Source organism: Deltaproteobacteria bacterium, assembly GCA_003194485.1.
Lineage (GTDB): Bacteria > Desulfobacterota > Dissulfuribacteria > Dissulfuribacterales > UBA3076 > UBA3076.
In genome coordinates, this window is the sequence record PQXD01000018.1 from 1 (window position 1) to 53,468 (window position 53,468).

46 protein-coding genes and 3 tRNA genes are annotated in these 53,468 nt (G+C 48.7%); 23 read left to right on the forward strand and 26 right to left on the reverse strand.

Annotated elements, in window-relative coordinates; all coding sequences use genetic code 11:
• Positions 1 to 297: 297 nt before the first annotated feature.
• The 3 genes from C4B57_09515 to C4B57_09525 all read right to left on the reverse strand — a co-directional run bounded on the left by C4B57_09515 (position 298) and on the right by C4B57_09525 (position 4,886).
• Complete coding sequence (locus tag C4B57_09515) at positions 298 to 1,296, reverse strand: hypothetical protein (protein ID PXF53410.1); 999 nt, start codon at positions 1,294 to 1,296, stop codon at positions 298 to 300.
• Between the two features lie 530 nt (positions 1,297 to 1,826).
• Positions 1,827 to 4,418, reverse strand: a complete 2,592-nt coding sequence (gene glnD / locus C4B57_09520) for a [protein-PII] uridylyltransferase (GenBank protein ID PXF53411.1) — start codon at positions 4,416 to 4,418, stop codon at positions 1,827 to 1,829.
• 84 nt (positions 4,419 to 4,502) lie between these two features.
• Positions 4,503 to 4,886 (reverse strand): hypothetical protein, encoded by a 384-nt coding sequence (locus tag C4B57_09525; GenBank protein PXF53412.1) that lies wholly within the window; start codon positions 4,884 to 4,886, stop codon positions 4,503 to 4,505.
• A gap of 333 nt (positions 4,887 to 5,219) precedes the next feature.
• On the opposite strand from C4B57_09525, the gene C4B57_09530 reads away from it, so the two are divergent.
• The 8 genes from C4B57_09530 (at position 5,220) to C4B57_09565 (ending at position 12,910) form a co-directional block, all read left to right on the forward strand.
• Positions 5,220 to 6,119, forward strand: coding sequence for a nodulation factor ABC transporter ATP-binding protein NodI (locus C4B57_09530; protein PXF53452.1), 900 nt, complete (start codon positions 5,220 to 5,222; stop codon positions 6,117 to 6,119).
• Between the two features lie 152 nt (positions 6,120 to 6,271).
• Positions 6,272 to 7,027: a hypothetical protein gene (locus C4B57_09535; protein PXF53413.1), complete on the forward strand. Its 756-nt coding sequence runs from the start codon at positions 6,272 to 6,274 to the stop codon at positions 7,025 to 7,027.
• Positions 6,937 to 7,536, forward strand: a complete 600-nt coding sequence (locus C4B57_09540; protein ID PXF53414.1) for a tRNA (adenosine(37)-N6)-threonylcarbamoyltransferase complex ATPase subunit type 1 TsaE — start codon at positions 6,937 to 6,939, stop codon at positions 7,534 to 7,536. The genes C4B57_09535 and C4B57_09540 overlap by 91 nt, the downstream gene beginning before the upstream one ends.
• 6 nt (positions 7,537 to 7,542) lie before the next feature.
• The gene (locus C4B57_09545) at positions 7,543 to 10,236 is read left to right on the forward strand and encodes a valine--tRNA ligase (GenBank protein PXF53415.1); all 2,694 of its coding nucleotides are present in this window, start codon (positions 7,543 to 7,545) and stop codon (positions 10,234 to 10,236) included.
• A 15-nt stretch (positions 10,237 to 10,251) separates the two neighbouring features.
• Positions 10,252 to 11,106, forward strand: a complete 855-nt coding sequence (gene nadC, locus C4B57_09550) for a nicotinate-nucleotide diphosphorylase (carboxylating) (GenBank protein ID PXF53453.1) — start codon at positions 10,252 to 10,254, stop codon at positions 11,104 to 11,106.
• Positions 11,107 to 11,164: 58 nt separating this feature from the next.
• Positions 11,165 to 11,362 carry a hypothetical protein gene (locus C4B57_09555; GenBank protein PXF53416.1) on the forward strand — a complete coding sequence of 66 codons (198 nt, stop codon included), beginning with the start codon at positions 11,165 to 11,167 and terminating at the stop codon, positions 11,360 to 11,362.
• Positions 11,363 to 11,456: 94 nt separating this feature from the next.
• Entirely contained in the window at positions 11,457 to 11,741 is a 285-nt protein-coding gene (locus tag C4B57_09560) for a hypothetical protein (GenBank protein PXF53417.1), read from the forward strand.
• Between the two features lie 119 nt (positions 11,742 to 11,860).
• Positions 11,861 to 12,910, forward strand: coding sequence for a hypothetical protein (locus C4B57_09565; GenBank protein ID PXF53418.1), 1,050 nt, complete (start codon positions 11,861 to 11,863; stop codon positions 12,908 to 12,910).
• On the opposite strand, the gene C4B57_09570 is transcribed toward C4B57_09565, so the two are convergent.
• The 10 genes from C4B57_09570 to C4B57_09615 all read right to left on the reverse strand — a co-directional run bounded on the left by C4B57_09570 (position 12,902) and on the right by C4B57_09615 (position 27,252).
• Positions 12,902 to 13,714, reverse strand: a complete 813-nt coding sequence (locus C4B57_09570; protein ID PXF53419.1) for an alpha-ribazole phosphatase — start codon at positions 13,712 to 13,714, stop codon at positions 12,902 to 12,904. The two genes, C4B57_09565 and C4B57_09570, sit on opposite strands and share 9 nt — an antisense overlap.
• Entirely contained in the window at positions 13,683 to 14,492 is an 810-nt protein-coding gene (locus C4B57_09575; protein PXF53420.1) for an adenosylcobinamide-GDP ribazoletransferase, read from the reverse strand. Before C4B57_09575 ends, C4B57_09570 begins: the two co-directional genes overlap by 32 nt.
• Positions 14,444 to 15,088, reverse strand: a complete 645-nt coding sequence (locus C4B57_09580) for a hypothetical protein (protein ID PXF53421.1) — start codon at positions 15,086 to 15,088, stop codon at positions 14,444 to 14,446. The genes C4B57_09575 and C4B57_09580 overlap by 49 nt, the downstream gene beginning before the upstream one ends.
• Positions 15,089 to 15,095: 7 nt before the next feature.
• The gene (locus C4B57_09585; protein ID PXF53422.1) at positions 15,096 to 17,354 is read right to left on the reverse strand and encodes an acetyl-CoA carboxylase carboxyl transferase subunit alpha/beta; all 2,259 of its coding nucleotides are present in this window, start codon (positions 17,352 to 17,354) and stop codon (positions 15,096 to 15,098) included.
• Between the two features lie 38 nt (positions 17,355 to 17,392).
• Positions 17,393 to 18,808: an acetyl-CoA carboxylase biotin carboxylase subunit gene (locus C4B57_09590; protein PXF53423.1), complete on the reverse strand. Its 1,416-nt coding sequence runs from the start codon at positions 18,806 to 18,808 to the stop codon at positions 17,393 to 17,395.
• Positions 18,809 to 19,203: 395 nt separating this feature from the next.
• Entirely contained in the window at positions 19,204 to 19,629 is a 426-nt protein-coding gene (locus C4B57_09595; GenBank protein PXF53424.1) for a hypothetical protein, read from the reverse strand.
• A gap of 75 nt (positions 19,630 to 19,704) precedes the next feature.
• The gene (locus tag C4B57_09600; protein PXF53425.1) at positions 19,705 to 20,604 is read right to left on the reverse strand and encodes a hypothetical protein; all 900 of its coding nucleotides are present in this window, start codon (positions 20,602 to 20,604) and stop codon (positions 19,705 to 19,707) included.
• A gap of 187 nt (positions 20,605 to 20,791) precedes the next feature.
• Complete coding sequence (locus C4B57_09605) at positions 20,792 to 23,113, reverse strand: hypothetical protein (protein PXF53426.1); 2,322 nt, start codon at positions 23,111 to 23,113, stop codon at positions 20,792 to 20,794.
• 101 nt (positions 23,114 to 23,214) lie between these two features.
• Positions 23,215 to 25,473: an adenylate/guanylate cyclase domain-containing protein gene (locus C4B57_09610; protein PXF53427.1), complete on the reverse strand. Its 2,259-nt coding sequence runs from the start codon at positions 25,471 to 25,473 to the stop codon at positions 23,215 to 23,217.
• Positions 25,474 to 25,692: 219 nt separating this feature from the next.
• Positions 25,693 to 27,252 (reverse strand): sigma-54-dependent Fis family transcriptional regulator, encoded by a 1,560-nt coding sequence (locus tag C4B57_09615; GenBank protein PXF53428.1) that lies wholly within the window; start codon positions 27,250 to 27,252, stop codon positions 25,693 to 25,695.
• A 351-nt stretch (positions 27,253 to 27,603) separates the two neighbouring features.
• Here C4B57_09615 and C4B57_09620 point away from each other — a divergent pair, with 351 nt between their 5' ends.
• Both C4B57_09620 and C4B57_09625 read left to right on the forward strand, forming a co-directional pair.
• A complete protein-coding gene (locus C4B57_09620) occupies positions 27,604 to 27,972 on the forward strand; it encodes a hypothetical protein (protein PXF53429.1) in 369 nt (122 codons plus the stop codon).
• A gap of 129 nt (positions 27,973 to 28,101) precedes the next feature.
• Positions 28,102 to 28,419 carry a hypothetical protein gene (locus C4B57_09625; protein PXF53430.1) on the forward strand — a complete coding sequence of 106 codons (318 nt, stop codon included), beginning with the start codon at positions 28,102 to 28,104 and terminating at the stop codon, positions 28,417 to 28,419.
• A gap of 299 nt (positions 28,420 to 28,718) precedes the next feature.
• Here the strand turns inward: C4B57_09625 and cooS are convergent, their stop codons facing one another.
• The 7 genes from cooS to C4B57_09660 form a co-directional block, all read right to left on the reverse strand.
• Positions 28,719 to 30,710 (reverse strand): carbon-monoxide dehydrogenase catalytic subunit, encoded by a 1,992-nt coding sequence (cooS, locus tag C4B57_09630; GenBank protein ID PXF53431.1) that lies wholly within the window; start codon positions 30,708 to 30,710, stop codon positions 28,719 to 28,721.
• An 86-nt stretch (positions 30,711 to 30,796) separates the two neighbouring features.
• Positions 30,797 to 31,684 carry a bifunctional methylenetetrahydrofolate dehydrogenase/methenyltetrahydrofolate cyclohydrolase FolD gene (locus C4B57_09635; protein PXF53432.1) on the reverse strand — a complete coding sequence of 296 codons (888 nt, stop codon included), beginning with the start codon at positions 31,682 to 31,684 and terminating at the stop codon, positions 30,797 to 30,799.
• Between the two features lie 183 nt (positions 31,685 to 31,867).
• Positions 31,868 to 32,317: an NUDIX hydrolase gene (locus tag C4B57_09640; protein ID PXF53454.1), complete on the reverse strand. Its 450-nt coding sequence runs from the start codon at positions 32,315 to 32,317 to the stop codon at positions 31,868 to 31,870.
• 239 nt (positions 32,318 to 32,556) lie between these two features.
• Positions 32,557 to 33,432: a radical SAM protein gene (locus tag C4B57_09645; GenBank protein PXF53433.1), complete on the reverse strand. Its 876-nt coding sequence runs from the start codon at positions 33,430 to 33,432 to the stop codon at positions 32,557 to 32,559.
• On the reverse strand, positions 33,422 to 33,790 hold the full coding sequence (locus C4B57_09650) for a hypothetical protein (GenBank protein ID PXF53434.1): 369 nt from the start codon (positions 33,788 to 33,790) through the stop codon (positions 33,422 to 33,424). Before C4B57_09650 ends, C4B57_09645 begins: the two co-directional genes overlap by 11 nt.
• The gene (locus C4B57_09655; GenBank protein PXF53435.1) at positions 33,780 to 34,556 is read right to left on the reverse strand and encodes a hypothetical protein; all 777 of its coding nucleotides are present in this window, start codon (positions 34,554 to 34,556) and stop codon (positions 33,780 to 33,782) included. The genes C4B57_09650 and C4B57_09655 overlap by 11 nt, the downstream gene beginning before the upstream one ends.
• Positions 34,526 to 35,002, reverse strand: a complete 477-nt coding sequence (locus tag C4B57_09660) for a flavin reductase (GenBank protein ID PXF53436.1) — start codon at positions 35,000 to 35,002, stop codon at positions 34,526 to 34,528. The genes C4B57_09655 and C4B57_09660 overlap by 31 nt, the downstream gene beginning before the upstream one ends.
• A gap of 109 nt (positions 35,003 to 35,111) precedes the next feature.
• Here C4B57_09660 and C4B57_09665 point away from each other — a divergent pair.
• The 9 genes from C4B57_09665 (at position 35,112) to C4B57_09705 (ending at position 40,162) form a co-directional block, all read left to right on the forward strand.
• A tRNA-Met gene (locus C4B57_09665) sits at positions 35,112 to 35,188 on the forward strand.
• Positions 35,189 to 35,250: 62 nt separating this feature from the next.
• Positions 35,251 to 35,448, forward strand: coding sequence for a DUF2065 domain-containing protein (locus C4B57_09670; GenBank protein ID PXF53437.1), 198 nt, complete (start codon positions 35,251 to 35,253; stop codon positions 35,446 to 35,448).
• Positions 35,448 to 36,500 carry a tRNA preQ1(34) S-adenosylmethionine ribosyltransferase-isomerase QueA gene (locus C4B57_09675; protein ID PXF53438.1) on the forward strand — a complete coding sequence of 351 codons (1,053 nt, stop codon included), beginning with the start codon at positions 35,448 to 35,450 and terminating at the stop codon, positions 36,498 to 36,500. The genes C4B57_09670 and C4B57_09675 overlap by 1 nt, the downstream gene beginning before the upstream one ends.
• Positions 36,501 to 36,627: 127 nt before the next feature.
• Positions 36,628 to 36,704, forward strand: a tRNA-Met gene (locus tag C4B57_09680).
• Positions 36,705 to 36,788: 84 nt separating this feature from the next.
• Positions 36,789 to 38,081, forward strand: a complete 1,293-nt coding sequence (gene hemL / locus C4B57_09685; GenBank protein PXF53439.1) for a glutamate-1-semialdehyde-2,1-aminomutase — start codon at positions 36,789 to 36,791, stop codon at positions 38,079 to 38,081.
• Between the two features lie 210 nt (positions 38,082 to 38,291).
• A complete protein-coding gene (locus C4B57_09690) occupies positions 38,292 to 38,585 on the forward strand; it encodes a magnesium transporter (GenBank protein ID PXF53440.1) in 294 nt (97 codons plus the stop codon).
• Positions 38,569 to 38,997 (forward strand): hypothetical protein, encoded by a 429-nt coding sequence (locus C4B57_09695; protein ID PXF53441.1) that lies wholly within the window; start codon positions 38,569 to 38,571, stop codon positions 38,995 to 38,997. The genes C4B57_09690 and C4B57_09695 overlap by 17 nt, the downstream gene beginning before the upstream one ends.
• A 2-nt stretch (positions 38,998 to 38,999) precedes the next feature.
• Entirely contained in the window at positions 39,000 to 39,716 is a 717-nt protein-coding gene (gene atpB / locus C4B57_09700; GenBank protein ID PXF53442.1) for an ATP synthase F0 subunit A, read from the forward strand.
• A gap of 101 nt (positions 39,717 to 39,817) precedes the next feature.
• Positions 39,818 to 40,162, forward strand: coding sequence for an ATP synthase F0 subunit C (locus C4B57_09705; protein PXF53455.1), 345 nt, complete (start codon positions 39,818 to 39,820; stop codon positions 40,160 to 40,162).
• Positions 40,163 to 40,219: 57 nt separating this feature from the next.
• On the opposite strand, the gene uvrA is transcribed toward C4B57_09705, so the two are convergent.
• Positions 40,220 to 42,355: an ABC-ATPase UvrA gene (gene uvrA / locus C4B57_09710; protein PXF53443.1), complete on the reverse strand. Its 2,136-nt coding sequence runs from the start codon at positions 42,353 to 42,355 to the stop codon at positions 40,220 to 40,222.
• A gap of 392 nt (positions 42,356 to 42,747) precedes the next feature.
• Between uvrA and C4B57_09715 the strand changes: the two genes are divergently transcribed.
• Positions 42,748 to 42,845, forward strand: a tRNA-Sec gene (locus C4B57_09715).
• 59 nt (positions 42,846 to 42,904) lie between these two features.
• On the opposite strand, the gene C4B57_09720 is transcribed toward C4B57_09715, so the two are convergent.
• From C4B57_09720 to C4B57_09735, 4 genes are all read right to left on the reverse strand, one after another.
• Positions 42,905 to 44,641 (reverse strand): hypothetical protein, encoded by a 1,737-nt coding sequence (locus C4B57_09720; GenBank protein ID PXF53444.1) that lies wholly within the window; start codon positions 44,639 to 44,641, stop codon positions 42,905 to 42,907.
• A 193-nt stretch (positions 44,642 to 44,834) separates the two neighbouring features.
• Positions 44,835 to 45,260 (reverse strand): VapC toxin family PIN domain ribonuclease, encoded by a 426-nt coding sequence (locus tag C4B57_09725; protein PXF53445.1) that lies wholly within the window; start codon positions 45,258 to 45,260, stop codon positions 44,835 to 44,837.
• A complete protein-coding gene (locus C4B57_09730; protein ID PXF53446.1) occupies positions 45,261 to 45,500 on the reverse strand; it encodes a type II toxin-antitoxin system prevent-host-death family antitoxin in 240 nt (79 codons plus the stop codon).
• Positions 45,501 to 45,941: 441 nt separating this feature from the next.
• On the reverse strand, positions 45,942 to 46,319 hold the full coding sequence (locus tag C4B57_09735; GenBank protein PXF53447.1) for a hypothetical protein: 378 nt from the start codon (positions 46,317 to 46,319) through the stop codon (positions 45,942 to 45,944).
• 246 nt (positions 46,320 to 46,565) lie between these two features.
• Between C4B57_09735 and C4B57_09740 the strand changes: the two genes are divergently transcribed.
• The 3 genes from C4B57_09740 (at position 46,566) to C4B57_09750 (ending at position 52,282) form a co-directional block, all read left to right on the forward strand.
• Entirely contained in the window at positions 46,566 to 49,814 is a 3,249-nt protein-coding gene (locus tag C4B57_09740) for a helicase SNF2 (protein ID PXF53448.1), read from the forward strand.
• Between the two features lie 78 nt (positions 49,815 to 49,892).
• Complete coding sequence (locus C4B57_09745; GenBank protein PXF53449.1) at positions 49,893 to 50,975, forward strand: hypothetical protein; 1,083 nt, start codon at positions 49,893 to 49,895, stop codon at positions 50,973 to 50,975.
• 44 nt (positions 50,976 to 51,019) lie between these two features.
• Positions 51,020 to 52,282, forward strand: a complete 1,263-nt coding sequence (locus tag C4B57_09750; protein PXF53450.1) for a hypothetical protein — start codon at positions 51,020 to 51,022, stop codon at positions 52,280 to 52,282.
• A gap of 33 nt (positions 52,283 to 52,315) precedes the next feature.
• Here the strand turns inward: C4B57_09750 and C4B57_09755 are convergent, their stop codons facing one another.
• Positions 52,316 to 53,356, reverse strand: coding sequence for a hypothetical protein (locus C4B57_09755; GenBank protein ID PXF53451.1), 1,041 nt, complete (start codon positions 53,354 to 53,356; stop codon positions 52,316 to 52,318).
• Positions 53,357 to 53,468: the final 112 nt, after the last annotated feature.

The window sequence follows — 53,468 nt, forward strand, 5'->3', positions numbered from 1 at the left end:
GGGGTGGAATAAGGCTCTTATGACAATGAATCTCAATAATCAGCATTTCCAGAAAGTCCAGAGGGGCATAAGGCCAAAATTTGGCCGAATCGAAATCTTCGGCTGATATGATTTACGGGACACGCTCTATAGTCACAAGGCAAAAGATAGAGATTATAAATTTAGCTGTCTTCATACCGAACTCCTCTATACGGCAGGCTGATCCTGCCAAACCATAAGCTTTTTTACAACCTCATTTAGCTGGACCTTCCTGTACCTGTTGATCCTTAATAATAGAGTCATTGACCTCTTGATTCCTTATTCTTCATTTTCCTGAGGAACAGGTGTTGACTGCGCATTGGAGATGGCGGCATATTCTTCCACCGGACCATTGGACAGGACGCTTGCGAGATTAGCGATTAATGCCCCCGCAGCTTCTTCAACCGCTCTGTCGATTTGGATCCTTACCGCCGGATCTGCCCACATGCTTACTGGCTCAACCTGTTTTTCCACCCGGTTTGCCCAGACAATCCGGCCATCACTTACATCCTGCAGGGCAAGACTTATTTGAACTACTGCCTGTTTAACCTGGCCTCCCTTAGACGCCAGATATGCGGCTGACGCTCCGGCCGCACCCCATGCAGCAGCATTATATGCGGCATGATCTTCATGTCCGCCATGAATGCTGACAGACTCTGTAGCAAAACGTGGGTGAGATCCACCTGATATGGTAGTCTTTTTGTCTGGAGTTGTGTAAGGTGTTCCCGCATGGCTGCCAAACAGGGCTCCCAAACCGGCGCCGAAACTTAAATCCTGCCAAAGATCATACCGTTCGGATTCCGCAAAGCCGAATAATAGGGCTGAACTCGTATCAAATATAAAGGGCAGGATCCCGCACTGAAGTGGATTGAGAGTATTATCATCTCTTACTTCATATTCAACAATGCGGCCCCTCAGGATGTAATCAGCCCTGAAATAACGCCCTATTTCTTTTATGGTTCTGAGGTCAAGACCAGCCTTTGTAAGCTCAAAGCCCTGTTTGGACTTTTTCATCTGCTCATTTCTTATAACCAGCTTCTGGATCTCTTCCTGCATGGCATCTGACCATCCGGTACCCAGTTCTTCCGTAATTAATCCGTATGAACTAGTGGAGGGAATGGAAGGTTGTCCAATTATCCGGATGACTCCAAGATCAACCAGATATTGCATAACATCTTCTTCAACCGGGACATAAAATCCCTTCTCGGCCAGTCGGTACATCAGGGACTCGTAAATCTTGACCTGCCGGCGGAGAGAATCGTCTGGCTGCACTCCCATGGTATAATCCGCCAAAGGCAATATAACGATTTGTTTTGCCGAACTGTTGGATATTGAACAGAGGTATTGAGGGGTGCAACAGAATCTTTAATTTTTTGGCCGCAACTAGCGAGGCAGGCCATAATTGCCAGTAAAAACAATAAAATGGACCATCTGTTAAACATGACTTCCCTCCTGGAATGCCTATTGTTTCTTACAACATTTTTATCTAATTTAACTTATCGGACATGTATATATAATTACTTAAAAATTTTGTAACCGTTCAGGATTCAGAGGTTCAAAGGTTCTGAGTTCACGGTCATAAGCGCTAAGTTATTTTTGCACCGGATGGACTAATGAACATCGAACATCGAACGTCCAACATCGAATATTGAATGGGAAAAGATGAAGAAACAGAAATAGCCATTGAACGTCACGCAGCGCAAGGCGCCTGCGCTGCGCGTCGGTATTGGATATTCGTTTTTCGTTCGATGTTGGACGTTCGATGTTCGATGTTCATCTTTATAAATTTAACCTTTGAACCCTGAACCTCAGAACCCCTGAACCTTTGAACCCTGAACCTCAGAATTCTGAGACACCCCGCAATTTACTGCATGCAACAGGGCATTTCGGATTTCTTCCTGCAGGTCAGGGGTGCGGATTTTATGCCCCATTTTGTCCTGCACGTAAAAGACATCCACTACCTGGTCAACCTTTGTACCTATCTTGGCTCTGGAAATATTCAGGCCGAAATCCGCCAGTGTACGCGTAACATCATAGAGAAGTCCGATTCTGTCCTCGGCATAGACCTCCACGATTGTATAGAAGTCCGATGCCTCATTGTCCAGGACGACTCGTGCCGAGCGTTTTCGGTATTTCTGCCAGTCGCCCGATCTTGCAGGCCTGTACTTTCCTGCCAGTCGATGGGTCAGTCCCAGCCGGTCGTCCAGCGCCAGCTCCAGATTTGTCTTGAGGGCTTCCCAGTCCTGTTCGTCATAACCTTTGTTTACCGAAGATTTCACATTCACTACATCTATTGCCGTCCCATCCCGTAAGGTAAAAATCTGAGCAGCAAGCACGTTGAGATCGTGAAGGGCCAGAATTCCGAATATCCTGGCAAGGAGGCCCGTTCGGTCCCTGGCCATCACAAGCAGGGACCAGTAAGTTGTCCTGTCCTCAGGAAATATCAGAGAAGGCCGATCCGACAACTGAACCTTGAGCTGAAAATGCCTTTCAATGGCCTCAGGAGTAAAGCCCAGTATATACTCATCAGGCATTATGGAAAGACGCTCCTGCGCATTTTCTCCGAGCCTGGAGGCTATCTGTTGCTTCATCCACTCTAAATCCAGGGTCCTGTGGTAATCATAGATCTCTGATCCTTCCAGGAAGAGGGTAATTTTCAAGTATAGTTCATGCACCAGCGCAGCTTTCCAATCATTCCAGACGTTTGGTCCGGTTGCCCTCGAGTCCGCTATGGAGAGGAGATAGAGCATATTTAACCGTTCAAGGTCTTGTATCTCCCCGGCGCATTTCATTATGAGGCTTTCATCTTCCAGGTCCCGTCTCGTGGCAATATGCACCAAATATAGATGGTTCTGCACAAGAAAGGTAAGACAGTCACGTTCTTCTATGGAAAGTCCCATCCTCTTCCCTATATCATGGATCATTCCGGCCCCCCGTTCAGCGTGGTGTCCACCGCGACCCTTTCCTATATCGTGTAGCAGGGCGGATAGATAGAGTATGTGGGGTGATTTCAGGGCCATAAAAATCCGGCGCTCTTCCTTCTCCAGATCATGAAGTTCGGCAACAGTCTGGAGTAAGTGCCTATCCACTGTATGAATGTGATAAACATCGTGTTGGACCAGGGATTTTATCAAAGAAAACTCCGGGATGTAGGCGGCAAGAAGGCCTGTATCCAGCATAGCCTCCATGACCTCCAAAGGCCTTTTTGCATCCTGAAGCGCCTGCATAAATGCCTTGGCCATGTGTTTTGAGGTTCTCAGCTTCTCGTCTACAAGGTCCAAGTTGGCGCTTACAAGCCGCCTTGTGCTATAATGTACAGGCAGTCCGGTCCTGGCCGCATGGGCAAAGAGCCGCATCAAAAGATGGGGACGTTCTTCGAGTAGTGATGGTTCTGTGAGTTTTATGCGGCAATCAATGACCTCTATGCCGGGCTCGAGAATCTCGTTTTCTTTGCCGCATGTGGAAAGTTTCGAGATCTCCTTAACATTTTCAAAAAACAGGTCCGATATGGCAGCTATGGTCTGCAGGTTGCCATGAACTTCCCTCATGAAATGTTCCACACCAAGCATATTGTTACTGTCCTTATACCCAAGGAAACCGGAAACATCTTCCTGATATTCGAAAAAAAGTCTGTCGTTTTTGCGAGAGCTGATATAGTGGAGCCTGTTTCTTATCCGTAGCAGAGAATCCCATGAATCTTCCAGCGCAATCCTTTCCTTCCGGGTAATGAGCCCTGCCTCTTCAATGGATCTGGTACCTTCCAGTCCAAAAAGAACCTTAGAAGTCCATAAAATTGCATTAATGTCCCTCAGGCCTCCCCTGCTTTCTTTAATGTTGGGCTCAAGGAGATAGGCATTGGCTCCAAAGCGCCTATGCCTTTCCTTTCTGTGGGCGATCATGTCCTCCACAAAGGTTTTTTTCCTGTCCTTCAAAAATCTCTGAATGAATTCGCGCTCCAGCCGGATAAAGAGTAAATGGTCTCCGCGGATAAACCTTGCATCTAATAGTGTTACCTGAAAGAAAAAGTCTTTCTGGGCATCAGCCAAACAGGCCTCAACAGTCCTCACACTGTGGCCCACCTCTAACCCGGCATCCCACAGGGGATAAAACACGGATTCAGCAACAGCGGGCACCCGATCTTCTACTTCTGGTTCATAAAGCAACATCACATCAATATCAGAAAATGGAAAGAGTTCTGCTCTTCCGTATCCTCCCAAGGCTATCAAGGCCATTTTTTCTTCGGCTTCAGGACAGGCAGAAAATGCCTCTGATAAAAAGACATCCATAATCCTGGCGTGCTCTACAAGAAGCTCCCGTCCCATGAGACCCCGCTCCCATAGGGTTTGCAGGGCCTCACGGCCGGAACGTAACCCATCCGATTTTGATAAATGATCTGGCATTTGACTCTGACCTTTCGCACTACCTGCAGCCTGCAGAGATTTGCAGTGTTCCCACCTGATAAGTTCTATAAGACTCAGCCCTGTCTATTCATCATGTCCTTCTTTTTTCCATTTATCCAGTTTTTTCTCATAAAAAGAGATTTGATCATTCAGGTCCTTTAATCCCCAGGCATAGACATAACTGAAACGTGCATCATGACCAATTTGAGTCATGAACCTGAATCTGAGAGTACTAAAATAGCAAAAGAAATATAAGTCACGACATACGGGATAACCTTTTGAAATACTTCTTTGAGCCAGTTCTAAAAAGAAGACTTCTTCACGGTCATTAAACTCCCTTAAAAATTGTTCCTTTTGCCAGTGAGTAATTGCTTCGGGTTTGGGTTTGGAGGACAAAGCCCGTCCTTCGTTCTTTTTTATTAACGTCCGATTCTCTCTTTTCTTTTTCCGCCAGGGCAAAAATCTCATTCTTTTCAAAAAAATCTAACCGGCAGAGTTTGATCCGCTATCGCCATGATCGATGCTCTGTCCACGCGCTTTTTGAACTCCTGTTACCCGTCTTTTCCTCGAATTCCAAAAAAACTGCGTCTGCAGTCAGTCGTCCAGTACTCCAACATTCCATTGTTCCAATTATGAACGAAACGAACTAAGTTCGCCATAGTTGTGCCGTAGCCGTTCACACTCCTTGGCAGCAGGGGAGTGAATGATTACAATAACCTGGGATAATTGCTTATGAAATTAACAGCGCAAGAAAAAGCGAAGGGGATAAAAACAGGCAACGCCGAAATACCCCTTGTAGAGATCCGGAATCTCACAAAGCGATTCGGAGACAGGATCGCAGTCAGTGATCTCGACCTCAGTATATACCCCGGAGAGTGTCTGGGGCTGCTCGGCCCTAATGGGGCCGGAAAGACTACCACCATATATATGCTCCTGGGCATTGTCCGGCCCACTTCAGGTGAAATCAGTATCTTTGGTGAATCTATCCCCAAACGGCTGAAACACGTAAAATCGAGGATGGGCGTGGTACCACAGGCAGACAACCTGGATCCTGATCTGACTGTATTTGAAAACCTTCTCGTCTATGCCGCGTATTTTGGAATAGACCATTCCATAGCCAGGAAGCGGGCAGACGATCTCCTCGGTTTTTTTGCCTTGAAAGATCGAAGTGATGAGATCATTCAACATCTTTCAGGTGGTCAGCGAAGGCGTCTTCTCCTGTCAAGGGCCCTGATAAATGCGCCGGAACTGCTGATCCTTGACGAGCCCACCATAGGTCTTGATCCCCAGGCCAGACACTTGATGTGGGAGCGTCTTGAAGACCTGAGATCCCAGGGTACTACCATGCTCCTTACGAGCCACTATATGGAGGAGGTGTCCCGCCTGGCCAACAGGGTATTGATACTTGATGAAGGGAAAATAGTTGCGCAGGGGGATCCTGGAGAAATGGTGGCTGATATGATAGGATTTGAAGTGTTTGAGGTGGCTGACAGCCCGGAAAGGCTTGACACCCTGGAGAAAACTCTCCGCTCCTGCAAGGTGGATACAGAGAAGGTAGCAGACAGGCTCTTCATATACGTCCATGAACCATGTGCCGAGCTTGAGACCATGGCCATTTCCTTCTGTCATGTCAGCAAAAGACCGGCAAATCTGGAAGATCTGTTTTTAAAGCTGACAGGGAGGTCTCTGAGAGAAAAATGATGTGGCGTAACGTTTGTACTTCCCTGCAGCCGGCAAGCCTTTGCAGGGTTTTGGGCAGCGGGCAGATCGCAACAAAGCGGCATTTGCACCGGATTATGCCTTGAAACCCGAGAAAGGCTGCCGGCTGCAGGGAAGGGAGTGAATAATTCTTTATGCGGCTGCTTTTTTATAAAGTATGGCTGAGAAATGCCAGGGTATGGCGAAAGCACGTGCAGGCCAGCTTGATAGGAAACCTGGGCCAGCCATTCCTTTTTCTGCTGGCAATGGGTTTCGGCCTTGGGAGGCAAATACCGCAGATAGAGGGAGTTACATACCTCCAGTTCATAGCCCCCGGCCTGGTGGCTTCAGCAGTTATGTACAGCGGTTCCTTTGAAACCATGTATGGCTCTTACACCAGACTTACTACCCTGCGGACTTACGAGGCCATCCTCGCGACTCCTGTGAGCGTTGAGGAGCTTGCGCTGGGAGAGATTGTCTGGGCGGCAACCAAGGGCATAATTTCAGGGCTCATAATGCTTGCAACCCTCCCGCTTTTTGGCCTGATTCCCTCTCCGTGGGTATTGGCCCTTATCCCCATGCTCTTTCTGGAAGGGATCCTGTTTGCATCCCTGGGGCTCATAATGACCGCCCTGGCAAGTGACTACGAATTCTTCAATTATTTCACTTCACTTTTTATTACGCCGCTTTTCCTGTTCTCAGGCATCTTTTTTTCCATAAGCGCCATGAACCCGGCCATACAGAAAGTTTCACTGGCCTTGCCCCTGACTCATGCAGTCAATCTTTCACGCATGCTCTGTTACGGCAGGATCGGACCTGATTGGCCTGTTCACGCATTGGTCATAACGGTTCTGTCCATTGCCTGTGCCTGGATTGCCATTGTGCTCATCAGGCGGAGACTCATACTGTGAGGCTACGATATATACTGAAGGGTATAGAGGCCACTAATGTCCTGGGGAATTGTGTGTCAACCGTGCTCGGACCCGGTAACCTCCTGCTTTTGTCAGGGGACCTTGGAGCAGGAAAAACAAGTCTGACCAAGGCAATAGCCTCTGGCCTCGGAATAGAGGAAAAGGAGGTGACAAGCCCTTCTTTTACCATAATCCACGAACATCTGGGCGGTCGCTTGCCCTTAATTCATGTGGATCTATACCGGCTTGGTCCTCCCCATGCAGATATCACTGAGATAGGGCTTGAAGAATATTTTGACGGAAAGAACGTGATAATCGTCGAATGGGCCGAATACCTGAAAGACCCGCTGGCAGAAACGGCGCTTAAAATGGACTTGGTTTTTGTTGATGAGCAAAGCAGGAAGGTATATCTGACCGGCAAAGCCGGGATATGGCGCGAAAGACTTCTGCTGATTGATGATTGCATGAAACAAAGCTATTCTGACCAGCGATTTATAAGAAAGGAGTAAATACTGATGCCTGATGAGGCAAGCAATAAAGCCCTCCCCAAGGCCTATGACTTCCGTGACGTGGAACGGCATTGGTACGAGGAGTGGGCACAGGAAGGCCTGTTCGAGGCCATGTTTGACCCTGAGCGTCCCTACTTCTCCATGGTGATACCGCCTCCCAATGTCACGGGTGTACTGCATATCGGCCACGCCCTTAACAATACTCTTCAGGATATCCTTGTCCGGTACAAGAGGATGGATGGATATAACACCCTTTGGGTCCCTGGAACAGATCATGCCGGTATTGCCACACAGATTGTGGTGGAGCGCAGCCTGGATGCAAATGGCCTGTCCCGCCACGACCTCGGACGAAAGAAGTTCATAGAGAAGATCTGGGAATGGAAGGCCTCAAGCGGCGGCAAAATCATCGAGCAACTGAAGGGCCTTGGCTGTTCATGTGACTGGTCAAGGGAAAGGTTCACAATGGATGAAGGCCTTTCAAGGGCTGTAAGAGAGGTCTTTGTGCGTCTGTATGAAGAAGGCCTGATATACAAAGGGAATTATATAATCAACTGGTGTCCGAGGTGTCACACCGCCCTTGCCGACATTGAGGTGGAACACGAACAGACAAAAGGACACCTGTGGTATATACGCTATCCGCTTGCTGAGAAGACAGAAAAAATCATCAAATTCATAACCGTTGCCACCACAAGGCCGGAAACCATGCTGGGAGATACGGCAGTGGCCGTCCATCCTGAAGATTCCCGTTACAAGGACCTTGTCGGCAAGGATCTTGTGCTCCCGCTGTTAAACAGACGCATACCGGTGATTGCGGATACGGCGGTAGAGCCCAGGTTCGGTACAGGTGCGGTAAAAGTCACCCCTGCCCACGACCTTAACGACTTTGAAATAGCAAAAAGGCACGGGCTCCAATCCATCAATATCTTTGATGAAAGCGCAATACTCACCGAAGCTGCCGGCCAATATGCCGGTCTCGACCGCTATCAGGCCAGAAAGCAGGTCATTGCCGACCTGAATAAGCAGGGCCTGCTGGAAAAGGAAGAGGCCTACGACCTGGCAGTGGGCGTATGTTATCGCTGCAAGACAGTGGTGGAGCCCAGACTTTCAAGACAATGGTTTGTAAAGGTCGCGCCCCTCGCAGGACCTGCCCTCAAGGCAGTGAAGGATAAGCGGACTATCCTGGTCCCGGCCTCCTGGGAAAGGACATATGATGAGTGGATGACCACTATACGGGACTGGTGCATATCCCGCCAGATCTGGTGGGGGCACCGCATCCCGGCCTGGACCTGCACTGCCTGCAGTGAAGTTATCGTGGCAAGAGAGGAGCCTGAAGCATGCCCCAAATGCGGGAACACGGACCTCGAGCAGGAGAGCGATGTACTTGATACCTGGTTCAGCTCAGCCATCTGGCCCTTTTCTACTCTCGGATGGCCTGACAAGACCCCTGAACTTGAGGTCTTTTACCCCACGTCAGTACTTATAACCAGCTTTGACATCCTGTTCTTCTGGGTGGCCAGGATGATGATGATGGGCCTTCACTTCATGGGGGACGTCCCGTTTGAGCACGTATATCTGCATGCCCTTATCAGGGACGTCGAGGGGAAAAAGATGAGCAAGTCAAAGGGGAACGTAATTGATCCTCTGACCATCATGGAGAAGTACGGAACCGATGCGGTACGCTTCACCCTGGCGGCCTTTGCCGCCCAAGGCAGGGACATAAAGCTGGCAGAAGAGAGGATCGAGGGCTACCGCCACTTTGTCAACAAGATCTGGAACGCGGCCCGGTTTGTACTTCTTAATCTGAAAACCGGAGAAGATGCCATGACCGAGGCTCCTGGACCTGATTCTTTTTCCGATCCATCAGAAAGGTGGATACTTTCACGCCTCAACCAGGTGACCTGCGCTGTGCGGAAGGCACTGGACGAATTCGCTTTTGATGTTGCCGCAAAAGAGCTGTACCAGTTTTTCTGGCATGAATACTGCGACTGGTATCTTGAGCTTGCAAAGCCCGCGCTTTCCGGAGCTGAACCTGATCGATATGACGCGGCCAGATGGGTGACGCTCACTGTACTTGATCACAGCCTCAGGCTCCTCCACCCCTTTATGCCCTTTGTGACAGAGGAACTCTGGCACCATCTCCCCGGGCAAAGGGGATACATCATGGTCTCACCTTTCCCCGGGCCTGTTGAGGCGTGGAACGATGTCCGGGCAGAAGGCATAATCAAACAAGTAATGGGGGTGGTAAGTTCCATCCGGAATGCAAGATCTGAAATTGGAATACACCCGGGGGCCAAGATCACTGTAATCGCCCTGCCGCACTCTGAGAATGCTTACCGTTTTCTGGATTCCCAGGAAAAGGCCATAAAAACTCTTGCCGGGGTGGAGACCCTGAGCTTTCTGAAAGAAGGGGAGGCACGCCCCGAGGGTGCAGCTACGATCATACTCGATGATATTGAGATCTTCATACCTCTTGAGGGATTTGTCGATATTGAGGAAGAACTCCGAAAGCTCAACAAGGAGGAGAAAAAGCTCTACATGGAGCTTACCAAGACAGAGGCCAAGCTCAAGAATGTAAACTTTCTTTACAGGGCACCTCAAGAGATCGTGCAGAAAGAACGCGACAAGGTCAACAGGTTCCAGACCAAACTGAAAAAAATTATCTCTCACAGAGAGACCCTTGAAGGCATACTCAGGAGATAGACAGTGGCACCGGACATATATCCGCCACACCGCTTTTTATACAGTCGGCAAGTATACGCAGCCCTGGCAGAAGACCTTGAACACGGTGACATAACCACCGATGTCACAGTACCCCCTGAGGTCTCCGGTTCAGCCGTTATCGTTGCCAGGGAGGCTGCCGTAATAGCAGGTACATTTGTAGCCCAGGAGGTCTTCAGACAAATTGACCCGGACATACGGTTCAAAGAAACAAGGGAAGAGGGCTCGGAGGTCTCCAGGGGCGATGTAGTCATGGATCTTTGCGGGAAGCTTGCCGCTATTCTCCAGGCAGAACGGGTGGCACTTAATTTCCTTCAACGCCTGTGCGGCATTGCCACCCTCACCAGGCGTTTTGTACAGGAACTCTCAGGCCTTCCCTGTAAATTGGTGGACACCAGGAAGACTACACCGGGAATGAGAATGCTTCAGAAGTATGCGGTAAGGATAGGAGGAGGCCATAACCATCGCTACAGCCTGTCAGACGGCATTCTCATAAAAGACAACCACATTACGGCATGCGGTTCAATAAAAGAGAGCATAATCCGGGCCAGGGCCGGAGCACCGCACACACTTTTACTGGAAATAGAGGTTTCAGGGATTAAAGAACTCGAAGAGGCCATAAAGGCCGGGGCGGACGCAGTGCTTCTGGACAACATGGACCCGGCAACACTCAAGGATGCCGTATCCCTTGCAAGGAAGCTCAAACCCGGGGTAATCCTTGAGGCATCAGGTGGTATACGTCTTGAAAATGTCCGGGAAATCGCCGAGACAGGAGTGGACATAATCTCAGTAGGACAACTTACCCACTCGGCCGCGGCAAGCGATTTAAGTCTCAAGGTCCTGAAGGAATAGAGGTGTATAGATTTCACTACATAATGAAGGAAGCATTCTATTTACCCATCGTCCTTTATTGTTCACAAAGCTTAATGTAAATATCCGGTGGACCCGTTATATCCTGCCTTGGAGCGGTTACCTTTTTTCCGGGTTTCAAAGCTCACTCATCGCGGACCGGAGAGGCAGTGCAATTTGGCCCGCGATCGAAACCCTGCAAAAGGCAAACCGCTTCTGCGGCAGGGCACGGATGGCAACTTCCACAGTGAACCAGTAACTTCTCAATAATTGAGGCGGATTAGATTTTGCGACTATTCACTGGATTCCGGGTTTCAAAGCTCACTCATCGCGGACCGGAGAGGCAGTGCAATTTGGCCCGCGATCGAAACCCTGCAAAAGGCAAACCGCTTCTGCAGCAACCGGTCACACAGGGTGCTCCTTCTGAAAACGATTTGCGTCAGCCCTGTAGTTTTCTTGGTCTTTGCAGCATGGGAAACCCCCGGCTCCGGAGCGCAGCGGAGGAGAACGGGGGAGGGTCTCCCATGCTGCGAAGGCCTCAGAAAACAAGGGGCGAGAGCATGTTGGAAGAAGGGGCACCCTGTGTGACCGGTTGCCAGTGGACCACGGACGGGTTCATAAGAATATTTATTTTTTAGTAGATCTTAACAACAATCATCATTAACTGCTGACTCAAATGGCATGAATTTTGCTGACTCACCTTTAAAATAACAAGAGGGCTTCCGCTAGTATAAACTATCAGTCTTAAAATCTTAAAATGGATAATGCTGTTCCTCCACAGGTATTAGTAGTAGACGACGACCGTGATATCCTGCAGACAATGCAGATCCGGTTAAAGCTTATGGGCTACCAGGTAGTAACCTGTATAGATCCCCATGATGCCCTGTCTGTTTTTGAACAGGGCAACTTTTCACTAGTTCTCACTGATCAGCGCATGGAAGGTCTGAAGGGCTCTGATCTGGTAAATGAAATCCATCTCAGAGATCCGCATATCCCAATTATCATCATGACTGCATATGGAACAGTGGAAGACGCTGTCAAATCATTGCGACAAGGGGCGTATACCTATCTTCAGAAGCCGGTTGATACTCACGAGTTGGAACTGCATATAAAAAGTGCCATGGAAAAGGCGGCCATGGAGCAGAGGTTGACTCAAGAAAGGAATAAATGGGAAAGGGTCCTGGAGAGCATGGGAGTTGCCCTGGTCCTGCTTGACTCTGACTATACCGTGGCCTGGATGAATCCGATAGCCCAAAGCCTGTATAAAGCAGAAGATTTCTCTCAGGGGCTGCACTGTACTGAAATCATCCCCCGAGGCAGTCTTCCCTGTACCCGCTGCCCGGCCAAGACAGCACTGTCTTCCGGCAAAACCTGCTCTGTGGAGCACCATAATCTGGAAACAGATCACTGGTTCCTCGTAACTGCAATTCCTGTTCAGAACCTCCGGGGAAGTATCGTGCAGGTCGCGGTATTGGCCCTGGATACCACTGAAATCAAAAAGGTCCAGGATATACTTCTAAAGCAAGAAAGGTTTAAAGGCGCTCTTGAAATGGCAGGATCGGCGGCCCATGAGCTTAGCCAGCCCATGCAGGCTATCCTGGGATGGGGTGAGTTGCTTAAGGACCGTCTTGATGAAGATGATCCAAATTTTCGAATCCTGCAGTCAATATGCCAAGAGATTGAAAAACTTGGTAAGCTGACTAAAAAGATCGGCAATGTGACTCGCTATGTAATCATGGATTACCCCGGCAATAGTAATATCATAGACCTGGATAAGGCCTCGCTTGAGAAGAAAGGCTCAGCCTGAAGATTCCAGAAGTCTTGTGATTCCCTTATCTGCTGACCAGTTCAGTAAACGTAAGATCACCGGACCGTCCTGGTAAAAATCCAGGACGTTGACGCAAGCGAAGTCCTGCTCAAGGAAGAATATGTTGTTTAACGAAAGGCCTATCGCTTTTGCAATCAAGACCCTGTTCACACCGCCATGACTTACTATTGCCACGGTTTTTTCTTTATATTCCTTGAGAACCTCGCCTATGACACGCCAAACGCGTAAAGCGACTTCTGCCAGATTCTCTCCCTGCGGTGGTCTGTAAGACTCCGGTTTTTTCATGTATTCTAAAATGGCACCGGGATATCCTGCTTCCACGGCATCCCAGCCAAGGCCGGACCAGAGGCCAAAATCCGCTTCCCTTAACTCTGACCTGGCCTCCACTGCAAGGCCCCTTTCTCCGGCAATTGCTTTTGCCAGAAAGAGACAGCGGCTGAGATCGCTGCTGAAAATCATGCTGAGCGGGATGTCTTTTAGTCTATCCGCCAGGACGAGGCTCTGCTTTCTGCCACGCTCTGAAAGGTGTATGTCTTGCTGACTGTAGAATACGCTCCCTGCATTTTCTACCTCTCCATGTCTTAAGAGTATAATTCGAGCGGGTTTTTTCATTGAGTCTATTTTGAAATTGGAAATTTGGGCTTTATGCCTTTGTACTGTTTCAGATGATCGCATTATCTGATAGCCCACGGTATTCTGAACCTTTTTGTTCCACTTGCCCCGATTTCCGATTTCAAGCCGTGAACGGCTATTAGAAATTAATTCTGCAAACCGCTGCCGCACCAAGAAACAGCAAGGTCTCGGATACCTCTAAGTGTCCTCCCAGCACATCTCCTGTCACGCCTCCAAGCCTCATCCTGAACCATAAAGATGCCAGCAGACTCCAGGCTACTACTCCGGCAAAGAGCCAGATGCCCCATAGTCCCCAGATAAACCATGCGGCCCCGAGGGCCGTCGGACCAGCCAGGGCCAGGGTCCACCTGGTGCCAGGCCCCACAAATGCCTCGCCAAGACCTCCCTCGGGCCGGGCATAGATTGAAAAGGATGCCATGACATTCAGTGCCCAACGGGAAAGGCAAGGGCACAGCAATACCGCCTCCCAGGCCCCCCTGCCGGACAAAACCGCAAGGGCCGATGCCTTAAGTATCAATACGAGTACAAGGACCAGGATTCCCAGGGCACCGCTGTGGCTGTCCTTCATGATACTCAAGGCCTTTTCAGGTCCTGCCCCGCTTCCTATGGCGTCGGACGTGTCAGTCAGGCCATCCAGATGCAATCCCCTGGTAAGAAAGGCCAGCCAGGCCACATCCATCGCACCCACAACAGACGGAGGCCATAGATCTTTTGCTGCCCAGTCAAAGCCCGCAACCAAACCACCGAGTAACAAGCCGACTGATGGAAAGAATGCAAGAGATGCCTTCAACTCCGAATCTTTGAATGACAAACCAGGAGCCAGGGGAATTATGGTCAGAAACTGAAGGGCAAACAGGACACTTTTAATACCGGCGACTCCTATTTCTCCCACTCCGCATGGATCCTCTGGATAACTTTCCGCACATATTGGAGCTTATCAGGAGGACAGATCCCCAAGAGCGGGGATCCCTGTTCCACCATATCCCCTGATTTGAAATAGATCTTGTAAAGCGTCCCCGGGACCCCTTCATAGCTGATCACCGTATCCCTTTTCATAAGAGACATGATCAATACCTCATTTCCGGATTCCACGGGCACGCCTCTTTCAGGCTGCTTTTCCATCTTTGCTGAAATCTCAGGCGCAAGGAAATACCTGGCCCGCTGCGGAGCAGGAAGGATGTAAAGAACCCGGGTCAGGATACGGTCAATAATCTCCTCTTTATCCAACTGGTGCCGTATAGAGAGGAGCAGTTCACCCGCCTCTACAAATCGGCCCTCAAGGTCAAGGCGGATTCCGCTAACCTGTCCATTCCAGAGGGCGGTCACTCTCTTCACGTTCCGTTCCCTCTCGATGACATAGAGCAGGGTCCCGGGTCGATGGAGCCACTCTCCACTCGGCCCCTTGACTGTCTGGCCTTCCTTCACCTTAAAGGATACGATCCCCGTATGGGGTGTCTCAACAGGATAATCCTCAAACGGATGAGAACGATAGCGCCTTAATAGGTCGTTTAGATTGATGTCCATCAGCCAGTTATCTGTAATAGAGATTAGGGCCTCCCAGCGTCATCAAGGCATCATAGAGGTTCTTTTTGAACTCGCGCCTGTCCCAAATTCCCTGAATGTGACCCCGCCTGAGGGCATTCTTGGCGCTGTGATAATCAGGGGGAACATCCTGACCTGTGGTCTCCCTTATAACCCTTGGACCGGCAAAACCGATTCTGGAAGAACGCATGGCGAACTGATAGAGTGAGCATCCCAGAAAGCTGGCTACAGGACCGGCGTACGAATTATTGTCATAAACTACTATATAGAGACCACCGCTGTCATTATATTCCCTTACCGCAAGGGTGCATTTTGGCATCTGAACCACACCAAGTGTCCCTTCATGAATACGGATCCCGCCTGTACCATGTATGTAAGCCAAAAGAGGTCTTCGGGTAGTACTGGCAATATCGCATGCCCTTACGAACTTTTCTCCCTCAGCAGTTCCGACCGTCCCGCCCCTGAAGTTGCTGAAAAGCATGGCTACCACCAGCCTTATCCCCCCGACCTTGGCATCAAAGGTTATCATGCTGGAGTTACGACCGGTACGCCTTATGTCCCTATTAAGACGGACATCAAAACCCTTAAAACCAAGGGGATTGGATGAGGCTATATGATTATTGAATTCATGGACAGAATTCTTGTCAAAAAGATTCTCAAGATACCACTGGTACTCAAGTGGAAAGTGATGGCCACAGTTGGGGCACACTCCACAGGATTCCCCATAGAGGTCAGGCACCCACAGATCCGGGCATCCATATTTTGAGGCATTGGGACAGGTAATAGTACAGTCTTCGTTGGCAAGTGGGCTGACGTAAGATTCCCACTCTTCTGCAAAGATCGATCTGCGCTCGGGCACCTCGGAACGTACGACCTTGCTCGGGCGCTCCGGCTGGGGAAAAACAAAGTCATAGGCCGCTTTTACGGGCTCGGTAACCTTTCGGAGAAACACCGAACCCTCACTTGAGACCTCTTCTATTACCTTCTGAACGTTTCGCCGGTGCGGCCGCAGAAGGCCATATCTCAGATCGTAGTATGTCTTGCTGGCAATGTCCTTTGTCTTCCTGATCCCATCAGATAAAACAGTTCTGTTTTCGCGGAAATATCCCTTGCCCAACTCCATATACTTCTTGAACCTGAATTCAAGAAGCCGTTCTATCTCAAGGTCTGTGAGATTCCAGTTTATGAGTAAACCAAAGTCCTCCGGCACCTCCTTCCCTTCCTCTGCCCGCCTTTTCAAGGCATAGGCCCGGAAGGCCCGGAAGTTCTTGGTCTTCAGTACTACCTCGTCGGTAGCACGGAGCATCTCATAGCGAAGCCTGCGGAAAAAGGCGAAATCATCCCGCCTGGCCCCAAGGGGGGGCTCCTCTACAATGCGATCAATAGTGCCGAGCTTCAGGTTGTCTTCAGCGGTTATCTTTAACTGGGCGGCGCAGTGTTCCACAAGCTCTCTGGGGACCTTTTCGCCCTCTCTTATCTTTCCTTCTATTGCAGCTGCACCTTCAGGAGAAATGACCGAGTAATAGCCCCTTGAACCCATAAGCCTGAGACCTGAAACCCCTATTGCCTCAGCGCCACCAGAACCACCTTCGGAGATAAAAGATACCGTGGGGACCCTTAGCTTTGCCATTATATATAGATTGCGGGCTATCTGCTGTGCGGCTCCGGGGTAATCTTCAACAGGGTAAGACCCTGGAGTAAAAATATAGAAATGTATGGGAATGCCTTCGGTCTCAGCTACCCTCATATACTTCAGGGCCTTATCATTTCCCCAGGGCCTGGCACATCCTCCATTTCTGTATTCCTCTCCCCGGCCCTTTTCATGGCCTATAACCATGACTTGATGGCTGTATAGCTTGTTTTTGACTCTTCTCGATATGGTAGCTCTGGCCACTACTATCGCAGGGTCAATATTGCAGTCTCTATCACCACCCAACTCGGTATAAGAGTCATATACATTCTCCAGGACATCCATAAGTGTAAAGCGCTGGAGGCTCCGGACGATGTTCACGATCTCTGCAGGACTGAGCTTCTCAGCGACTCTGTCTTCCAGAAAGGATACCCTGTCCTCGATCCGGCCGATTTCCTCAAAGAGATCCGCCTCTTTTATATCAAAGATAGACTGACGAAGGGCCTGGACCCGTTCGATAAGATCGCCGATATTGGACCACTCGCTGTTTCCCTTGATATCAATAAGATATGAGATCCGGTCAGCGAGCTGACTCAGTATTTTGCCGCTATCTGCCATATATACCCGGTCCGTATGCATTCATGTATTATCGGTAATCAAAATTGAAGCACGTCATCAATCCGATTATAAAGGTATTCCAGATTTGTGATAATGCTTTCATCACCTGCCCCTGTACCTTCTATAGCAATCCCTCTCAGAAACTGCCTGGCCCTTTCTTTGGCCTGTTCCGTATCCCGGCCCCATATAATGGCAAGAGCAAAGTTGGGATCATACTCTGTGGGAATATTATATGGCGTATCTCTGGGCACATGAGAATAAAGCCTTGCCCAGGTCTCATCCGGATAATCAAAGCGTGTGATGGTACCGCACCAAGGCGCAAAACCCCTTCTGGCATCTTCAGCGACGATCCTCAGCTCTATGCTGGTCCCCTCAAAGGATATATCTTTTTGGGTAAAACCCAGTCTATCCCCAAGGGCCACTCTTATCTGCTCCCTGATCAAATTTGGAGGCCCATCACTCCCGCTTATTCTTGAAATGCATCCTGAAATTTCGTTTTCAACCTGTATGCGGGTGTTGACCTCCATAAGGCAGGGGCTGCCATCTCTGGATACTATCCACTCCCATGTCCCTATGTTGTCATAGCCAACATGTTTTGCCAGACGTACAGAATACTCCACGATCCGGTCCAGGACTGCTTTTGCATCAAAAGGATATTCGCATACAGAGGGATCAAAGCCGGGAGCCACCTCTAACCTCTTCTGCCTGCCGGCACTCTGTATTGTGCAGTTTCTGGTCCCGAAGTGCACCACCTCCCCATGGGGGCTGCATAAAAGCTGAACTTCAAGGTGCTGATAATCTCTGAGACACTGTTCAATCAGGACCCCTTCATCCCCGAACTGACGCTTGGCATAGTTCTGGATCCGCCGGTAGATTCTCCTGAAGGCATCGAGGTGGCTGACCTCTTCGATACCCATACCTCCGCCGCCGGCAGAGGCCTTTACCAGAATAGATGGATGCTGAATGCCCTGTTCTTTCTGGAGAAAAAAAAGTTCCTCCGCCACCTCCTCAGCCTCCAGTTCATTATAGATCGGTCCGTCAGATCCCGGAATCACCGGCACATTAAGGTTCTTTGCCAGGCGCTTGGTGTTTATCTTACTGCCGAGATCCCTTATGACCTCCCATCTGGGGCCTATAAAGATCAGAGGCCTGATCCTCATGGCGGCCCTTCTGGCAAAACTGTAATTCTCAGAAAAAAATCCATACCCAGGATGAATAGCAGTACATTCAGCCTCATCTGCCACTGAAAAAATCTCATTGGGGTCATTGTATCTGGCTATACGATAAGCCTTCTTAAAACCGCCTTCTTCCTGCTGTGCAATTCGAACGTGCAATGAAAATTCGTCTTCCTTTGTATATAGGACCACGTAGTCCAGACCGAGATCCTTGCAGGCCTGAATAATGCGGAGGGCAATCTCTCCGCGGTTGGCTATTAATACACGTTCCTTGCCCATAAATCCTCTTCCATTTCGCTGACTTATACCGGATTAAGCAAAGCCGGTCAATTTAGAACGGAAGCATTCCCTGTTTGCCCACACATGATAGTTGCTCAGCAGGGTAGCTTTTCTGACCATTTCAAAAGGCTCCGCCCCTTATTTTCCATGAATTTCAGACAACAAGTGGATCTGGAGCAAAGCACAACTATAGAATTGCTCCGATAAAGGATGTCAAGCAGACGCCGCAAAAATCGGTGATCTGCACAGACCTTATAAGTTGGGATGGCCTGAGATTGTCGGTGGGTTCATTGCGCTTAACCCCTTCTGTGATTTCGCACAGTCTCGACTTGACGATGGATATTGAGGGCGTAACCCAACAAACAATTCAGGTCAGGTGTTTTATAGCACGCTCATTATCTACAGATCTCAAACTCTTCCCCTGTCACGCGATTAACATATGTCCGACAGTAAGAGCCTTCAAACTTGAAACCGCAGAGAACCAGATGGATATTCTTGATTTGTTCGTCACCCTGCTGCTTGTGATCCGGCGTCTCTTGAAGGCCTATTTGCGAACCTCCAATTACAATATCTTTACACATATTTGCAAAAAATCCCGCCGGAGCCTCACACTCATCTTCACTCCCTTCTCTTTCTTTGCATGTTGGAATACGCTTTCCTGATTCCGCATCTAACAGTGTCAGCCCGCCTTCTGCATTTATCAGAATCACCTCAGTTGCAGATTCTTCCTTGATAGCTTTGTCAACCGGACTACAGGAAGCCAATATCATCACAATAGACAAAACAGCCGCAAGTTTTCCTATCACCTTTCCTTTGCACATCGTCTTTTCCTCCTTAAGTAAGCATAGAATATATTCAGCCTTTACAGATACAATCTCAAACTACTTTTTTAACACTCAGAACCACAGATTAAGCTTTGCAAAAAAAGTCCGCTCCGGCTGGAAACAAGAGATTCGGGGTTCACCGGTTCCAAAGCCAGGACTCTGAAAACTAAAATCCTGGTCAAACAGATTATTAATGCCGACATTCATTAGACCATATCTCTTAGGGAACCGGTAGCCAATAGAAATATCGGTAACAAAGAAATCGTTTTTCTCCTTAACGGTGCCTGTTGTGGCCGCTACGAAGTCTACATTTTGGTTCACATAGGTAGCCCTTATCCTTGAGAATAGCCCATTTGGTCTATAATAGCTCAGTGTAATCGGTATGGTATGTGTCGTAACTTCAGCAGGGTCGGAGGAATTTTGCTTTCCATCTTCATAATCCCTCTTTAAATATTCATATTGATATTCGGCACCTATCGCCAAGGACCTATAAGGAACCCAATAAAAATATGCCCGGTGCAAATCCTCGTCAAGGTCCCGGTCTATTAACGAGCCACTGGATATGACAGGCTTTCTGATATCACGCCATGACAATTCGATACCTCCAAAGAGGGTATCTGATAAGCGTTGGTCCAGACCTATTCCATATCGCCATGATCGTGCACCATTCACGTCGTCGAAGAACTGATTGAACCCGGCTATTTGTGTAAGCTCAATTGTCTGGTTCGATAAAACCGGTCTTTTTAGCACGCGAAATGCTGCGAGCCGCAGGGTTGTATATGGGTTGGGTTTCCAGATTACCCCTAATTTTGGATTAAACTGGTCTCGATCTCGACCTGGTTGAGAGTAAGATTCAAAGCTTGCGCCCAGAATTGCCGTCAGACTTTGGGTTAACATCATGGGTGCGTAGAGGTAGGCATTAGTATGGTCTATTTTTGTTTTCGAATCGTCAATAACCCATGTATCAAGCACTTCGGTACCTTCTACGATGTCCGTAGTAAAGATGAACCGGCTATCCTGATTGGAATAGCCTGCTCCAATGATTGTTTTGAACCGGTTTCCATGATAGATATGTTGGGCTTCAATCAGATATCCATGACCCGTTGTCGAGTAAGTATCCCGATCTATAATGGGGTCGCCAGGTATCCGGAAAATATCCTTATGTATGCTGTTCGGCGTCCTTGTAAATCAAGGAAGTGACAATATCCTGGCGCGGGGTAAGAGAAAAGTGAAAGCCGCCACGCATTGAATCTTCCTCAAAATAGTCTCTAAAGTCAGGCCAGTGAGAATCATCGGCCCTGAGGGGAATATCTCCATTCCGGGTCGTTTTCCTCCGAAGCTCAACCTGAAGGCTGGAGCCCGGAGAGAGACTGATTTGGACAAATGCATTATATATATCCTGCTCAAGGTCATCATTTTCACGAAATCCATTGGTTTCGAAGTGAAACTGCCCGGCACTGACTGAAGCTCGTCCACTCAAACCGGACAGAACGACGTCATCCCCGTATGTGCCGTGGTTGCCGAGGATTCCGTCAGTTAAGATTGCAAGCCGATCCCTGGTGAACAGGGGATTGAATTCATTAAATGACAGGCTTGATGGACCTGCCACATCCAATATGGCAAGATTGCTTTCCGCGAGCTGGGGCTGCAATGGTGTAATGTTAATGGGCTGTAAGAGTTGAGCTTGGAGCAATTCGCTGACCCGTGCAATTTCGTGACGCGGCAACGCGGCGTACAAGTCAGCCAGTAGCCTGTGGGCTGAGTAGTTGGCGGGATCGGTATTTACCGAATCCCAGCCCTCGACCAGGGCCAATTGCTGAAACCCGAGATCATTGTATATGCTCCCGATGCTGGCGCTTCGTGCCGCCAGATCTTCATCCAGCATCAGGCGTGAGCGGTAGACAGCCTGGTTGTCGTTCAGTTCGATGGATTTCTGCAGGTCCTCTAATGCCTCTATGGGTCGATTCAGGCTCTGTTTTCGAATCGCATCATAGAACCATGCCGTCGGATCTTTCGGATCAAGCTCCTTGGCAATGGCAAACTGTCTTTCAGCCAGCCTGTCGCGTTTCTCTTCATAGTATGCCTTACCAAGATAGCTGCGGATAAGCGAGTTGCCAGGATCAAGACTCGCAGCGATTTCGATCTCCTTACGGCCCGCCTTCAGATCACCGTCCCGGATCTCTGCTAATCCAAGTCCAAGCCACGGAAGGGGAGCTGCCTGATCCAGCTCAATCGCCTTCTTAAAGACCTTTTTGGCATCACGTATCATGATCCGTGCAAGATAAGAAAATCCCAAAACAGTCTGTGTACGTGCAATATTGGGATTCAGGGCCACAGCCTTTTTTGCCGCCTCAAGCGCCTTATCGAGTTCTCCGAAAGACAGCCGCAGTTCCGACAGTCGAGACCATGCCAAGGCGTTTTCCGGATCCAGCTCTACTGCTTCTTCGAGACTGGTCAAAGCACCCTGGAGGTCAAAATTGGCCTGTTGCGCGTATGAGAGCGCAACCCTTGCTGCGGCTGATTCAGGGACCAGTTCTACGGCTCTCCTTGCCAAATCAAGGGCCGTATCCCCTTTATTCTGCACAACGGCGACGATAGACTGCAGGGCAAATGCCTGACTATCTGACGGATCAAGATCGAGCGCCTTTTTAATATCAATATTTGCTTCATCAACACGGCCAACGGTAAGAAGCAATCCGGCACGATACGTAAAAAAGCGCGGATCTTGAATATTTTCAGGCATTCCCTCAAGGCTGGAAAATGCCCTGTTCAGATCACCATTCCAATAGAACTCGATGGACCTGCGAACCTTATTCTGCCATCTGGCTTCAGAAACAAAATCAGCCGGGCGACAATACAGGACAGGTGGATAATACAGGGCCCATTGAACTGCATCCCTCGGATTTACCACTACACGGGGGACGGGGGCCAGCCCCGCTTTGGCTACTGCCGATTCACCCTTAGACAGTAAAAGTCTCCCTGCATCATTTGTGGCTGCCACCTGTCCTTCAAATATTGATAATGTGGTCTGATCGCCATCGACCCTTACATAGAATTCCGTGCCCTCCACCGCAGCATTAACAAACGGTGTAATCACCTTCAGACCCCGGGGGAAACGGCTGAAGAAATGGACAGCCCCGATAATAAGGTCAATCAGGGAAGTCCGTCCCTTCTCTGATCCGGAAAAGGTGACAGTGGTCTTCTGATCAAGACGGATGATGGTCTCATTGCGCAGAATAACAGATGCCCGGCTTCGTTCCTGTGTCCGAATCATATCGCCAGGGCAGTATGTATCGTTCATTTTTGCAGGTAACCACTGTGTTTCACCAACTCTTCGAGCATAAACATTGCCCTGAACCGAGACAATTCTGCCTGCCCACTCTTCGCATGTCTCAGCAGCCACGGCATCCGTGGGAATATAACCTGCCAATGCAATTACGAATATCGTGAAAATCAGAATGCGGGCCCGGATTTGCCTCATTGATACCTCTTTTCAGTAATAATCTGTTAAAATAACATCAACAATCGGTATCAATCGACCCAAAACAGATACGTTGAACAAATGGTAAATCCGCGATTTTTCTATTTATGGTCAAGAAAGACCGATCCATCCCATATCTCCCCTGGCGGATTATCTCTATATCTCTCACATAATTTTAAATAAAAAACAGAAGGTCCGTCTTCGCCCTGGATTTCCATTGACTCATAAAATCCCCTGATCGCCTCTTCCCAGGATCGCCTCCTGAAGGCACTCAGAGCCATATTGAAAGTCGCACAAAGACGTCTTTGTTGCTCGCTGGATTCTCCTGTGCGGCATATTAATTCATATACCACAACAGGTCTTGATTTCCCAGCCAAAAGGAACTTCCCAAGCTCTCTTGTCAGGAAACCATCAAGTTGATATAGCACCTCTTCTGATAAAACTATGCGTGTGCCCAGGTACTTATTCAGGCCCTCTATCCTTGATGCCGTATTGACGATATCTCCGATTGGAGTGTACTCATAATGGTTGACTGCACCGATATTGCCGAGAAGCATGTACCCGGAGTGCAAACCGATGCGAGTCGGAAGCTTCAGATTATCGTGAGATCGGTTGAATCTTTGTACTGCTCCGGCAATATCAAGCGCCGTGAGGCAGGCCTGAGCCCTGAGGGCGTCATCAGGCCGTGCCGTGGCCCATATTGCCAACATAGAATCTCCGACAACGTCTGATACAATCCCATCGTGCTGCTTTACCGGCTCAAACAAAGCCTTCCAATATCTATTCATAAATCTGCTTAGTTCTTTGGGCTCCATGCTTTCCGATAAAGTGGTATATCTTTCAGCATCTGTAAACAAACAGGTTCCATAGACCATTCGGCTGCCTGATTTGATATATGCCATATTTTTTGCTAACTGGTCCACAACCTTGTCTGGCAGGTAATATCCAAAGGCCTTTCTGATATTCTGGCGTTCCTTGTTCACCTCAAAATACTTCCATAAGACAGTGCCGAAGTAAGCTGCAGGTACCTGGAAAAACAAAGGAATAACCAGCGGATACCAGCTTCCGGTGTGCTTGAACTGATAATGGGCAACGGCCAGATAAAGCGAACTCAGGCCGGTCACACCGAATGCAGCAATGGCAGTGGGTAAAAAGAAACACACAATCCCAAGCACTATCCCCCAGACTAAAATAAAGGCAAGATGTGCACGGAAATCGAGCGGCTGAACAGACATGTCCTCTAACAGGTTTGCAAAGGCACTGGCTGCTATTTCAACACCACTGATATCTAATCCGCTTGCCTGAGAGAAAACGGTATGGAATCCGTCTTTCTGTCCTGCCCACAATCGCCTTGAAAGTCCAATAAATACGGCCTTGCCGTTAAGATCAAGTTGTTCCTGGCATGCAGTCGAATTTTCCATGGATTGCAGTAATTGATGATAGGAGACAGTTGTGACCGTGCCGGGAGGACCATAGAAATTAAGGTAACGGCTCTTGTCGCCCTGATACATCCTTATGAGTGATTTAAGGACCTGCCTCCTTTTTATGTCGCGGGATAATGAACTTGAATTTTTGAGCACGTCCAGCATTTTCTCTGCAGTCAACGGGTTCTTCTCAAAGATATCTCTCAGGACACGGATAAGGTTTTCTACGCCTTTTGACGCAATTATAATATCCTTGTCACGAGGAAGTCCGCCTGCTTGAGATGGGCTGACTCTTTCCAGCAAACGGATAAACTCGTCGTACACGTCCAATGCGAAGACCTGGAAGACCACAACCGGCAAAGTCGGTGTATCCCCGGCGCCTGTCTTGAACATCCAGTACTGGCTCACCTTGACAGGTACTTTGGGCAGGGGAAAGGGGGCCAAGGCAACCGCAGATCGTGCAAGAGGAGGGATTGGTGGCACAAGTCTCTCTATATCCAAGTCTCCTGTATGCACTCCATCTTCGTCAGTTAAGGGAATCTTCTCCTTTTTCAAGTACTCGCATAGGACAACATTGCCTGCTTTCTTGATCGCTTCGGCAAATAAATTGTCGTGCTCAGAGGATCGGCTTTCGTCGAAAGTCATGTCAAAGGCAATCACCGCAGCGCCTTTCCTGGCCAGATTTTCAATGAGTCGGGCATGAAGAGAGCGAGGCCATTTATCAGGCCTTGTCGGCAGGTCCAGATTATCAGCAGAGGCCTTATCCAAAGTCACTACTATGACTTCAGGCGGGGGCTCCCTCGCCCCCCTCAGCTTGAACAACAAATCCAGGCCGATGTCTTCTTCCAGATCAATACCGCAAGGAACGAGGGTTGCCGCCACTCCCAGCAAGCCGATCACAAAGCCCGTGATTAATGCTTTAGACAGACGTGACATCCTCTTTATACCTAAAGTGATCGGTTCCAGGTTCAGGGTTCAAAGGTTATAGTTTATTGATATCCTTAACTTTATAACACAATGCTCAGATTAGCCTCTTTCACCCACTGGGTGAAACATAACATTCGTCCCTATTGACGCGTCATCATTTGCCTAACAGCCAGTTAGGGATTTTCAACCGGGAACCGTGAACGTTGAACCGCTCAACCCAGGTTCAGGTTATAGATTGATGTTGTAACGGGCAATCTTGTTGAGCAGGCCCTGGCGTGTCAAACCAAGCATCCTGGCGGCCTGGGAACGATTGCCGCGTGTCTTCTGTAGAGTTTCAGAGACGATTCGCTGCTCGATTCGTTCGGTCACTTCCTTCAGTGTCCCATCAGTCTCCTGTATCAAAACACCCTTTTCCGATAAGGCCTTGATTTTCTCTGAAAGGTGCTCTTCACTGATCTCCCTTTCATTTCCTGCCAGGGTCACGGCCCTCTCGATCTCGTTCTCAAGCTCTCGCACATTGCCCGGCCAATCAAACTGCGAAAGAAGATTCATTGCATGGGGCGTTAATCGGGCAGCGGGCCTTTTTAGCTTCCCGGCGGACTTTTTTAGAAAGTGGGCGGCCAACATGGGAATGTCCTCTCTTCTCTCCCGCAGGGGTGGAAGAGTGACTGGAAATACACTGACACGATAAAAAAGATCCTCGCGGAAGTTCCCCTTTTTCACCTCTTCTCCAAGATCGCGATTTGTGGAAGCAATAAGCCGTACATTTATATTGATCTGCCGGCTGCCACCAACCGGCCTGAGCTGTCCTTCCTGAAGGACCCTGAGCAGTTTGACCTGCATGGCAGATGACATTTCTCCGATCTCATCAAGAAAGACGGTTCCCCCATTGGCCTGTTCAAAAAGACCTTTCTTGTCTGTGATAGCACCGGTGAAGGCACCTCTTACATGACCAAAAAGCTCGCTTTCCAGGAGATTCTCTGCTAGTGCGCCACAATTTTCTACTACAAAGGGCCTATCTTTCAATGGGCCATTATAATGGATGACCCTGGCAATTAGTTCTTTCCCGGTCCCTGTCTCTCCCTGGATCAGCACAGAGGTTGTTGTATCAATAACCTTGTCAATAAGGGCAAAGATCCGGCGCATTGCTGGGCTTGAGCCAATGACCCCCTGGAGGTTGAAATGTTCCTGCACCTCAGACTTGAGCATGCGATTCTCCTGCTCAAGAGATCTGGCATGTTGCTTGAGCTCTCCATAAAGCCTTGCATTCTCAATAGAGACGGCAACCGTTCCTGAAAGGATTTCCAGTAACCTTGCCTCCTTATCTGTGAACTCTCCTTCAAGCTTATTTAATGCATAGAGGACCCCTAACAGCCCTTTACGAGTTCGCAATGGTACGCAGATCATGGACTTGGTGACAAAGTCTTCCTTGTGATTGAGCCCTTTATAGAACCGGTCATCCTTGGAGACATCAGGAATGATGACTGGCCGATTCTCCCTTAACACCCAGCCGGCCACACCCAGATGGTCAGGAAACCGCATCTTTTGCATCTTTACATAATCTCTATCTTTTTCCTTTTCCACGGTCCGGATAAAATAAAACTCGTTCCGGTCCGCATCATGGAGAGCTATGGATGCGCCTTCTATGTGGAAAACGGCCTTGATCCTGGCCATGATACTCCGGAGCATTTCATCCATATCGCGTATGGCATGAATCGATGTAGATGTATCATATAGCAGGGCGAGATCTTCCTTTGTTAACGAGTCTTTTTGCTTTATCTCTTCCATCCGGCCTCTCCTGTCAGTAACAGATAAAGAACCAGTACCCGGAAAGGCATCTGCTGTCAACTGAATTTACATTCCGTCTCTAAAAATGTATATCAGCTTGACAAAAAACATGCTTCTTTATTCATTCTGTGATATATACAAGAGCTAAATTCACATTAAATTAGTAGATCTTGTAAGTTATTATTAAAAATCCCCAACGTTTCCCGTCGTTTCCCCAATCTGGCACAATATTCGCTCAATAGACCTTTCAGGAAAAAACAGCGGAAAGAAGACAAAAAACCACGAAAAAGATCAATGGCAATTTGTAATGGATGGATATCTGATTTCACCGGGTTAAGGAGATAATACGCGATGTCCAGTCCGCATCGGAACAAAATCGTGAAGTATCGGAGAAGAGGAGACCTAATTGATAGTAAATATTCTTATGAACCCGTTATATCCTGCCTTGAAGCGGTTGCCTTTTTCCGGGTTTCAAAGCTCACTCATCGCAGACCGGAGAGGCAGTGCAATCCGGCCCGCGATCGAAACCCTGCAAAAGGCAAACCGCTCCTGCGGCAGGGCACGGATGGCAACCGTTCACTGGAAGGGGATATTTCTTTGAACAGTTTAACGGAAGCCCCCGTAGTTTTCTCGGCTTTTGCTGTGGGGGAAACCCCGGCTCCTGAGCGCAGCGAAGGAGAACGGGGAGGGGCAGGGCATCCCCCATGTCAAAAGCCTTAGAAAACAAGGGGCTGAAGTGTTAAGTGAAAAGAAATATCCCCTTCCAGTGAACGGTTACGTGAGACCACGGGTTCACCGGATATTTACTTTTTATAATTGATACTTAACTTAAAAGGGAGGATTTGGAAAATGCAGAGAGAAACAATTTCAGTAACGTTTCGTGCTATATCCCTTTTTCTTATTTTGCTTTATATTACTTGGGTCTCTTATGCACAGCCACCCATCAAACCCAAATCAGAAATACACTATCAAGTGGTCCAAAGGCTTTCAGACTTGGTGGTTCAGGATCTGAGTCTGAACAAGGACTGTCAGGTTGCTGTAGAGGACTGTATTTCATTCAATCATGACACAACCCAAATTAAATATGTAAAAAACGGCTACTGGAAAATTGTGGATGGCAGCCGCCGGATGTTTGATTTTGGAAATAATGAATCCGAAACAAAGTAATCATTGGCGGTCATAAAGAAATATGGCTCTGAATGCTCCTGTTTTATAGGCAGACCTAACCCAAATTTTTAAATATCTGCGCAAGTGAGATCTAATCTTGATTTAGCTCGAATCCTGAAGATTTAGAGGTCACTCCCTCTCACCCTTGGGAATTTCAGGGCCTTGGCAGGTTGTGAAAATCGAATTTAATGCCGAAAAAAGTCACCGACTTGACCTTTATCTGGATTTTCCTGACCAGAATATGGCAGTGTCGAACATTATGTGAAGGCCAGTCGTGTGCCAACGCTGGTACTTCTTCATTATCCCCCATGGCATCCCACGTCATGCAGAGGTGTGGCCTCAAGTTCACGCCTCATGGCCATATCAAACAGAACCCGCTCTTTCTTCTTATCCAGACCAAGGTCACGGCGCTTTTGGTTTATGTGATCAATCATCTTATTGGCAAAATCATTTGATGTCTCGGCCATATCCCACATCCCTCCATAGAGATTCTCCATCTCCTTGAAGCAATAGTCGGTAACCACATTGGAGCCTGTTGTCGGGAAACCGGGTCCGAAGACCACATAAACACCGCTTGAGACAAAATATTGTCCGATGGACACCGCCTTTTCACTCATCCATTGAGGAGCGCAGCCTGCAACCGGAAGATCACTTATGTCTGTGCCAAGACCGCCGGTCTTTACCATTTCGGTGGCGGCAATAAGGATCCGGCTGTTATCCACGCAGGAACCCATATGCAGCACAGGCGGACATCCTACCGTTTCAAGGACTTCCTTCAGGCCGTCACCTGCCATGCTCGAGGCTTCAGGAGACAGGAGCCCTGCACGGCCCATACCCGTGGCAGCACAACCGGTGACCAGTACGATTACGTCATTGGCAATGAGTTCCCTGGCAAGATCTATATGGACTTCCTCCATGACCCTGTAGTTGTCACAGCCGACTATTGCGGCAACCCCGCGGATACGGCCGTTTATAATGTTGTCGTTAAGTGGCTTGTAGGATGCGCGGAAACGGCCGCCAAGGGTGTAGTTGATATTTTCATGACTGAAGCCGGCCACTACGTCCATCTGATGCACTGGTATGAAGTGCTTGCCCCTTTCCGGATATCTATTGATGGCGCGCATTATTATTTCCCTGGCCGTTTCCATGGCCCTGTGCTCGTCGAACTGTATGTGTGTGGCCCCTGGAATCCTGGCCTTGTCAGAGGTCGTAATGAGTTCGGTGTGGAAATTGTCCGCCACAGGAGACAACCCCTGCATGATGCACTGTACATCCACAACCATGGCCTCTATAGCGCCCGTGGCCAGGACGACCTCCTGCTGGATAAAACTCCCGGCAATCGGGATTCCTCTCCTCATGAGGATCTCGTTTCCGGTACAGCATACACCTGCCAGATTTATGCCCTTTGCCCTGACCTTCTTGGAGGCCTTGACTATCTCCGGGTCATTGGATGCCATAGCCAGGGCCTCGGCAAGTACCGGTTCATGGCCGTGAACCGTGATATTTACCTCGTCCTTCTTGAGGATGCCGATATTTACCTTGCTCCTCACTGAGACAGGAGTGCCGAACATGATGTCAGACAGTTCAGTGGCTATCATGGATGCACCCCAACCGTCGGCCAAGGAGCATCGGGCGGCCTGGAAAAGCAGATTCTTATGTTCCTGGTCCACCCCCATGTGGGTCCGGTGCATTATCTCCACTACCTCACGGTCAATACCCCTGGGGAGGATTCCAAGCCTGCTCCAAAGCTCCTGCCTGGCCTTCGGGGCCCTCTTAATGAAGGCCAGGGTACCTTCCTGCTGGCCGAATTCACCAAGCAGCCTGATACCCACTTCTATTGCGAGATCCCTGGTATCCTTTTCAGCAGGGTCTATGCCGAGCCTCAGGGCCGTTTCCCTCAATTTGATCGTGTCTTTGATTTCATAAGGGGTTTCACCACGGGCAGTGGCAAGAAATGCAAGGGCCGATCCCCTGCCGTGATCCATGTGGGCAGAGGCCCCGCCGGCAACCATGCGACAGAAATTGCGCGCGGCCACCGTGGCTGCGTCCGCGCCACAGACTCCTTTCATGGTATCCACGCCCTCTATTATCTGGCAGGGTCCCATGTTGCAAATGCGGCAGCAAACTCCTCCCTTGCCGAACAGGCACGGTTCCACTGCCCGCGAAGAGACCCTGTGGGCCGCTGTCACCACGCCTTCGGCACACGGGTGACAAAGTACATCACGATTGGCCTCGCACTGGATGCTGGGGCACACCCCTTCTTCCCTATCAAAGCGTCTGCTGGTATCCATTACTATTCTTCCTCAGTACCATTTATCAATTGTCTTGCAAGTTTTTCGGGCCGCGGTTGTCCCTTCCCATTTGGAGGACAACGACATCATGCCAGTCCTGAAATCTGCTTTGCAGCCTGGACTGTATTTTTCATAAGCATGGTTATGGTCATCGGGCCGACACCGCCGGGCACCGGAGTTATTGCAGAGGCCTTTTCCTTTATCGCCTCAAAATCCACATCGCCGCACAGGATCGCCTTGCCTTCAGGGGTCTTGCCTATCCGGTTTACACCCACATCTATCACCACTGCGCCGTCCTTTACCATGTCCGCCGTAATAAATCTGGGTTGGCCCGCTGCCGCTACAAGGATGTCGGCCCTTCTCGTATGAGATGCCATGTCCCTGGTCCGGGTATGGCATATGGTGACGGTGGCGTTTCCGCCTTCTCTCTTTTGTAATAGCAGGTTTGCTATGGGCTTTCCAACAATGTTGCTCCTGCCTACAACCACCGCCTCGGCCCCGCTGGTCTCAATCCCTGAACGGATAAGCATTTCCATGATACCGTGAGGCGTGCACGGCAGGAAACAGGGCTCACCTATCACCATCTTGCCCACGTTCACCGGATGGAAACCATCCACGTCCTTGTCCGGGGTTACGGCATAGATGACTCTGCCCTCGTCTATATGCTTAGGAAGGGGGAGCTGGATCAGTATGCCGTGGATCGTAGGATCCTGATTGTATTTGTCAATCAGGGCCAACAGATCGATCTCACTGATATCTTCAGGCCGGTTGTCCTGGATGGAATGAAAACCAAGGTCATGGGCAGTGCGCTGCTTTGCGGTCACATAGGATACGGAGGCTGGGTTCTCCCCAACCAGTATGGTCACAAGACCTGGGACCACCCCGTGCTTTTCCTTCATCTCGGCCACTTCGGCCTTCAGTTCTTCCTTTATCTGCTTTGCTATCAGAGTCCCGCTGATTATCTCTGCTGCCATTATTTTTCTCCTGAAACGCCTCTATTCATCCACCTGCAAATAACAGAAGTGAAACATCTAATGCCCATTCATTTGCATAAAGGCAAGAAGTTCCCTCATTATGGCTACCCTTTTTTAATGAATGAAGCAAGTACCAAATACCTAAAATTTTATCATTTCTGGTAACTTCTCTGAAGTACGCGTCTATACAACAATTTTCGTGAAAAAGTGATGCCCTTCAATTTTCCCGGCAGTGATAGTCTCCTGCGCCCATTCAAGGGCCGGCTTCACCCTTGGCGCCACCAAAGAAACCGCCTCTTCATATGATACCCAGCGATACTCATCGTGTTCCGGTTTCCCTATATCCGGATTTACCAGAAGGCTTACACCAGACTCGCTCGTCTCTGCTATATAATAACGGGCTACCTTGCCACGGCTATAAGGTTCCGTCTCTCTGTAATCATATCCCCATCGAAAATTAAGGTCGTTCAAGGCAGTCTCTTCCTCTACTTCTCTCCTGGCAGCCTCAAGAGGAGACTCGCCCGGCTCCACAATCCCTTTTGGAAAATCCCAATAACCAAAGGCCCTCAGCAACAGATATTTCCACTGAACCCCATTCTTCCTGACTAATATTATCCCTGCGGAAAGGATCATTTTCTTTGTCACATCACTCTCCACTTAATCATTCATTATTAATTCATAAGCGTTCCAGGTTCAAAGTTCACCGTTCATGGTTATTTTTTTCAGTTGACCTTGCGGGTCAGCTCCTCTGGGCCAATTGCCAAGCCTTAATATCCTTAAATCGTTTCCCTGATGACTTCTCCGTTCAGAACTTACGACTCAACGGTTTTGAACCTCTGAACCGTAAACGGCGCTTAATCATTCATTCCTCCTCACTCGGTGCCTATAAAAAATGGCCGAAAATCAGACTCCTTCCATTCAAGGGCGTGATTTATCTCTTTCAGGAGCCTCGGTTTGTCCTGGGGCAGGCGGCCGTGAAGGTTGATGTAGTTGGTATAGTGATCACTGGTAAGTGAAGTTTTGGCAGTGATGCCTTCGATAAGGACCCCTGCTTCCCTTAAAATGCCGTAAGGCGTGAGCATTTTAAAACGCCCTGCCAATACATCATCCAAAATAGGCGTATTTATCTTTGGCACAAAGGTGCGCAGCCGCACAAAGTCGGGTGCAATCTCATTGATCACCCGGGCAGTTTCTCTTGCATGATCGTATGTTCTTTCCCGGCCTCCGATCCCCAAGATAACGTACAGGCTCAGTTCGATCCCTGCGTCCATCAGCCATCTTCCCGCTTCGATCTGCTGCCCGGCATTGGTTCCCTTGCAAATGTATCTTAATATGACGTCATCACCTGATTCAAGACCCACATGGATGCGTCCGAGCCCTGCTTCGGCCAATTGTCTGAGTTTATCAGGTCCTTTCTTGTGGATAAATTGAGAAGACCCGTAGACTGTGATCCGCTCAAGACAGGGAAAGGTTGTCCTGGCAAAACAACACACATCGGCCAGATCCTGCGTATTCATGGCTATTGTGTTTCCGGCAGGAAGAAACATGGTGCGTACGCGAGGGCCGTAAGTCTTTTTTGCTTCCACCATATCCTTCTTAATTTCCGCTACCGGCCTGACGCGATATTTCGGACCGTTTTTATAAACCATGCAAAAATTGCATCGGTTATGAGGGCATCCGATAGTGGCCTGGATTAACAGCGAATCCGCTTCGCTGGGAGGCCGGTATATGGGACCTTCATAGCGCATAATCCGGATTTATAATTTTATAATAGATGGTGTCTTGAAATTGAGGATTGGCGATGTGTCCCCCGGCATCGATGAGCTGTAACCGATCACAGGGTGCTTCTTCTTCCAACATGCTCTCGCCCCTTGTTTTCTTAAGGCCTTTGCAGCATGGGACCCTCCCCGTTCTCCTTCGCTGCGCTCCGGAGCCGGGGTCTCCCATGCTGCAAAGGCCAAGAAAACTTGCGGGGCTAACGCAAATCGTTTCCAGAAGGAGCACCCTGGGATCGGTTACGATGAACTTATGTCGTTGAATGACGGGGTCGTCAGAAAAAGAATTTTGGGTGAGCGATATGCAGGACGGATTCCTTCTATTCGTCATTTTTCTTTTCAAAGACAGGAATTTTCCTCGGGCTTCTATCCTCGAAAGAGAGTTTCATGATCTGATGACGCACAAAGCCGGCCTGCGGTGACTGTGGCTTCATGGAAAGATACTTGTTATAGGACTCAATGGCCTTATCATTGTACCCCAAGGCAGAGGACACTCTTGCAAAATCAAGGGAGGCAATGGCTTCAAAGCCCTGCTGTGCCGCACTTGCCGATTTATATGCCCGTCGGGCCTTATCCAATTCTGCATCATCTTCCTGTAAATAGCCAAGGCCCATAAGGGCAGAATAATACAAGAAGCTGTCCTCAGAAAACTCTTGCTCAGCCCTGTTAAAACTCTTTTTTGCTGCTTCAACCTGTCCGGAGTCCCTCTGAGTAGCTCCAAGGAACAGCAGCGCGTGTCTGCCGGTATTTGTGTGGCCATGCTTATGGATCACCTTTTCCAAGGCGGATATTCTTTTTGCGGTATCCGTTTGCTGCATTGCAGTTCCCATAGCAGCAGCAGCCCTGTTCTCCTGCCTTGTTGTGTAAGTTGAGTAGCCCAGCCACAATGATACAGCCAGAACAACAATTATTGTTCCGGCCAGTATCTCTCTCAGAAATTTCTGTAATGTCTTTCCGACCTGAGGCGGAAGGCCGGATAGTATTTCTTCCAAGATGGTTTTTTTCTGATATTCAGAAGCAATGGGCGTCTGGGCTTTTTTAGGCATTGACTCTTTTCTCTCTTTTTTCACTGCTTCTTGCCAAAGAAATCGTTCCATCTAAAGATGAGGGGGCTGGCGCCCTCCTTTAATTCAGCACTGTCAATAACAGAACCGATGAAAAGCGTATGATCCCCGGCCTCATAGGCATGGACTACCTCGCATTCAGCATAGGCATGAGCCGATTCCAAAACCGGAGAGCCCTTGAGGGCGTTTGTATATGATACTCCTTTGAACTTGTCGGTTTTACGCCCGCTCTTAAAACCGAAATGTCTTGCTATTTCCATTGCCTCGACCGGGAGGGCATTAATGCAAAAGTAGCCTGACTCCTTGATCAGGCCATGAGTATAACGCTGAGGAGCAATAGATGTCGCAATCATCATCGGCTTTAAAGAGACCTGTGTAACCCATGCCGCTGTCATTCCGTTTATCTTATCTCCGGACCTGACCGTCACAACTGAGACTCCTGTGGGAACAATTCTTGTGATAAGTTCCTGCATGAATATCCTCCTTTCGATCTAAAATTATAACCGACAAGAAATAAGTATCAAACGTTTCCGGTCGAGTTTCTCCTTGACACATTTTTCAAAATGGTTAAAAGGTATCGCACTACGTGGCGGTGTAGCTCAGCAGGTTAGAGCATGCGGCTCATATCCGCAGGGTCCGGGGTTCAAATCCCTGCACCGCCACCAACTTCTATCGGTCGTATCCTGATTCACCATATTACCCTGATTAAGTCGGAGTTGCTATACATATGAAGCTTTTTCTGAGTGTAATAGGCTTACTAATGGTTGTTGAAGGACTCCCTTATTTCGCCTTTCCTGAAAAGATGCAGGTCCTTACGAGACAAATCGAGGAAATGGATCCGGATCAATTGAGATTGGTTGGTCTTGTTTCCACCTTGATCGGCCTGGCAGTATGTTATCTTGCCCAAAGGACCGATATTTTTTAATGACAGCAGACTTTAATCTGGTTGAATATGATTACAACTTGCCTCCTTGCCTGATCGCTCAGTATCCTTTGCCTGATCGGTCGTCTTCCCGCTTGATGGTACTCGACCGTAAAACGGGCGAACTAAGCCATCGGATCTTTCGTGACCTGTTAGATTACATTAATCCGGAGGACTGCCTTGTTCTCAACGACAGCAAGGTATTTCCAGCTCGACTTAAATGCATGAAATCAACAGGAGGGAGGGTAGAATTTTTTCTACTCCACTTTCCCAGAGAAAATGGGAATGGCGTGGCATTTGCTAAGGCCCTTTATCGCAGTTCGAAACCGGTAAGACAGGGCCAAAAGATACGATGCCGGGGGGGTCTGGAGATAGAAGTCCTTGAAGTCAATTCCGCGGGCCAGGTTGATATTAAGCTCATGTATCCGGGTGAATTATTATTAACCCTGAAATCCTGCGGAGATATTCCTCTTCCGCCATATATCAAACGTTCTCCGGTTGCTTCCGATGCAGAACAATATCAGACCATTTATGCCAGAGAGATAGGTTCGGTGGCCGCCCCTACGGCAGGACTCCATTTCACTGAAGAGCAATTACTCCTCGCCAGGGAAAAAAATATTAACATGGCATGGATAACACTCCACGTTGGTTACGGCACCTTTGCTCCGGTAAGGACATCTGACATACGTAAGCACATGATTCACCCTGAATGGATCTCGGTACCTGAAAGTACTGCGGAAAAGATAATTTCCACCCGCAAGACAGGTGGCCGGGTTATAGCAGTAGGAACAACTGTAGTCAGGGCATTAGAGGCAACAGTAAATGGTACGGATAGAATAAAGGCCTTTCAGGGATTATGTGACCTGTATATTCTGCCCGGTCGTCGATTCCGAGTCGTTGACTGCCTGGTTACCAACTTCCACCTGCCCAGATCTTCTTTGTTAATATTAGTTTCTGCCTTTGCGGGCAGGGGCAGGATACTTCATGCCTATAAAAAGGCCGTGGATGCCGGATATAGATTTTTCAGTTACGGAGACGCAATGCTTATCATATAGGCGAGGGAAAGAGCGTCTTTGATTGATCGTACGCGGCTGCAGCAGTTCCAATGTGTTGACAATCTAATCTCAAGTGGTTATGAATTAGATTGCTTTTCGGTTTTTTTTGAAACAAAATTCCTTCGGATGCGGGGTGGAGCAGTCTGGTAGCTCGTCGGGCTCATAACCCGAAGGTCCGTGGTTCAAATCCACGCCCCGCTACCAGTAAAATCAGAGAGTTGCAGGCATTCACTTGTGGCTCTTTTTTAGTTTTGTGCCCCTAATTTTTCCTTACAGGAGGAAGGCCAAATGCATCATCATCACCTGTCCAACAGTTATTTCCAGAAGGCCGGAAAACTGATGCCGGGCGGAGTCAACAGCCCGGTCCGCGCATGCAGGTCAGTGGGCTGTGATCCTATATTTGTCGAGAAGGGAGAGGGTTGCCGCTTATACGACGTAGATGGGAACCGGTATATCGACTATGTCTGCTCCTGGGGTCCGATGATTATCGGGCATGCACATCCTGAGGTTAAGGCAGCGGTCGCGGAGGCCCTGGCATCCGGTACCAGTTTCGGAGCGCCGACCTGGCGTGAAGTGGCCCTGGCGCAGAAAATAGTTGAGCTTGTGCCGTCCATTGAGCAGGTGAGGCTGGTAAACTCGGGCACAGAGGCCACCATGAGCGCTGTTCGTCTGGCCAGGGGATATACGGGCCGCAAGAAAATCCTGAAGTTTAACGGCTGTTATCACGGACATGCGGATTCCTTTCTGGTGAAAGCCGGCTCCGGAGTGGCGACCCTTGGTATCCCGGGAAGTCCTGGAGTGCCTGAAGAGGTCGTATCCAATACACTGGCTGTGCCCTTCAATGATTTGGAAGACCTCAAGACTGTCCTGGACAGAGAGGGGGATGAAATAGCAGCGGTTATTGTGGAACCGGTCCCTGCCAATATGGGAGTGATCCCTCCAAGAGAGGACTTTCTCCCTAAACTACGTGAATGGACCGAAGAAAAGGGGATAGTGCTCATATTTGACGAGGTGATCACCGGTTTCAGGCTGGCTCCCGGAGGAGCCCAGGAGTATTTCCGGGTAATGCCGGACCTGACATGTCTTGGAAAGATAATTGGCGGGGGATTGCCCGTAGGGGCCTATGGCGGCAAACAGGAGATAATGGAAAAGATCGCCCCAGTGGGTCCTGTCTATCAGGCAGGGACCTTGTCCGGGAACCCGCTTGCCACGGCGGCCGGCCTTGCAACCCTTGAGGTGCTGAGCCGTCCGGGGGTCTATGAAGTCCTGGAAGAAAGGGCAGAGGCCCTGGGAAGCGGGCTTGTTGAAATTGCAGAGAGGCATGGGATAACCTGCTGTCTGCAGCGCATGGGGTCCATGATGACGACTTTCTTCGGTCAAAGAGGTCCTGTTATTGATTTTGAGGCCGCCCTTAAGTCCGATACCGATCTTTATGCCCGCTTTTTCAGGCATATGCTGGAGGAGGGTGTTTATCTGGCTCCATCCCAGTTTGAGGCAGGCTTTGTCTCTCTGGCCCATGGATGGGATGTGATTGAAGAGACTCTAAAGGATGCTGAATCCGCATTCAAGGATCTTGCTTAAGGCGTCATCATTCAATTCTTGTCTGCCTGAAGAGAACAGAAACCAGAAAGACCAATTTAATACAAATGGATTGACAGTTGTGTTTTCCTGTGCTATTTGATAATCCAATTCTTTGAGGAGGGCTTTGAGGAGTTTTTTTAATGACATAAAAAATGAATGAGGCCCCGTTCAGTACGATGTCGGCTATTGGCAGAAATGTTATGGTGATGCATGGGCAGTATAAAAGAGGAATTGGCATCGCAGTTTCGCAGCCTCAGTGTTGCCCTTACCATTTCCACATCCGTGGTTTTTTCCGTTTTTGCCGGAGCGATTACGGGGTATTATCTGGATACCTGGCTATTTAATGGACGGACTTATCCATGGCTTACCATTATTTGCCTTTTTTTTGGTATTGCCGGAGGTATTAAGAATTTTCTGATCCTGAGCAGACGTTTTATCAAGAAGGCCGGTGAGAGAAAAAAAGACCAGCCGGAAGAGAGAGAGGGGCATGCGCCAGAGCGTTAAGGCGATGTTAAGGGCAGTAATCAGCGGAGAGCTGGATAAGGGGTTTGTGAGGTATTATATGGCTGCCAATTGGCTCCTTCTGGGTCTGATGGTAGCTATAGCCACTGCAGTCTTTTCGCCTGGTATGGCCGTAGGCATCCTGGTTGGCGGGATAATAATCAATTTAAACAGCATAGGGCTTGAGCGCGATTGCAGGCGCGTACTGCGTATGCACAGTATGGTTGCCTATTATGGAGGGTTGGCTGTCAGATTGGGGCTTATTACCCTGGCAGTGCTGGCCGCCCTTCTGGTATTCCCGGAAATCTTGTCACCCGTGGGGCTCTTTATAGGCCTTTCAGTCGGGGTGATAAATTTTTATATCTTGGTATTGGCTATGATGATTTACAGAATTCGTTTTAAGGAGGCTGTCTAGCCATGGAACACCCTTTATTGTTTTTGAGTATATTGTTAGACGCACTTGGACTGCCTGCCTACGGGGGGGATACCGTATTTGCACAGATCCTGGCCCCACACATGCAGTATAGTTATCTTGCCATGATTATTTGTATTGTCCTGGCCAAGGCAGCCACCAGCAGAATGGAGATGGTGCCAAGGGGTATGCAGAACGTCATGGAGATGCTTTTGGGGGGGCTTGAGGACTTCATTACTGAACAGACCGGCGACAGGGAAAAGGCCAGGATCATTTTCCCCATGATCGCCACATTTGTCCTTTTGATACTTATCTCCAATTACATGGGGCTGATCCCGGGTTTCCATTGTCCTACCGCCAACCTCAACGTAACATTGGGTCTCACTTCTATATCAATAGTTACATATCACGCCCTTGGGATAAGGTTTCATGGCGTAAAATACATCAAGCACTTCATGGGAGCCGTTCCGATTATGGCCCCCATGATGTTCCCCATAGAGATTTTCAGTCACATCGGGCGTATCATTTCTCTCTCCATACGACTCTTTGGAAACATGGTATCAAAGGAGATCCTCCTTGGGATACTGTTCATGTTGGCCGGGCCCTATCTGGCGCCTTTGCCAATCATGCTTCTGGGTTGTCTGGTGTGTGTACTTCAGACATTTATCTTTATGGTGCTCTCCATCGTGTATTCAGTGGAGGCCATGGCAGAAGGACATTAATAATAAGGCAATAACTGAGCGAAGAAGGCCAAATTAAATATATTTAATTTCACAAAGGAGGGAATGACGTGAAAAAAGTTTCTCTGGTTTCTGTATTGTCAATGCTTATGGTGCTGGGATTTGCCGCTCTGGCGATGGCCGCTGAAGGCAATGCGGTAGAAGGTGGACACACCGTTGGGTTACTTATGGCCGCCTCGGTCCTGGCCGCCGGTCTCGGCGTCGGTCTCGGCGCCCTTGGCTGCGGTGTGGGCATGGGGATGTGTTCCAGCGGCTGCCTTGAGGCAACTGCCCGTAACCCCGAACTGGCCGGTAAGCTCACAGTTACTATGTTCATCGGTCTGGCCCTGATCGAGGCGCTGACAATTTATGCCCTGGTCATAGCCCTGATCGCCCTTTATGCCAACCCGTTGGTAGCCAAGCTCCTGGCTGTTTTCGGACTGTCATAAGTCCGGACTAAAACCGGCAAAAGAGATCGAGGGCCGTGGATAATTGATTCCACGGCCCTATTTTTTTGCCGTGTCTGGCGGGCCTTCGGCCACTATGGCCCCTCCTTCCGGTCCCCCCTTCGGTCCCAGTTCTATTATCCAGTCCGCCAGGTCCAGGATCTCAGGCTGGTTCTCGATAAGTATTACAGAATGGCCCTGCTCAAGAAGTTCGTCCAGAACCAGGATAAATCTTTCCATGTCCCTTGGATGAAGACCGCGGGATGGCTCATCCATGATGTAGATCGTGGAGTCACGGGTCTGTTTCGCAAGCTCCCTGGCAAGCTTGAGTCGCTGGGCCTCTCCGCCTGAGAGTGTGCAGGCAGGTTGTCCGAGCTTCAGATATCCAAGCCCGATCCTTTCAATTACTTCCAGAGGGCGCCTTATCCCGGGTATCCTGGCAAAGAAACCGGCTGCATCCTTTACTGTCATATCCAGGACTTCTGCCATATTCAGCCCCTTATACCTTATTCCCAAGGCCTCCCTGTTGTAGCGCATTCCCCCGCAGAGGTCACAGGTTATCTTAATTGGAGGGAGATATTGCAGGTCCAGATCAATAGAGCCCTGGCCCCTGCACCTTTCACACCTGCCGCCCTTGCGGGTGAGGCTGAAATAGCCGGCCTTGTAGCCCCTGCTTCTGGCCTCAGGGGTCCTGGAGAAAACGGCCCTGATGCGGGTAAAAATACCCATGTATGTTGCAGGCATTGAGGACCGGGCCTTTACAAGGGGTGCCTGGTCTACAAGGATTACCTCAGGCATGGCGGATAATCCCCCCTTCAGGACCAGTTTTGTCTTTGAAGATCTCTCTGTAGGCCTACAGCGAAGCGCATGATATAATTCATCAGTCACCAGAGTGCTCTTCCCGGAGCCCGAAACACCTGCTACACAGACCAGGCAGCCAAGAGGGAATGCCACCGTAATGTCTTTCAGGTTGTTTTTCTTTACATGGCGCAGGATTATTTGTCCATGGGATCTTCTCTTATGGCCATGCCTTTTGAGGCGTCTGCTTCCCTGAAGATGCGGTCCTGTGATGCTGTCCCGGTCTTTTGCCATATCCTCGGCCGTGCCGGAGAATATCAGATACCCTCCTTCATCTGCTGCTCCGGGACCCAACTCAATTACGTGGTCTGCCTTTCGAATGATGTCGAGGTCATGTTCCACGACTATTATTGTGTTGCCCTGATCCCTTAAATGGACGAGGTTCTGCCACAGCGCTTCCTGTTCGCGCGGATGCAGGCCTATTGTAGGCTCATCCAGTATATATAATATCCCGGTCAAGTCCCGGCCAAGCTGGGCACCCAGGCGCAGCCTCTGGATCTCTCCGCCTGACAGGGTCATAGCCGCCCGATCGAGCCTGAGATAACCAAGACCCATTTCCTCCAGGGGTTTGAGCCGCGATGAAATGCCCTCGATAATGCGGATTCCGGCCTGAATGTTTCTAATTCCATGAAATTTTACTGAAAATTTATCAGGAAAGGAAAGCAGCCACAGGTAAGTTTTGTGTACAGACCATGTCATGAGACCGGGAAAGGTCTGGTCACCTATGCGGACACTTCGGGCAAACGGGTTCAGCCCGGTTCCTGCGCACTCCGGATAGGTTTGCCCTGATTTATTTTTGCCCTTGCCTTCGCAGGAGATACACATTCCGTCCGGGTGGCTGCAGGAAAATATCCGGGGGCTGAGAGCGGGAAAAGACGCCCGGCACTCAGGACAGACCATCTTTTCGCTAAATGTAAGCATCTCAGGCCATTTGCCCTTTTTTACGGGAAAAATCTCTATCACCACGGAACCGTTTCCCTGACTCAAGGCCAGGGCAAGGGAATCTGCAAGGCGCGAAAGGATCCCCGGCTTCACTATCAGACGGTCCACTATCAGTTCCAGGGACTCGGGTTTATCCTCCAATGTTACCGGGGCATCCAGGTTAAATGTTCTGCCGTCTATTCTCACCCTGAGAAAGCCGTCTTTTTTCAAGTGGTTCAGTATTTCGTCCAGGGGCATCAGGTCCATTCTTCGAGTTATGGGTGCCATCAGGATCAATCTTGTTCCCTCCGGGAGATCCAGAATCCTGTCGGCCATCTGATCCACACTGAGAGCGCTGATCTCTGTTTGGCACTCTGGACAGTGCGGCCGGCCACATGTGGCGAAAAACAGGCGCATGAAATCCGCTGTGCCAGTGAGAGTAGCCACACTGGACCTGGGGCTGCGCACAAAGGGCTTCTGCTCGAGTGCAATGGGGGGGAGGAAGGCCTTTTATTGAATCCACCAAAGGCCTGTCCCACAGGTCGACAATACGTTTTACCGCCATGCCCAGAGATTCGAGGTAGCGGTATTGACCCTCGGCAAAGAGTACATCCAGGGCCAGGCTGGATTTGCCTGAGCCTGACGGACCGGTCAGGACCGTGATTTTCCCCAGCGGTATCGAAAGGTCAAAGCCTTTCAGATTATGTTGACGGACATTGACAATGTCTATAGTTTGATTTGTCATACGCTATTTATGTATGTTATAAGCTCGTCTTGACAAGAAAGGAGAAAGACCGTACAGAATGCCTGGAAGCGGAAAGGGCACTGGTGGCCCTCCCGGACTTCAAATCCGGTGCACCGGGTGAAGAGCTCGGTGGGTGGGTTCGATTCCCATGCGCTTCCGCCATCTGATTTCAGGAGGTTGCGGCTTATCGCCCGTTGCCCCTTTTTGTCTCCGGGCTTCGCTCACCTGGCTCCGACTATTTTGAGATAGTTTCTGAATTGTCTCTTGCTGAAATCCGAGAACCTGTCTAATATCGCCATGAACTCCAAGCCAGGCACAAACGCCCTTACCACAGGGACATCCAGGTCCTTTTTTGTCAAGTCCACATAGATCGGTTTAAGACCGTTTGATAGCAGCAGTCTCTCCACGGTATTCAGGTCGCGGCTCACATCCCCTGATGAATAATCGGGAAGCTCCTCGTATTTTATGCTCTTTTGTCCTGCCGGAGGCGGATTTGATCTGACAAAATACGGATATGCCAGCTCGGTCAGTGCAGATACCGCCGCCGCCTTTCCGCTCAGGTCTGCTGCACAACCCTTTACAATTTCATCCCCCGTCTGCACAAAGGCCTTGTAGCAAGGTATCCCAAGATCAGGGGTCAAATCCAGAAACTGGACATAACGGCCTCTTTCCCTGCATTTGTCCAGGAGACAGGCTATTGCAGGATCTTCTGCTTCCAGCGTGAAACACCTCTCTTGAGAGTACAGCGCAACTCTTTCAGCGTCTCTTTCTATGTATTCCATCAAGGCGTGCAGCCTGGCCTCATCTTCCGTATTGCCGGAAGCAAGGCCGTTTGATGACACCCCGCTGGTCAGAGCCGCTTCATCGAGGTTGCAGAACAGAAAGACAAACTGGGCGGGCAGATATATCTCGGCGCCCCCGTCTGCGCTGATTTCCCGGCCTGCTATCCAGTACAATACCTGGTCCTCATAAGGAACTTCAAGATTCATGATATTCGGATCAAGTGCAGAAAGCCCTTGTGCCACCAAATCAGTGTAACTGGACCTGACGAGATTAAACTCATCCTTGTATCCGATAGTCAAGTCATTGGAAAAACTTGCAAAAGATGAATATCTTTCAACCATCTCCATCAAATACGAGGCCCGTGCCTGGTCTTCTTCCATGCCTTTTCCATAGCTTGTCTGAGGAATGGCGAGTCTCCATCTGTTCCTTCCCACAGCAACCCGAACCTCTGTATTCCATGATCTTTCCAGCGCATACGGGCTGAGAGACCATACTGTCCTCCGTTCAGTTCCGGTAATCAGGTCAATATCGGCGAGTCTTCTCACGATATCTTTAACAGTCTCTGAAGCTGTTTTCCGCCTTGCCGAAGTTCCAGGCATGACGGATTTTGTTTTTGATTCGGAAAAGATGTCCTTTATATGTACTATGTCTTTTCCATCCGGATCGATATCATCAAGATCAAATGGTATGGGAAACTCGATCTCGCTCAGGGAAGGAAGCGGTTCGTGATTATAGACGTTCTTTTCAAACACGCCCGTCCAGAACAGATGTCCGGGAGAGTCCTTGTCCAAGGCCCATCTTGCAAAAATCAAGGGGGTGTGCCCGGCAAGCTTCCCCGCCCCCATTTTTTCAAGTCTGCTGCGCACATCAGGAAATCCGCGTAATACGCTTACCTCGTAAGCAGCTGCCAGAAATCGAAGGTCTTCCTTTTTTTGCTCAATCAAGCCCTCAAGTTTGTTTTTGTCGTATTCTGCCAGGGTAAACAACAGGTAATTATGCATGAATTGGTCGTTCGGATGTGATTTCAGGTAATCCAATACCTGCTGAATACTCATCTCCTTTGAGGGCACACAGGCAAAAGAGCCGACACCGGCCACATTACGGACGAATTTCATTTCGTATATCTGGAATTCAGAAAGATCTTCCATTATATTCTCAGAAAAGTCGGTGCCCATGTTGCCCACACAAAATCATATCGCCATCAAGGGCCTTGCTATCTGCTGCGGGTCTATCCTTGCCTCTGCCCAAAAGGCTGCGGCCTTGAGCATAGCCTCTGCAGGAATCGGCAGGCTTCGGGATCGAAACAGTCTCCTTATTATGCGTAGTAGTTGAAGAGGCAGATTGGCGAATTATCATGCAGGGTCAGTGTCAACAGTTATGCTCTGCAATCGGAACCCGGCTTCTTTTAGCTGCTGCTATCAAGCCATTATCCAAAGTAGCAATAGGCAGCCCCTTCCTTATTGCAAGATCTAAATATGAGGCATCGTAACTTGAAAGTTGGTGCTCACGTGCCAAGGCCAAAATTTCCTTCAGCATCCTTTCCGGCGGTTCTTGTTCAATCATTATCGGGAGTTCAGATAGTAATGCAATAAATCGTATACTATCAGCCTGGCTGAGGCGTTTCTTGCGTTCAGCAATCAATAATACATTTCCGATTTCTAACGGCCAATTTGACGGTACGACCGCTGTGGATACCTCCAGTCTATCCAGAATGGCATCAGCGTATTGGCTTGTTTCATCCTCAAAACACCATGCCATGACTACAGAATTATCAATGACAAAATTTTCACTCATCTAGGGCCTTCCTTCTTTAATCATTTCACGGAGAGAAAGCCCATTAAGGCGATGTTTAGCACGGAAACTACGCACTTCAGCAATCACCCGTTTAGGTTCTGCCTTTCGTAAAGATTCCGGAGGTTGCAATACAGCTACCGGAATCCCATGTTTAGTAATAGTTATTCGTTCTCCCTTGATTACACGTTCAAGTAGTTTGGGAAGATGTGTTTTGGCTTCATATGCACCGACTGTCTCCATAATATCACCCCCCAGACTAGACTTAGACCAGTCTAATATCTTCGTGTTGATCTGTCAAACAATAGATGAAAAAAGCAGGGTAAGCTTACATCATCTGCTCGTCAAATACCATGAGCTGATTCCCCAAAAGGCAAACCGCTCCTGCGGCAGGGCACGGATGGCAATCGTTCACTGGCAGGGGATATTTCTTTGAACAGTTTAACGGAAGCCCCCGTAGTTTTCTTGGCTTTTGCTGTGGGGGAAACCCCGGCTCCTGAGCGCAGCGAAGGAGAACGGGGAGGGGGCAAGACTCCCCCATGTCAAAAGCCTTAAGAAAACAAGGGGCTGAAGTGTTAAGTGAAAAGAAATATCCCCTGCCAGTGAACGGTTTGCGCAGTGGACCACGGGTTCACCGAATATTTACGTGTTATCTTCTTTGAACTTGGCAGGGTCATGTTGTGTTTAATGAAAGCGCTGTACTGCCTGGTGACCAAAAAGGACTGGACAACCGCTCTTTAACGGCATATGAATGATGAGTAAAAAATGAAAGAAATTCTGATTGTCATTGCTTTTGTAGGTGTATGGTATCTGTTGCAGGTCTACATCCTGCCCAAACTTGGAATCTCCACCTGAATGCGCAACTCCTGTCAGTTGACAGGAAAAAAGGACAAAGGCGCGCAAACTGAAAACGAAACGAAGAAGGATGAAGATTATTGACCTAATTGCCGCTCCCGCACCCACATACTCACCCAGCCTGATATACGGCCGTAACGGCCCGAAATCACCTTCATAGTAATCTCCCCCATAAACCAGCCGAGCTCCATGCGGGTTTCCTGACACTGGACCAGGTTCCCTATCATGTCAGTAAAAAGCGCGCTTGGACAATTTTGATATGCCTGATTCCGCTTTTTGCATGTCCAGCGTATGGAGAATTCGGAATCACCACGAGTCAGCGGGCAGATCATTGTATCAGGGTCTTTGACTATGTTTGTATGATTTAACTGCTTCATTCACAAAAACAGTGTATATTAAAAATTTGCTTTTAAGCAGCCCATCAAAATAACATTAAAACTATACAGCACGGATATGGGGCGAAGGCTTTTTAGAAACAAAAGAGGCAAAGACTCGTCAGGTTCCTGGAAAAATCGACTAAGATACTCATTTCTGCCTGTTATACGCCAACGCGGTGTATATTATGCCGAACAGGGAAGGGCAACGCTGAAAGAGGTCTCACAGGAAAGAATTTTAGCCGTAGTCCAGGGTTCAAGGCTTTATACAACATCAGTAGTTGACAGGCGTTCGAAAGACGGCAAAATTCTCATTTCCTGCACCTGCCCCTTCTTTCAACAAGGCTTTCCGTGCAAACACCTGTGGGCAACTATAATTGAAGCGGACAGGGTCTTGGCAGCAGAGGGAAGGCCGACTCTTTCCAGTAATGGCAAGCCCAAAAAGGATTGGCCTAAAGAAAAAGCTGATTGGCGGACATTGTTTACAGATGCTCTCTGGCAAAGGAACCAGGCGGTTCCTCCATGGCTGGATGGCTCCAGCAAGTTCCTTCTGTGCTATGATCTGAACGTCACTTCACTGGCCGTAAAGATATCCGTCTTTGAAAGGTACCTCAAAAAAGACGGCACACTGGGCAGAGAAAGGAAACTTCAGGCAATTACCATAGAACACAGAGGTCTTCCCAGGATGGATCGTGCCTTAATTGCAATGCTGGAAAACATATCCGGGAAGACCGCAAGAAATAATTTTTTCCGGTATTACCGGGCGAGCCACAGGGATTTTGTAGATATTACTTTAGAGCCAAGAGACCTTGAACTCGTCCTGCCTCTGCTGGCAGAGACAAAACGTTGCAGAGTTTTTCTCTCAGACGAAATACTGCTGGCAGACCCGCTCCTCAAGGCGGTCCCATCTGCTGCATCGTTGGAGTTTACAGCAAGACAAAAGACCAAAAAAGTGTTCAAGCTCGTGCCATCAGTAAGGCTGAAAAAAGATGGCAAAGACGTGCTGCTTTCAAATATACCGGTTTTTTTTCATACCTCGCCGGTGTTCTTCATATATGACGGGTATCTTTTCGAGTTGTTTGGCCCCAGCCTTTCGTGGATAAAGGCCTTGTTGAAATCAGAGAAGATAGAGGTATCCACAGAAGACATCCGGGACCTTTTGGTTCGGGCAGAATCTCTTGCAGGCAGCCCCAATATTCGCCTTCCGGAAGGGATGGCACCAGAGACCATAAAAGATCTGCTTCCAAGGCCCTCGGTTATAGTGGAGCTTGAGAAAGGCCTTTTAAAGGCCCGGGTCCTTATGACCTATAAAGATATGGAAATAGACTGGCATGACCCGAGGCCCTTTGTACTGGATACTGAAAGATGGAAAAGGTTCAAGCGAAATAAAGAGGCCGAATCCGAGATCCTGGCGGGACTGGCTGCCAGGGGATTTCGGCAAAAAGACATGTTATTTCAAAGAGATATTAAAGGGGCGGCCGATGTCCTTTCAGAACTGGCTGAAGAGGGCTGGGAGATCCGGGGACGAAACAGAAAACCTTTCAGGGGAGGTCGCGTCACCAAACTGGGTATCTCCTCGGGCATAGACTGGTTTGATCTGGAAGGCGGGATATCCTTTGGAGAGCATATAGTCCCATTGCCGAAGGCCATTAAGGCCTTTATGAGGGGAGAACGGACGGTCAAGCTCGGTGACGGAAGTACAGGACTGCTTCCAGAGAAATGGCTTTCCAGCAACCTCCCTGTACTTGAACTGGGTATTGCTTCGGGGCAAAGGAACTCCAGTGACAAAACGCTTAGGTTTTCATCGGCCCAGGCCTTGGTATTGGACGCCTTGCTGGAAGAGAATGAAGTCGAATCTGTTGACCGGCGTTTCCTTGAGATAAAAAATGCCCTGAAAAATTTCTCAGGAATTGAAAGCTTTCCGGTACCTGCTGGTTTCAAAGGCATGCTTCGACCCTATCAGGAGGATGCCCTGGGATGGTTTGCTTTCTTAAAGAGGTTCGGTTTCGGAGGCATACTCGCTGATGACATGGGACTTGGCAAGACAATACAGGTCCTTGCGTGGCTCGCAGGAGAGCTGGAAAATGGAAAAGAAGCCCCATCCCTCGTAGTGAGCCCAACATCCGTCCTGTTTAATTGGCAGGCTGAAGCGAGGCGGTTTGTCCCTGATTTAAAAATACTGGCCTATACAGGGAACAATCGTTCAGGTCTTATTAAAGAAATGGATCGGTCTGATCTGGTAATCACCACCTATGGCTTGGTGAGACGCGATATAAAAATTCTTAAAGATTTGCAGTTCAATTATGTCATTCTGGACGAAAGCCAGGCAATCAAAAATTCCAATTCCCAGATTGCCAAGGCAGTGCGGCTGCTCAGGGCCAGGCACAGGCTGTGCCTCACAGGCACGCCGCTTGAGAACAACGCGGGAGAGCTCTGGTCCCAGATGGAGTTCCTGAATCCCGGACTCCTTGGTCCCAGGGCGGTCTTTGACAGGAGGTTTGCAAAACCCATAGCCGGTGGCGACAAGGCGGCCCGGAATACCCTCAAGCAAATGGTGACGGCTTTTCTCCTCAGGCGCACTAAAGAGGCCGTAGCCAAAGAAATTCTGGGGAAAATGGAGCATGTAATACTCTGTCCCATGACCGATGGGCAGGCCAAGGTTTACTCCCAGGTCCGGGACCACTACCGCGCCTCAATATCGGCAACCATAGAGCGGCAGGGTCTCAACAGGAGCCGTATCAAGATACTGGAGGGACTACTCAGGCTTCGCCAGGCAGCCAACCACCCTGCCCTTATCGGAAAGGACGGTGTAGGATCAGGCAAACTGGACAGGCTCACGACCTTGATAGAGGAGACCATTTCTGGTGGACATAAGGCCCTGGTCTTTTCCCAATTCACCAGGATGCTGGGCCTGATCCGTCGCTCCCTGGATAATGCCGGTATAACATATGAGTACCTGGATGGAAGAACGCCTCAGGCAAGACGTAAAGACAGAGTGCGCCGCTTCCAGGAGGACGAGGATATAAAAGTCTTTCTTATCAGCCTTAAGGCCGGGGGCCTGGGTCTTAATCTCACGGCAGCGGATTATGTATTTCTTGTAGATCCCTGGTGGAACCCTGCAGTGGAACTCCAGGCGATCGACAGGACCCACCGCATCGGACAGGACAAAAAGGTATTTACCTATCGCTTCATTACTGCCGAAACAGTAGAAGAGAAGGTCCTTGCTTTACAGGAAAAGAAACAGGAAATGGTCAGCGCCATCCTGAGTGGCGGGCAGGACATGCTGCGGCGGCTATCCAGGGAGGATCTGGATATCCTGTTCTCGTAATCGCCCCTGCTCGTGGCAGAAAGTCGCTTTGTCCGAATTTAAAAAAGGAAACAGCCTATCAACCCCGGCTAGCTGACGATGAATGCGCCTGAAAATACTGATGGCAGGCATTGCCCTTTCAATAAAGAACTATGCCGCGGAATTTGTATCTATGCCAATATCCTGGAAAATATCAGTCTGGGCCTGGTCTTATTTGATACCAAGGAGAAAACCGTTGTTTTTCAGAATAAAACCGCTATTGACATGTTCGAGGCGATTAGTCCTAAAGAATATGGAACACTCAGTGCCATTCTTTTTCCTGAAGGGATGGACGATATTCACGTAAAGAATGCACCGTCTCAAAAGACACTGAGATATGGAGGCAGGCTCTTAGGTTATTCGGTTTATACCGTGTCTAATAGATATCTCTGGATATTAATAAGTGATATCACCGAAAAGGCAAGACTTGAAGCGGTCGCCCAGGCTGCAAATATGATGAATAATATAGGTTATATTTTTTTCGGAATAAGACACGAGATAGGCAATCCTCTTAATTCTCTGAAAATGGCCCTGAGTGTTCTGCAAAAAAATATCAACCTGTATTCTTCAGAAGATATATTGGAGTTTCTGGACCGCGCCCTGAATGAGATATCTCGAATAGAGTACCTTCTTAAGTCCTTGAAAAGTTTCAATATGTTCGAAAGGTTAAATATCTGTAACGTGGATATGCCATCCTTTATGGAGAAATTTCTGCCTTTAGTGAAAAACGATTTTGAGAAAAGGAATATTAAGATCAAAACCATATTCTCTCCGGATGTTAGATATGCTCGTGTTGATCCCAGGACACTTCAGCAGGTGATGTTGAATATCATAATTAATGCCTATGATGCCCTTGGTGATTCCGAAAGACCGGAAATTGGCATAAGGATGCTAAAAAAGGGAAACCGGATACTGATTGACATTATGGACAACGGATGTGGCATGACCTGGGAACAACAAAGAAATCTCTTCAGGCCCTTTTTTACTTCTAAGCCGAAAGGTACAGGCCTTGGGCTGACACTCACAAAAAAAATGCTGGCTCAAATGGATGGGGATATATCGATCAGCAGTGCAAGAAACAAGGGCACCACTGTAACAATATCCATCCCGGAAGGCCATGATGTAATTAGTGAGACTACTTGATTTTCCGGAATAAATCATGCTGAGCCCTTTTCAAAACATGTTTTTTGCGAGCGGCTCATACGTGTAGAGGAAAGACCCGCATAAAAAATGTCTTGATAGCAGACGACGAAAAAGGTTTCCTGCTCAGTCTTTCAGACGGTCTCAAGTCATATTCTGATGAATTCAAGGTCTTGATAGCCTTTAATGGAAAGGAGGCTGTCGAAATCTTGAATTCAACCAAAATCGACCTGGTTGTTACAGACCTGAAAATGCCTGAAATGGACGGGTTTCAGCTTTTGGCATATTTGACCAGGCATTTTTCTGATATACCGGCAGTCGTGATGACGGCATTCGGCACCCCGGAGATGGAAGCAAAGCTCTCTACTATGGGTGTTGCTCGATATCTGGAAAAGCCGCTGGATTTCGATATGCTGGCAGACAATATCCGCAAATACGTTGCGAGAAACGACTCCAAAGGACATATCAAGGGTATCACTCTGGGAACGTTCCTGCAATTTCTGGAAATGGAAAAGAAGACCTGTACTCTTACGATAACATCCAATGAACGTATCGGCAGCCTGCATTTTCTGGAAGGAGAGCTAATCAATGCCAAGACCGAGACATCGGAAGGTGAGCAGGCAGCCTACGAGATCATTGGCTGGGATGAGACAGAGATAGAAATTAATTATTCATGCGAAAATAAGACTAAGACCATCACATCCCCACTCGCTTTTGTTCTGATGGAGTCTTGCAAAATTAAAGATGAGGCCTCAAGGCAACTTGAGAAGCAAGAGACAAAAGATATTGAGAAACAAGAGATTGATAAGATCGAAGAGATCGATTTCCTGGCAGACAAAAAGGAAGATGAAATAAAACAGGACTACATAGAAGAAAAATCAGTGTCAAAACCTGAAATAGAGAATAACTCAGGCATTAAGACAGCACAGGAAAAGTTAGAGCCGCTTAAATCGATTATGGATTTTGCAGGTGCGGGAATTATTACACCAACCGGTGAACCGCTTGTCATGTTGCCGGATGGGGAGTTGAATTTAATGGAGATCGCTGTATGGGCCAACAATATACTGGTTAATGCCCAAAGGTCATCTCAGGAGATGGGGATCAGTAGCTGTAAAATGATCCATATAGAGACAGATCGTATTCACATACTTGTGCGGTGCCTAAATGAAGGCAAGGAACCACTCAAAGTCCATCCAGGCAAATCCCACATACACCTGGTCCTGGTGCTGTCCTCTGAGGCCGGTATCGGATTGGCCAAACTGAAAATGGCCTCTGTCATCAAATCATTAACGGATGATTTCAGAATTTAGAACATGATTCATGCTCACAAGCATCTTTGAAACTCATGGACGAACAGCTCGCACTCCCCTCTCATAGGAAAACATCCGGTCATTCTTGATTATGCTGCCATCGATAAAGAGAACGACTTTAGCACAGCATTTTCCCTGTTCTTCTGATGACCAGTACCAGAAAGTCCCACCGGGGGAGAAAACGGAATCGATATGTATAATATCGCCATCTTTGTCTGTATTTGATTTCTTGATTTCGTATATTTTTTTTAGCTCTGCTGCCGTAGGAAGTCTCCAGTCTGTGTAGCCGCCTGTGTTTAATTCATCAACGTATGACTTCGATTGTTCCCAATTCAAATATCTGCCGAGATGGACATAACTATCCTCCCGAGTCCACATGAGGCCGGTTTCTGTATCTGTAATGGTGCCGTCTCTATGATCTATAAATCTGCCATCAGAAGAAAATACCGGTTGCCTTAGCTTTACAAAGAACTCAAATTTCTTTGACGGTCTAATTGTAATTACTTTGCTTTCTGTTTCAAATCCTTTTTTTGTTAATTTAACACTTATATTACCTTTCATTACATTATCAAGACGTAAAGGTGTGACGCCTTTTTCTTTTCCGTCAACGAATACCGTTGCCCCATCAGGTGTGCTATTTACTGAAAGACTGCCGCATACACTTTCCAGGCGGACATCAACTTTTGTCTTTTCCGATGCAGTAATATCTACCTTCTTTTCCGCAACAGAGAAACAATTTTTTGTTAACTTTACTGTGTGTAATCCCTTCTCAATATTTTCCAGACGTAAAGGTGTGACGCCTTTTTCTTTTCCGTCAACGAATACCGTTGCCCCATCAGGTGTGCTATTTACTGAAAGATTACATAAACTCTTCAGATGAACATCAATCTTTATCTCACCAAGTAAGGGGTTTACGACTAAATCACGCTTAACAGTACCATAATGTTCCTTTTTTATTTCTAACTTAATATTTCCTTTTTTCAATTTATCCAGGCGAAGCGGGGTCACGCCCTTCATCTGCCCATCCAAATATACATCTGCGCCACCAGGATCACTTATGAGTCTGTCCCGCAAATATTAGTTGCAAAATGAGGCCGAATTCGGTAAAATATTATATAATTTCAACATGATAATTGCTTTTTGAGGGCCTCATGAACTACAATTTCAGAAGCTATAATCCGGAGCA

Bases quoted from the DNA above. Each gene is read 5' to 3' on its own strand.
- C4B57_09635 (PXF53432.1), bottom strand. From the start codon at position 31,684: ATGGCAGCAGAGATAATCAGCGGGACTCTGATAGCAAAGCAGATAAAG.
- C4B57_09645 (PXF53433.1), bottom strand. From the start codon at position 33,432: ATGCGCTATGAAGGTCCCATATACCGGCCTCCCAGCGAAGCGGATTCG.
- C4B57_09655 (PXF53435.1), bottom strand. From the start codon at position 34,556: ATGGAACGATTTCTTTGGCAAGAAGCAGTGAAAAAAGAGAGAAAAGAG.
- C4B57_09740 (PXF53448.1), top strand. From the start codon at position 46,566: ATGGGGCGAAGGCTTTTTAGAAACAAAAGAGGCAAAGACTCGTCAGGT.
- C4B57_09605 (PXF53426.1), bottom strand. From the start codon at position 23,113: ATGAGGCAAATCCGGGCCCGCATTCTGATTTTCACGATATTCGTAATT.
- cooS (PXF53431.1), bottom strand. From the start codon at position 30,710: ATGGATACCAGCAGACGCTTTGATAGGGAAGAAGGGGTGTGCCCCAGC.
- C4B57_09745 (PXF53449.1), top strand. From the start codon at position 49,893: ATGAATGCGCCTGAAAATACTGATGGCAGGCATTGCCCTTTCAATAAA.
- C4B57_09725 (PXF53445.1), bottom strand. From the start codon at position 45,260: ATGAGTGAAAATTTTGTCATTGATAATTCTGTAGTCATGGCATGGTGT.
- C4B57_09580 (PXF53421.1), bottom strand. From the start codon at position 15,088: ATGGACATCAATCTAAACGACCTATTAAGGCGCTATCGTTCTCATCCG.
- C4B57_09515 (PXF53410.1), bottom strand. From the start codon at position 1,296: ATGGGAGTGCAGCCAGACGATTCTCTCCGCCGGCAGGTCAAGATTTAC.
- C4B57_09610 (PXF53427.1), bottom strand. From the start codon at position 25,473: ATGTCACGTCTGTCTAAAGCATTAATCACGGGCTTTGTGATCGGCTTG.
- C4B57_09690 (PXF53440.1), top strand. From the start codon at position 38,292: ATGGGCAGTATAAAAGAGGAATTGGCATCGCAGTTTCGCAGCCTCAGT.
- uvrA (PXF53443.1), bottom strand. From the start codon at position 42,355: ATGCGCCTGTTTTTCGCCACATGTGGCCGGCCGCACTGTCCAGAGTGC.
- C4B57_09675 (PXF53438.1), top strand. From the start codon at position 35,448: ATGACAGCAGACTTTAATCTGGTTGAATATGATTACAACTTGCCTCCT.
- C4B57_09585 (PXF53422.1), bottom strand. From the start codon at position 17,354: ATGGCAGATAGCGGCAAAATACTGAGTCAGCTCGCTGACCGGATCTCA.
- glnD (PXF53411.1), bottom strand. From the start codon at position 4,418: ATGCCAGATCATTTATCAAAATCGGATGGGTTACGTTCCGGCCGTGAG.
- C4B57_09705 (PXF53455.1), top strand. From the start codon at position 39,818: ATGCTTATGGTGCTGGGATTTGCCGCTCTGGCGATGGCCGCTGAAGGC.
- C4B57_09595 (PXF53424.1), bottom strand. From the start codon at position 19,629: ATGTGCAAAGGAAAGGTGATAGGAAAACTTGCGGCTGTTTTGTCTATT.
- C4B57_09730 (PXF53446.1), bottom strand. From the start codon at position 45,500: ATGGAGACAGTCGGTGCATATGAAGCCAAAACACATCTTCCCAAACTA.
- C4B57_09695 (PXF53441.1), top strand. From the start codon at position 38,569: ATGCGCCAGAGCGTTAAGGCGATGTTAAGGGCAGTAATCAGCGGAGAG.
- C4B57_09625 (PXF53430.1), top strand. From the start codon at position 28,102: ATGCAGAGAGAAACAATTTCAGTAACGTTTCGTGCTATATCCCTTTTT.
- C4B57_09670 (PXF53437.1), top strand. From the start codon at position 35,251: ATGAAGCTTTTTCTGAGTGTAATAGGCTTACTAATGGTTGTTGAAGGA.
- C4B57_09590 (PXF53423.1), bottom strand. From the start codon at position 18,808: ATGGGCAAGGAACGTGTATTAATAGCCAACCGCGGAGAGATTGCCCTC.
- hemL (PXF53439.1), top strand. From the start codon at position 36,789: ATGCATCATCATCACCTGTCCAACAGTTATTTCCAGAAGGCCGGAAAA.
- C4B57_09640 (PXF53454.1), bottom strand. From the start codon at position 32,317: ATGATCCTTTCCGCAGGGATAATATTAGTCAGGAAGAATGGGGTTCAG.
- C4B57_09525 (PXF53412.1), bottom strand. From the start codon at position 4,886: ATGAGATTTTTGCCCTGGCGGAAAAAGAAAAGAGAGAATCGGACGTTA.
- C4B57_09545 (PXF53415.1), top strand. From the start codon at position 7,543: ATGCCTGATGAGGCAAGCAATAAAGCCCTCCCCAAGGCCTATGACTTC.
- C4B57_09720 (PXF53444.1), bottom strand. From the start codon at position 44,641: ATGGGCACCGACTTTTCTGAGAATATAATGGAAGATCTTTCTGAATTC.
- C4B57_09535 (PXF53413.1), top strand. From the start codon at position 6,272: ATGCGGCTGCTTTTTTATAAAGTATGGCTGAGAAATGCCAGGGTATGG.
- C4B57_09565 (PXF53418.1), top strand. From the start codon at position 11,861: ATGGATAATGCTGTTCCTCCACAGGTATTAGTAGTAGACGACGACCGT.
- C4B57_09615 (PXF53428.1), bottom strand. From the start codon at position 27,252: ATGGAAGAGATAAAGCAAAAAGACTCGTTAACAAAGGAAGATCTCGCC.
- C4B57_09650 (PXF53434.1), bottom strand. From the start codon at position 33,790: ATGACGAATAGAAGGAATCCGTCCTGCATATCGCTCACCCAAAATTCT.
- C4B57_09620 (PXF53429.1), top strand. From the start codon at position 27,604: ATGTCCAGTCCGCATCGGAACAAAATCGTGAAGTATCGGAGAAGAGGA.
- atpB (PXF53442.1), top strand. From the start codon at position 39,000: ATGGAACACCCTTTATTGTTTTTGAGTATATTGTTAGACGCACTTGGA.